Origin of the sequence: Novosphingobium album (ex Hu et al. 2023) (genome assembly GCF_022832385.1) — a bacterium.
Classification (GTDB): domain Bacteria; phylum Pseudomonadota; class Alphaproteobacteria; order Sphingomonadales; family Sphingomonadaceae; genus Novosphingobium; species Novosphingobium album.
Map to the genome: position 1 here is coordinate 1 of NZ_JALHLE010000010.1, position 54,597 is coordinate 54,597.

Sequence of the window (54,597 nt, forward strand, 5' to 3'; positions counted from 1 at the left end):
ACCCAGCATCGCAGAACAACGCTGTATTTCAACCGGAACCTTCGCAAATGTATCGATACCAGGCTCAATTCGCCTGACACCCTTCAATTGCGGAAATTGGTTAACCGGTCGACAACGACATCGCAGACATCGGCAAGGCTTCATGCGCAGAAAACCAATGCCCGCAATTCAGGAAGATCCCCTTTTCGAAGGCAATAGCGGTTAACCGTCTATGATCACGCACGATTGCACTGGACACACCCCGCACAGAAACCAGCCTCGCAGAAACAATTGACCCAGACCTGAAAATTCGATATTTCGATATTTCGATATTTATAGAATTATTGGAGTGATGCCATGGACGCAGAAATCGTCATCCGCGCGCTCGCCGCTCTGGCGCAGGAGCACCGCCTTGCCGCCTACCGCCTGCTGGTGCAGGCCGGGCCAGAGGGCATGGCCGCAGGCGCGCTCTCCGAAACACTCGGCGTTCCGGCTTCCTCGATGAGCTTTCACCTGTCCCAGCTCGCCAATGCCAGGCTGGTGCAGCAGCAGCGCCAGAGCCGGTCGATCATCTATTCGGCCGACTTTGCCGCGATGAACGCGCTCATGGCCTACATGACTGAAAACTGCTGCGGCGGCGTTCCCTGCACCGCCGATACCGGCTGCACGCCCGCAGCCGCCTCCCCCTCTTCCGCACGAAAGGATGTCGCATGAAGCGTTTCCATGTCCATGTCGGGGTTGCCGACCTCGATGCCTCGATTGCCTTCTACACCGGCCTGTTCGGCACCGGGCCTGCCGTGACCAAGGCGGACTATGCCAAGTGGATGCTCGAGGACCCGCGCATCAATTTCGCGATCTCGCTCAAGGAAGGCGCGGCCAAGGGGATCGAGCACCTTGGCGTCCAGGTCGAGGACGAGGCCGAACTCGCCGAAGTCTATGGCCGCCTCAAGGCCGCCGACGCGCCGGTCCTCGAGGAAGGCGCGACCGCCTGCTGCTATGCGAAATCGGAAAAGAGCTGGATAGCCGATCCCGACGGCGTGGTCTGGGAAGCCTTCCTGACCACCGGCGAGAACACCACCTACGGCGAAAGCCCGGACCTCGCCGGTCTCGCCTCGACGCAGGCCGCCAGCAATGCCTGCTGCGCGCCGCAGATGCCGTCACCGGCCAAGACCTCCTGCTGCTAAGGGCGCATCCGTGACCGATCGCCCCTTCCGCATTCTGGTGCTGTGCACCGGCAACTCGGCCCGCTCGATCCTCGGCGAAGCACTGCTGCGCGAGCTGGGGGACGAGCGGATCGCCGCCTGCAGTGCGGGCAGCAAACCGAAGGGTGTGCCGCACCCCGGTGCCCTGCGGCTGCTCGCCCGCAAGGGCATCGACACCTCGGCCTTCCACTCCAAGAGCTGGGACGTCTTCAGCGGCCCGGATGCCGATCCGGTCGACCTCGCCATCACCGTTTGCGGCAATGCCGCCGCAGAGGCCTGCCCGGTCTTCCCCGGCGCCCCGCTCAAGGCGCATTGGGGCCTGCCCGACCCGGCGGACGTGGAAGGCAACGAGGCGGCAGTCGACGCCGCCTTCGAGCAAACGTGGCACTGGCTGGACCTGCGCGTGCGCGCGCTGCTGGCGCTGCCGTTCGAGACAATGGATCACAAGGAACTGATGGGCGAACTCGCCCGCATCGGCGCAATGGAAGGTGCAGCGTGAGGCAGAACATTGATGGGGCGATGACAGCAAACATGATGGACGCGGCCCCGGCCAAGCGCCTGTCCTTCCTCGACCGCTACCTGACGGTGTGGATCTTCGCCGCGATGGCGCTGGGCATCGGCCTCGGCGCGCTGGTGCCCGCCGTTCCGGCAACGCTGGGGGCGATGTCGGTGGGAACAACCAGCATCCCGATCGCCGTGGGCCTGATCCTGATGATGTTCCCGCCGCTCGCCAAAGTGCACTATGAAGCGCTGGGGCAGGTCTTTCGTGACGGCAAGCTGCTCGCGCTGTCCTTCGTACTGTGCTGGATCGTGGCCCCCGCCTTCATGTTCGGCCTCGCCTCGCTGCTCTTGCCCGACAAACCCGAATACATGACCGGCCTGATCCTGATCGGCATCGCCCCGTGCATCGCCATGGTGCTGGTGTGGAACCAGCTCGCCAAGGGCAGCCCCGAATACGTGACCGGGCTGGTGGCGTTCAATTCGCTGTTCCAGATCGTGTTCTACGTGCCTTATGCCTGGTTCTACCTCACCGTGCTGCCGCCGGTGTTCGGGCTGGAAGCGCATGTGGTGGACATTTCCTTCGGCACTATCGCCAGGGCCGTGCTCACGTATCTGGGCATTCCCTTCCTCGCCGGGTTCCTCGTGCGCAAGAGCCTGATCAAGGCGCGCGGCGCGCAGTGGTACGAAGAGCACTTCCTGCCCGCGATCAGCCCGATCACGCTGGTGGCGCTGCTGTTCACCATCGTCGCCATGTTCAGCCTAAAGGGCGGCGAGATCCTCGCCCTGCCGATGGACGCAGTGCGCGTAGGCCTGCCGCTGGTGATATTCTTCGTGGTGATGTTCGTGCTGGCCTTCGCCAGCGGGCGGGCGGCTGGCGCCGACTATCCGCGCACGGCAGCGCTATCGTTCACGGCGGCCTCGAACAATTTCGAATTGGCCATCGCCGTCGCTATCGCCGCTTTCGGCCTCGCCTCGCCGGTCGCCTTCGCGGCGGTGATCGGGCCGCTGGTCGAAGTGCCTGTGCTCATAGCGCTGGTCAATCTCGCGCTCTGGTTCGAGAAGCGCTGGTTCGCCGAAAGTTAGGGCGCGCGGACAGGAAGCATTTTCCTACAGGCATCAGGCCTGACATCATGCCGGCATGGTCAAGATCCGCACTGCCCAGAGTTTTGGCACATCGGCGCACAAGGTGACGCATTCCGCACACAAAGTGACACTTCCGGCCCAAGATGACACCTTTTCCTCTGGACCGTGTCACCCGTGTCAACCGGAGTGTCACCTTGCACTCCGCCCGCCGACAATTTCCACAGGTGCGGCTTTGCCCGAATCCCGCAGCCTCGCTATCAGCGCGGCCAACCGATTCACCACGATTTTACCGGAGCACCAATTTCATGTCCGAAACCACCGACGATCGCCTGCGCCTTCTCATCGAGCGCGTCGAGCGCCTCGAGGAAGAGAAGAAGGGCATCTCGGACGACATCCGCGACGTCTACAACGAGGCCAAGGCCGTCGGCTACGACGTCAAGATCATGCGCCAGATCGTGCGCCTGCGGAAGATGAAGCCCGACGACCGCCGCGAAATGGACATGATCCTCGATACCTACAAGGCAGCGCTCGGCATCGACTGATCGCATGGCGCCCGCGTCATGGACCCCGGCGATGCCATGACGCGGACACCAAGGTGATCTATGCTCCCGTCTGAACGAGGAGCTGCCATGTCCACATCCTCCCCAGCCGTGACCGCGTGATGCGCTGGCGCGGTGTGCATCACGTCGAGTTCTCGGTGCTCGACTACGAACGCTCGGTCGCCTTCTACGACCGCATGTTCGGCTGGCTCGGCTACACGAGCTTCTGGACGCTCGATATCGGGTACCGCTCCACCTACTACATGGCGCGCTTCCCGCTGCCGCACAGCTATATCGGCATCCAGCCGGCGAAGAGCGGCGGCAAGATCGACCATGAGGCGCGCGCCACCGGGATCCACCACATCGCGCTGTGGGCACGCAATCGCCGCGAGGTCGATGCCTTCCATTGCAGGTTCCTGCTGCCCGAGGGGCTTGCCGTGACCGACCCGCCCGCCGCCTACGACGTCTATGCGCCGGGCTACTACGCCGTGTTCTTCGATGATCCGATCAGCGGCATCCACTGGGAACTGGCGCACACGCCCCGCCTGCCGACGCCCAGCCAGTTCCTGCGCTTCCGCCGGGCGATGCGGGCGGCGGCGGCCGATCATCCCGAATGGACCGACAAGCCCGAACGCCTGTTCCTGCGCAAACTGCCGAAGCGCCACTGAGCCCGTCCACCGCAGCGGTTGCTCTTGCCCCCGCCCCTGTTGTAAGGGCGCCGTCACTTCACCAGACCAGCAGAACGAACGGACCATGGCAGGCCATTCCAAATTCAAGAACATCATGCACCGCAAGGGCGCGCAGGACAAAAAGCGCTCCGCGCAGTTCAGCAAGCTTTCGCGCGAAATCACCGTCGCGGCCAAGATGGGCATGCCCGATCCGGACATGAACCCGCGCCTGCGCGCCGCCGTCAACGCCGCCAAGGCGCAGTCGATGCCCAAGGACAACATCCAGCGCGCCATCGACAAGGCGAGCAAGGGCGATTCCGAGAACTACGAGGAAGTCCGATATGAGGGCTATGGCCCGGGCGGCGTCGCGCTGATCGTCGAGGCGCTGACCGACAACCGCAACCGCACCGCCACCAACGTGCGCACCGCGTTCTCGAAGAACGGCGGCAACCTCGGCGCCTCTGGCGCGGTGAGCCACGGCTTCGAACGCCTCGGCCTGATCGAGTACCCAGCCAGCGTGGGCGATGAGGACAAGGTCCTCGAAGCCGCGATCGAAGCCGGTGCCGACGATGTCGAAAGCGACATGGGCGACGGCGACGAGAATCCCGGCAGCCACCAGATCTGGGTTTCGGTCGATTCGCTGCACGAAGTGGCCGCCGAACTCGAAAAGACGCTCGGCGAAGCCGAAGGCGTGAAGCTGGCCTGGCGTCCGAACCTCAAGGTCGATGTCGACGAGGGCACCGCGAGCACGCTGATGAAGCTGGTCGACACGCTCGACGACGATGACGACGTCCAGACTGTCTGGGGCAATTACGAGATCTCCGACGAAGTCATGGAGAAACTCGGCTGATCATTATCGGCCTCGACCCTGGCCTCACCTGCACCGGCTGGGGGATCGTCGCGAAATCGGGCAGCCGGCTCAGCCACGTGGCCAACGGGCAGATCCGCACCGATGCCAAGGCCAGCATGGCCGAACGGCTTGTCGAACTCGACGCGGCGCTGACCGACGTCATCCTCCACCACCGCCCTGACGCAGGCGCGGTGGAGGAAGTCTTCGTGAACGTGAACCCGCAGTCGACACTGAAGCTGGGACAGGCCCGCGGCGTCGCCATGCTCAGCCTCGCCCGCGCCGGGATGCCGGTGGCCGAATACCCGACCAAGGTCATAAAGAAGGCCCTCGTCGGCACCGGAGGCGCGGACAAGAAGCAGATCCAGCACATGCTCAAGGTGCTGCTGCCGGGCGTCAAGCTGGCGGGCGAGGACGCTTCCGACGCGCTCGCTGTCGCGATTACACACGGCAACATGCTGGGAAGCCACCGCTGAGCAGGCCAGCGCCTGCCTTCAGCAGAAGACTTCGGCCTCGTCATCCTCGAACAAGACGCCGCGTTTCAACGCCAAGGCGCCGCGGATGCCGTTGACCATGATCACAAGCACGACGACCGACAGGATAAAGCCGCCTATCGAAAGGCTCACGGCTTTTCCGATCGTCTCTGCAGTGAGCAGAAGCGCAGCATAGCCACCCCAGAAAACGCCTTTCCCGGCGCGCAGACGCAGCCCCGCAATCACGCCAACGACGGCTTCCAGCCCGCCTCCGAACATGAACCCGATTCCTTCCGGCGTGGTATAACCGGCAATGCCGCCAAGCAGTGCGACCCCAAGCGCCCCCATCCCGGCGAACACGAAGCATGCCAGCCCTCCCTGCTTGGCCGCACCCGTTGCACCTGCACGCGTGGTCAGATCGATATCATAGAAAGCCATCCCAAAGACCTCGGTTCGCCACCAGCTGCGCTCGAATATGAAGCCTGCCCCTTTGCTCTGGGCAAAACAAGCAGGAAGCCTCTGGCGCGCGGTTAGCATCCCTGTCATAGGAACAAACCATGATCGCCAAGCTCACAGGACTGCTCGACGATACCGGCCCGGACTGGGCTGTAATCGACGTGAACGGGGTGGGCTATCTGGTCCACTGCTCGGCGCGTACGCTGGAACGTCTCGGCATTCGGGGCGACCGCGTGGTCGTCCATACCGAAATGCAGGTATCCGAAACTGACCAGCGTCTGATCGGCTTTGCCAGCGGCGCCGAGCGCGACTGGTTCAAGCTGCTCACCGCCGTGCAGGGCGTAGGCTCGAAGGTGGCCCTCGCGATCCTGTCCGCGCTGACCACCGAGGAACTGCAGCGCGCCTGTGCGGGCGGTGACGCGGCCATGGTTGCGCGCGCCAATGGCGTCGGACCAAAACTGGCAAGCCGCATCGTCAACGAACTGAAGGAAAAGGCCGGCGGCATGGCAACTGTGCCGGGCGCGCCGGGAAGCACGCCTGTCGCAACGCCGGGGGCAGCCAGCGCCGATGCCGTTTCGGCACTGCAGAACCTCGGCTTCAAACCCGCCATCGCCAGCGCCGCAGTGGCCCATGCTGTGGGCGAACTGGGCGAAGACGCCGGACTGAACGACCTCGTGCGTGTGGCCCTCAAGCAGGCTGCCGGATAGCAAGGAGCACATACCGATGCGTACTCTCACCCTAGCCATGTTCGCGGTCGCCCTGTCGGCAACACCGATTCTGGCGCAGGACATGTCCGCCTTCACCGCAGGACCGGTTTTCAGCGATTACGGGAAGGTGGCGAAGATCGATAGCGACCTTCCTGTCACCTCGGATACGCAACTCAAGGTAATTTTGAACGCCAAGGACGGAGCCGGGCCGGGCGAAGTCGTGCGCGCGTTCGAATCCGCCGCCCGCTTCATCAACATGAACGTGGCCGCCGGAGTGCCGGAAAAGAACATCCATGTCGTGCTTGTCGTCCACGGCAAGGCGACCTGGAACCTGACAAATGCAGCCGCTTACGCCCGGCATGATCCGGACCACCCCAACGCCAGTGCGCCGCTGGTCGAACAGCTGCTGAACCACGGCGTCACCATCTACCTGTGCGGCCAGAGCGCGGCGGCGAACGGCATCGCCAAGAGCGACCTTCTGCCCGGCGTGAAGCTCTCCCTGTCCGCCATGAACGCCTTTGCGCAACTCCAGCCGCAGGGCTACGTGCTCATCCCGTGACCGACAACCCCATCCTCACCTCCTCGCGCCAGCCGGAAGATGCCGATGCGGCGCTGCGGCCCAAGACACTGTCCGAATTCGTCGGGCAGGCGGCCGCCAAGGACAACCTGCGCGTCTTCATCGAAAGCGCCAAGTCCCGGCGTGAGGCGATGGACCATGTGCTGTTCTTCGGCCCGCCGGGTCTGGGCAAGACGACGCTGGCGCAGATCGTCGCGCGCGAACTGGGCGTGGGCTTTCGCGCCACCAGCGGCCCGGTGATCGCCAAGGCGGGTGATCTGGCGGCGCTGCTCACCAATCTCGAACATGGTGACGTCCTGTTCATCGACGAAATCCACCGGCTCAATCCGGTGGTCGAGGAAGTACTCTATCCGGCGATGGAAGACCGTGCGCTCGATCTCATCATCGGCGAGGGCCCTTCGGCGCGCTCGGTGCGGATCGACCTGCCTCCGTTCACGCTGATCGGCGCCACCACCCGGCAGGGCCTGCTGCAGACGCCGCTGCGCGACCGCTTCGGCATCCCAGTGCGCCTGCAGTTCTACACCGTGCCCGAACTGGAACACGTGGTGACGCGCGGCGCCGGGCTGCTCGGCATCGGCATGGACAAGGGCGGCGCGACCGAGATCGCGCGCCGCTCGCGCGGGACGCCGCGTGTGGCCGGGCGGCTGATGCGCCGCGTGCGCGACTTTGCCCATGTTGCAGGCAGCGACGTCATTACCCGCGCCATCGCCGACGATGCGCTGACCCGGCTGGAAGTCGATTCCATCGGCCTCGATTCGCAGGACCGGCGTTACCTGCGGATGATCGCGGATATCTACAAGGGGGGGCCGGTCGGCGTGGAAACGCTGGCTGCCGGCCTCTCCGAGCCGCGCGACACGATCGAGGAAGTGATCGAGCCCTACCTCATCCAGCTGGGGCTGGTCGCCCGGACAGCGCGCGGGCGGTGCCTCAACGAAATGGGCTGGAAGCACCTCGGCCTCACGCCGCCCACAGGTTCCCCCATGGCATCTCAGGGCGGCCTGTTCGATTCGGACGACGCGGGCGCAGAGAACTGAAACCGCGAAATAATCTGTCGAACCCGTTTACAAACGGCAGTCGTGCAAGTGCCGTTTTGGTACACTCGCCTGTTCAAGGCGGTCAATTAACCTGATTTCTCACTTCGGGACGGCCAAATCCCGGTTAACGCCGTTGTTCCGTTAACCGGACTCTGCGTTGTTTCTGTCAGATGGAATGTCCGTAGCCCCGTTTTCAGTCGGGATTGCGGAGCGGAAACAACAGAGAGCAACGCTTATGTCGGTTCGGATGGCCCTTGCGAAATTGTCTGCCTGCGCGGCAGGCTGCGCGATCATCGGTGGCGGCGCCGTCCACGTGGCGGAGACGCAATCGAAGACGACCGAGTACCACAAGCTCAAGCAGGCCAAGGTGGCGCAGCCGGTCAAGAAGGCCAAGCGGATCGTGCGCAAGGAAAAGCCGCGCACGACCAAGCGCGCGCGACAGATCGTCAAGCCCACCTGCTGCGAACAGCCCGAGATGGCTATGGTTCCGGTGCCGCCGCCCTACATCCCGCCAGCACCACCCCCGTCCTACCAGGGTGGCGGCGGCAGCACCCCGGTGGTCATCGGCGGCGGTTCGATGGGCGGCTTTGGCGGCGGCTTCTTCGGCGGTTTCTTTGGCGGCGGCAGTTCGAGCGGCGGCAACATCGTCATCACCTCGACCACCAGCGGCGGTTCGACCTCCACGTCGTCTTCGTCCGGTGGCCTGACATCGACCACGACCGGCGGCTCGACGTCCACTTCTACGGGCGGCGTCACGTCCACAACCTCCACCGGAGGCATCACTTCGACCACCACCACCGGCGGCGTCACCTCGACGACCTCGACCAGTTCGGGCAATGTTTCGACGAGCACCTCCAGCTCCTCGTCGTCGAGTTCGTCCTCCAGTTCCTCGTCGAGCTCGTCGTCCAGTTCAAGTTCCTCGGGCGGCAAGACGTCGAGTGGTGGCTCATCTTCGAGCGGATCGTCCTCGTCAGGCTCCTCGTCCTCCAGCAGCTCGAGCGGTAGTTCTTCCTCTTCGAGCAGTTCCTCGTCGTCCAGTTCGTCTTCTTCGTCGAGCTCGTCGTCGGGCGGATCGACCACGACCAGCACCGGCGGCCACGATGTCCCGGCGCCACCAATGCTGATCCTGTTCGGCGCGGCGGCCGCCACCGTGCTGGGCCGCCGCCGCATCAGCCGCCGCAAGGAAGCCTGAGGGAGCAGCGCTCGGCACTCCGCCCGTTTAGGAACGGCCCTCGCGCCCCAACGGCGGCGCCACGATCAGTGCGTGCCGCCGTTCTTCTTCAGGCTCTCGTCCATCCGCGCGATCTGGTCGGGCGTGGCTTCGGTCTGATACTTCGCCTTCCACTCGTCGAACGGCATCCCGTGGATCACCGCGCGCGCTTCCGCCTTGTCGCCCTCGAACCCGGCATCGCGGATCCAGTCGGCCAGACAATTGCGGCAGAAACCGGAAAGCCCCATCAGATCGATGTTCTGGGCATCGTGCCGCTTCTGCAAATGGCGCACCAGGCGGCGGAAAGCGGCTGCCGCCACGGCGTCGTCGAGCATGTCCAATGAGTCGGTTTCGTTCATAATCCTGCCAATCGTCCTTGGTTTGTAAGCTTTGCTTTGCCATATGACGGCCCGTTCCCGAAAGAGGCAGTCGACACGTGGTCAGCACCCATCAGCGCCGTTCCCCCCATCATCGCGGCATCAAGCGCACGCGCAAGGTCAAGATTCTCGCAACGCTTGGCCCCGCCAGCCGCGACCGGGAAACCATCGCCAAGCTGCTCAAGGCCGGGGCGGACGCCTTCCGCGTCAACATGAGCCACGGCGATCACGAGACTCATCGCGAGACCATCGCCAATATCCGCGCGGTCGAAAAGGATCTGGGACGCCCCGTCGCCGTCCTGTGCGACCTGCAGGGTCCCAAGCTGCGGGTCGGCGCCTTCAAGGAGGGCAAGGCCTTCCTGCGCCACGGCGCGCATTTCACGCTCGACCGCGATCCCACGCCGGGCGACGATAACCGCGTCTGCCTGCCGCACCCCGAACTCTTCGGCATCCTCCAGAACGGCCAGCGCCTGCTGATCGACGACGGCAAACTGCGGCTGGTGGTGATCAAGCCGGAGGCAGACAAGATCCTGTGCACCGCCGAAGTCGGCGGCACGATCTCGGACCGCAAGGGCGTCAATGTACCCGATGCCATCGTCCCCGTCCCGGCACTGACCGAGAAGGACCGGCGTGACCTCGCATTCGCCATCAAGGAAGGCGCCGACTGGGTCGGCCTGTCCTTCGTTCAACGGCCCGAGGACGTGGCCGAGGCCCGGCGCCTGATGGGCGGCTATGGCGCGCTCATGGCCAAGATCGAAAAGCCCGCCGCGGTCGAGAGCCTCGAGGAAATCATCGAGCTGTCCGACGGCATCATGGTGGCACGCGGTGATCTCGGCGTGGAACTGCTGCCCGAGGAAGTGCCGCCGATCCAGAAGCACATCATCGAGAAGACCCGCGCCCACGGCAAACCGGTGGTGGTCGCGACGCAGATGCTCGAATCGATGATCACCAGCCCGAGCCCGACCCGCGCCGAAGTCTCCGACGTCGCCAACGCGGTCTATGATGGTGCCGACGCGGTGATGCTCTCGGCAGAAACCGCCGCCGGGCAGTGGCCGGTCGAAGCGGTGACGATCATGGACCGCATCGCTGCCAAGGTCGAAAGCGATTCAACCTACCGTGAGCGCATCCACCTCGCCGAAACGCCGCCCGATGCCACAACGGCCGACGCGCTTTCCGCCTCCTGCGCGACAATCGCCGACACCTTGCCGATCGAGGGCATCATCATCTTCACCGGCTCCGGCATCTCGGCCCGCCGCGTCGCGCGCGAGCGCCCTGCCGCGCCGATGCTGGTACTCACACCCTCGATCAAGACGGCCCGCCGCGGCGCGCTGCTCTGGGGTGCGCACACGGTGCTGACCAAGGACATCGGCAGCTTCGAGGAGATGATCGCCAAGGGCAAGCGCATGGCGCTGCGCCACGGCTTCGGCACCGCCGGTTCGCGGCTGGTCACGCTGGCGGGCGTGCCGTTCGGCGTGCCCGGCTCCACCAATTTGCTGCACGTCGTCACCCTCTCGGGCAACGAACTGGCCTCTCCGAAGTGAGGACGCCCCGGTCATGAGCCTGCAAACACTGTGGATTTTCGCCATCGCGGTATTCCTGCTGAGCGCGACGCCCGGCCCGAACATGCTGCACATCCTCTCGCGCAGCGTCGAGCTGGGATTCAAACGCAGTACGGCGGCGATGGCAGGCTGCCTGCTTGGCCTGCTCACCTTGCTCACGGCGTCAGCTGTGGGACTGGGTGCGCTGTTGCATGCCCTGCCGGGTGTGTTCGACGTGCTCCGCCTGGCAGGCGCTGCCTACCTGCTCTTCCTGGCGTTCAAGGCCTGGCGCAGCCCGGTAGATGGCGACGATACGCAGGAAGAGTGGGCCCGCCCCACCGCTTCGTGGCAGACGGTGCTGCGCGGCGGCTTCACGATCTCGATCAGCAATCCCAAGGCGATCGTCTTCGCGGCGGCGTTTCTGCCCCAGTTCATCAATCCCGCACAGTCGCAGGCGCCGCAGTTCGCGGTGCTGCTGGCCGTGTTCACGGTGATCGAGGGCTTCTGGTACTGTGTCTATGCCACGGGCGGCCGGGCCATCGCGCGGCATCTGGGACGCGCCGGCGTGAAGCGCGCGTTCAACCGGCTGACGGGCGGTCTGTTCGCCGCATTCGGCCTGTCACTGCTGGCCTGGCGCGCGGCCTGACGCCGGTCAGTCCCGCGCCCCGAACAGCGCCGATCCCACGCGTACATGCGTGGCGCCGAGCATGACCGCGGTCTCGAAATCCCCGCTCATGCCCATGCTGAGTTGGTCGAGGCCATTGTCGGCAGCGATCTTCGCCAGCAGCGCAAAGAACGGCGCGGCCTCGATATCGGCGGGCGGCACGCACATCAGGCCAATCACCGGGATCTGCGCTTCGCGCGCCGAAGCCAGCAGCGCGGGTACGTCGGCTATCGGGCATCCGCCCTTCTGCTCTTCCGCGCCGATGTTCACCTGTACGAAGCAAGGGACCTGCTTGCCGGCCTTGGCCATCGCCTTGCCCAGCGCCGACACCAGCGAGGGCCGGTCCAGTGAGTGGATGCAGTCGAACAGCGCCACCGCATCCTCCGCCTTGTTCGACTGGAGCTGGCCGACAAGGTGCAGCTTCACGCCGGGATGCGCCTCGATCAGCGCGGGCCACTTGCCCTGCGCTTCCTGGACGCGGTTTTCGCCGAACACGCGCTGCCCTTCTTCGATAAGCGGCAGGATCTGGGCGGCCTCATGCGTCTTGGAAATGGCGATGAGTTCCACATCCTCCGGCTTGCGGCCGGCAATCGTGGCGGCATGGGCCATGCGGGCACGGACGTGTTCGAGCGGTGTAAGGTCTGGCTGATCCATGGCGCGCTGCTATAGCGTCCCCGTGCCGAACCGCCAGCCGCCTCTTCCCCCAATCTGGCTTGTCAGCGATGCCCGCAACGACGCGGTGCTGGAGCGCGCGCTGGCGCGGCTGCCGCGCGGATCCGGGTTGATCTACCGCCACTATCACCTGCCCCCGGAGCAACGCCGGGCCCGTTTCCGCACACTGGCGCGCGCGGCACGCCGCCGTGGACACTGCGTGGTGCTGTCCGGCAGCGCTTGGGAGGCCAAGGGCTGGGGAGCCGATGGGGCCTATGGCGCTCCATCGCGTCTTGTGTACGGTCCGGCGACCTTGCGCCTCGTCACGGTCCATTCGCTGCGCGAACTGGCCAAGGCCCACCGGGCGCGGGCAGATGCCGTGCTGATCTCGCCGGTCTTTCCCACCCGCTCGCACCCCGGTGCGCCCGTGCTCGGGCCGTTACGCTTCCGGCTCCTGGCGGAACGCGCGCGGGTCCCGGCGATCGCGCTGGGCGGCATGACGGCGCACCGTGCCCGTGCTTTCAGCTTGCGCAAATGGGCGGCGATTCAAGGCCTTGCAGAAACGCCCACAGGCCTGTTCCCGCTTCATTCTTGACGCGGAGTCCCGCCCGGGCGCATTATCGGCGCGCCTAGACAGGGGAATTCTTATGGCCACGAGGCCCATGGCGCCGGGCCGGCGCATCACCAAGCCGGACTGGCGCGCAGTGCTCAAGCGCTCGGTGCGCCGTGCAACCGAACTGTCCGGTGCAGTGCTGTTGTTCGCGCTCATGGTCTATCTGGCGCTCGCATTGGCCAGCTATCATCAGACCGACCCCTCCGCTTCGACCGCCGCAGGCGGAGAAGTCCAGAACTGGATGGGAGCCATGGGGGCGTGGACTGCCGAGCGTGCCCTGTTCCTGTTCGGCCCGGTGTCCTGGCTGTTCCTGCCGCTGCTCTACGTCTTCGCGCGCAAGCTGTGGCTGCTGGTGGAAGAGGATGACGGCGAGATAGAGCATTCGAACCAGCGCTGGTGGCGCCCCGTCGCCATACTGGCTTTCGCCATGCTCCTGATCGCAACGGTGTTCTCGCTGTGGTTCACCAAGCCCGGTGGAACACTGCCGGCGTCGATGGGTGGGATTTCGGGGCTGCTCGGCGCCAGGGCCATCACTGCGCTGGCTGGCTTGACGCCGCCGCCTGCGCAAGGCTGGACGACGCTGGCACTGGCACTGGTGTGCCTGATCGCGGGCGTCACTCTGATCGGCAAGGTCTTCGCCTTTGACTGGGTTCGCCTCCTGACGCTGCCAGGCCGTATCGGCCGCATACCGCGCGGTCTGCCTTCCGCCCGTAGCGCACAGCCAGCTCCCGTCAGGGACTCAGCCACTCGCCCCGAGCCCGCGCCACGCGCCGAAACGCCCACCCCTCTGGCGGACAAGCCCCGCAGGACGCCAGAGATCGTCGATCCCAAGGCCTCGCCCGCTCCGGCCATGCTCGGTTCCGGCAGCCGCCAGAAGGACTTGTTCGACCAGTACGAACTGCCCAGCCTCGATATTCTGGCCGATCCCCCGCCCAACACTCAGCCGAAGATCGACAAGCTCAGCCTGGAGCGCAACGCGCGCCTGCTCGAAACCGTGCTCGACGATTTCAACGTCAAGGGCGAGATCACCGCGGTGCGCACCGGCCCGGTCGTCACCATGTACGAACTCGAACCGGCACCCGGCACCAAGGCCGTGCGCGTCATCGGCCTTGCCGACGACATCGCCCGCAACATGTCGGCGATCTCCGCGCGCGTCTCCTCGATCCCCGGCCGCACCGTCATGGGCATCGAACTGCCCAATGCCCAGCGGCAGATGGTCTCGTTCAAGGAAATGGTCGCCTCGGAAGCCTTTGCCCATCACAAGGGCATGCTGCCGATCATCCTGGGCAAGGACATCGCGGGCGAACCGGTAATCGCGGACCTCGCGACCATGCCGCACCTTCTGGTCGCGGGTACCACCGGTTCGGGTAAGTCGGTCGGCCTCAACTGCATCCTGCTCTCGCTGCTCTACCGCCTCACCCCGGCGCAGTGCCGCCTGATCCTCGTCGATCCCAAGGTGCTCGAACTCAAGAGCTACGACGATATTCCGCACCTGCTCTCGCCGGTGGTCACCGAACCGCCCAAGGCCGTGCGCGCCTTGAAGTGGGCGGTCGAGGAAATGGAACGCCGCTATCGCATGATGAGCGAAGTTTCCGTCCGCAACCTCGCCAGCTTCAACGAGAAGGTTCGCACTGCCGCGGCCAAGGGCAAGCCGCTCGGCCGCCGCGTGCAGATCGGCTTCGATCCGGATACCGGCGAGGAACTCTACGAGGAGAACCAGCTCGACTACGAAGTGCTGCCGCAGATCGTCCTCATCGTCGACGAGCTGGCCGACCTCATGGTCACTGTCGGCAAGGAAATCGAAGTGCTGATCCAGCGCCTCGCGCAGAAGAGCCGCGCGGCGGGCATCCACCTGATCATGGCAACGCAGCGCCCCTCGGTCGACGTCATCACCGGCGTCATCAAGGCCAACCTGCCGACGCGTGTCTCGTTCGCCGTCACCAGCCGCATCGATAGCCGCACGATCCTGGGCGAGCACGGCGCCGAGCAACTGCTGGGCAAGGGCGACATGCTCTACAAGCCGAGTTCCGACCCCATCAAGCGCGTCCACGGTCCCTTCGTCTCGGACGAGGAAGTGGAGCACGTCGCCGATTACTGGCGCACGCAGGGCAAGCCAGACTACGTCACCGCCGTCACCGAGGAGCCGGAGGAAGGCAGCTTCGGCTTCGACGACCTCGACGCCACCGCCTCCGACGCGCCCGAGGAACGCAAGTACCGCCAGGTCTGCCAGCTGGTGTTCGAGAACCAGAAGGTCTCGGTCTCCTGGCTCCAGCGCCAGATGGGCGTGGGCTACAACACCGCCGCCAAGTGGGTGGAGCGCATGGAGAACGACGGCTTCGTCGGCCCCGCCAACCATGTCGGCCGCCGCGACATCTATCGCGATGAGAATGGCAGCCCGCTTTGAAGCACATCGCGCCGCGCTAGAATCTGATCGGCCGCCCATAGGCGGGGTTGGTGATCGCCGATCCAGCGCCTAAATTGCACGTCACGCAACTGCCGCATCGGATGCCCCCCATGGAACACCAGACCCAGGCCTTTCCGCTGCAGGACGGATTCCTGCTGCTGGGAACGGCACTCGTCTTTGTGCTGCTGTTCCGGCGGCTGGGCCTTGGCGCGACGCTGGGCTACCTGCTCGCAGGAGCCGTTCTGGGGCCCTATGCACTCCATCTCGTTGGCGATCCCGAAAGCAAGATCGGCTTTGCCGAGCTGGGGATCACCCTGCTGCTGTTCATCGTCGGGCTCGAACTGGCGCCGCGGCGCCTGTGGCGGATGCGGCACGAGATCTTCGGGCTGGGCCTGCTGCAGGTGGCGCTGTGCGGACTTGCCGTTTCCTGGGTGATCCACACGTTCGCGGGCTTCACCATCGAGGCTTCGCTGGCACTGGGTCTACCGCTGGGCCTGTCCTCGACTGCGCAGGTGCTGCCGATGCTGCAGAGCGCCGGGCGGCTGCACACCCCGTTCGGGGAACGATCCTTCGCGATCCTGCTGTTTCAGGATCTCTCGATCATCCCCCTGATCACGATCATCGCCGCGATGAACCGAAACCCCGGCCTACCCGCCGGACCTCCGGGATGGCAACTGGCGCTGACCACGGTGCTGGCCATCGGCGGCCTCATCGCCGCCGGACGGTTCGTGATCCGCCCGCTGTTCCGCCTGATCGGCAATTTGGGCGAGCGCGAGATGTTCGTGTTCGCCGCGCTTTTCACCGTGCTCGCTTCGGCCGCGCTGATGCAGGCGCTCGGCCTCTCGACCGCACTGGGCGCCTTCATTGCCGGTGTCATGCTGGCTGACAGCCCCTATCGCCATGAACTCGAGGCCGACGTCGAGCCCTTCCGCTCGATCCTGCTGGGCCTGTTCTTCATGTCGGTGGGCATGATGCTTGACCTGTCCGCGATTGCCGAGCGGCCGTTGTTCGTGCTGGCTATGGCCATGGCGCTGATCGCGGTGAAATCGAGCGTGATCTTCGGGCTGGGCCTGCTCTTCAAAATGCACTGGCGCAGCGCTCTGGCACTGGGCCTGTTGCTGAGCCAGGGCGGCGAGTTCGGCTTCGTGCTGTTCGCGCAGGCCGCCGATGCCTGGCTGGTGGAACCGCAAGCCGCCAGCCTGTTTGGCGCCATCGTCACTCTGTCGATGGTCGCAACGCCGTTCCTGATGATGGCGACCCGGCGCATCCGGGAAGTGCCCGTGGTGGCAGGCGAACGCGAGGGCCCTCAAGACGACGGAGCCAGCGCCATCGTCGTGGGCTATGGCCGTTTCGGCCAGACTGTCGCACAATTGCTGATCGCCGCGCAGATCGAAGTGACGCTGATCGACACCGACATCGAGATGATCGACGTGGCGGGCGGTTTCGGCGCCAAGGTCTATTTTGGTGACGGAACCCGGATCGACCTGTTGCGGCAGGCGGGCGCTGCCGAAGCCGAACTCATCGCCTTCTGCATCGACGGCGACCAGTTGACAGAGGACTTCATCCACGCAGTCCACGCTGCTTTCCCCAAAGCGCAGGTCTACGCCCGCGTCTTCGACCGGCGCGGGCTGCTGCGGCTGAAGGGTTCGCCTGTAACGTCGATCACCCGCGAAGTGATGGAATCGGCAGTTATGCTTGCACGCAACGCCCTGCAGGGTCTCGGCGTGTCGCTGCAGGACATCGAAAAGGCCGAAACCCTGTACCGCTCGCGCGACAAGGAACGCCTTTCGGCGCAGTACGAAACCGGCGACTTGCGCACCGCACGCGACCGCATCCTGACCCAGCCGGTTCGCGGCGCGCGTCAACCGGGAACCGAGTAACCCTCGAACCGCTTGATCCGGCGGAGCGAAAAGCTGGTCTTCATCGCAGAGACACCGGGCAACTGCGCCAGGCAATCGCGGTGGACGTGGTCGTAGTGGTCGAGATCAGCGGCAGCCACGCGCAACAGGTAGTCGGCCGCCCCGCTCATGAGGTGGCATTCGAGAATGTCGTCGAAATCGAGCACGGCACGTTCAAACCGGTCCATGGCCTCGCGGCTCTGGCTGTTGAGCGTGATCTCGACGAAGACTTCGACCGACAGTCCCAGCCGCCGGGCATCGACCCGGGCTGCATAGCCCAGGATCAGTCCCTGCTCTTCCAGCGCCTTGATCCGGCGGTGACAGGCCGACGCCGAGAGATGGACGAGCGAGGCCAGTTCGGCGATCGAACGCGACGAATCCGCCTGAAGCGCTTCCAGCAAGGCGCGATCCGCGCGATCCATGATTATTTATCCTGCCACATTGATATTTTCCGGAATTTTATCCCTCATAAATTGCTAATCAAGCGCAAATTGGGTGAAACATTGCGCGGTTCCGGGTGTACTTTCCAGGCAGACATCCTCGCACCGGAGACGAACCTTGCGTGTCGGCACTGTCAGGGAAATCAAGAACCACGAATACCGCGTCGGCCTCACCCCCGAGAGCGTGCTGGAACTTATCCGTCACGGGCATGAAGTCTGGGTGGAAAGCGGCGCGGGCATCGGCATCGGCGCCAGCGACGCGGACTATCAGCGCAGCGGCGCGACGATGATCGCCACCGCCGCCGAAGTCTTCGAAGGCTGCGAAATGATCGTGAAGGTCAAGGAACCGCAGGCCGTCGAGCGCGCCATGCTGCGCAAGGGGCAGATCCTCTACACCTACCTCCACCTTGCTCCCGACCCGGAGCAGACCGCCGATCTCGTCCAGTCAGGCGTGACTGCGATTGCCTATGAAACCGTCACCGGACCGGGCGGCTCACTGCCGCTGCTCAAGCCGATGAGCCAGGTTGCAGGCCGCATGTCGATTCAGGCGGGCGCCACGGCGCTTGAAAAGGCAAACGGCGGGCGCGGCGTGCTGCTGGGCGGCGTCCCCGGCGTGATGCCGGGCAAGGTTGCCGTGATCGGCGGCGGCGTGGTCGGCTTCAACGCCGCACAGATGGCCGTGGGCCTCGGCGCCGACGTGACCATCCTCGATCGCAGCCCCGACGTGCTCGAACGGCTCGGCATCCATTTCGAAGCACGTGCCAAGACGCGCTTTTCCAGCAGCACCAACCTCGCCGAGAGCGTGGCCGAGGCCGATCTCGTGATCGGCGCCGTGCTGATCCCGGGCGCCGCCGCTCCCAAGCTCGTCACGCGTGAAATGCTCGGCACGATGAAGCCCGGCGCGGTGCTGGTCGATGTCGCCATCGATCAGGGCGGCTGCTTCGAGACCAGTCACGCGACGACCCATGCCGATCCCACTTTCGTGATCGACGGCATTGTCCATTACTGCGTCGCCAACATGCCCGGCGCCGTGGCCCGCACCAGCACTTATGCCCTCAACAACGTGACACTGCCGCACGCGCTCGCCATCGCCGATGCGTTCGACGGACCCGCTGGATGGAAAGCCGCTCTTCGGGCCGATCCCCATCTCGCGGCCGGCCTCAACGTGCATGAGGGGCAGGTGACATACGAGGCCGTAGCGCGGGAACTGGGTTACGATTTCGTACCGGCAGATTCGGTGCTCTAGTCGGTAAATTAACGAGGTTGTTAACCTCATATTGAAAGCCTTGTCCCATGGATCAGCCATGCGCCATGGGACAAGGCTCTTCCTGATTGGCCTGCTGGCTGTTCTCGGTACCCTGCTGAGTGCGCCCGCAGCCGCCACGACCGCCGGTTTTCCGGCCGGATCGGTCTGCACGGCGCTGGGTCCGGTCAGTGCCGGTGCCACCGGTCCGGTCAAGGATCCTTCCCGCTGGAACTGCCATGGCGCCCGCTGGACAATCGATGGTTCGAAAGCGAGTTTCGTGCGGATCGATATGTCCGGGCAGAATCTCCTGCCCGGTTCCGTGCTGACAACACGCCTGACCCGTTTCGAGCGGATGTGGCTGACGGCGATCGGCCGTGACGGGACCAGCGCCACGCGCGAAATCGCGCAAAGCGACCTGCAGTTTTCCTCCGTCCACTGGAAGATGCGCCTGCCCTTGCCGCATCTGAACGCGCCGCTGACCGCTTACGTCCTGAAAGTGACCGGAGCACGGCATCCGGGCCTGTTGTCGGACGTGCATGTCGCGCCGCCGCCGGACGAATCCCGGGTCGGCAATCAGCAAATCCTGCTCGCCATGCTCTGCGGGCTGATGCTCATGCCGCTGGTGCTGAACTTCGGGTTCTACCGGGTGCTGCGTCAGCCTTTCGCCCTATGGCACGCCCTCGCGGTCTTCGGGATGCTGGTGCAGACTTTTGTCGCCAGCGGTCTCGTGAACCGGTTCTTCTCGCCGTCGCTGCTCGAAATCTGCGTATTGTCTTCAGCAAGCCTGAGCCTTGCAAGCATTGCAGCCACGCAATTCCTGGCTTCGCTCGTCGAGCCCGACATGTTGGGCCGGCAGCAAAAGGCACTGCTCCGCGCTACCGGTCCGTGGATGGTCGTATGGTCGGTCTACTACCAGGTTGCCGGTGGCCCCCTGCTGTCGAGCGTTTCCTCAGTCTACTACGCGGCTTTCCTGCCGCTCTTCGGCATGCTTGTCTGGGCCATGTTCACCGCCGCACGGCGCGGCAGCCGCACGGTCTGGTTTCAGATCATCGGCTGGACGCCGCTGATCGGCATGGCGCTGGTCCGGATCGGATCCCTGCTGGGCATGGCGGATTCACCTCTGAGCGTCATGACCGCGCAGCACCTCTCGCTCGGCTTCGAGGTCCTGATGAGCACGCTGGGCGCCGCTGACCGCTTCATGACGATCAAGCACGAACGGGACCGCGCGCTCACCCAGTCCAAGTTCCTCGAAAGCCTCGCAGAACGTGATCCGCTGACCGGCCTCTACAACCGGCGCGGCTTCGAAGAACGTTATACACGGCTGGCCAAGAAGGGCTTCGACACCATGGCGGTGCTCGACCTAGATCTTTTCAAGACGATCAACGACACCCGGGGGCACGCCATGGGCGATGCTGTGCTCAAGGCGGTCGGGCGGGCGCTGATGCCTGACGAGGACACAGTTGCGGTGCGCTTCGGCGGCGAGGAATTCCTGCTGCTGATGCGCGGGCCGGACGCCGCCGACCGGGCGGAGCACCGCCGCCAGTCGATACCCGCACGCATTGCCGCGGAAATCTCTAGCCTCGACCGGCCCGTCACTGCCAGCATGGGCCTGATCACCCATGCCGTGCCCATGCGTTTCGCCGATCTCTACGCCAAGTGCGACAAGCTGCTCTATCAGGCCAAGTCGGAGGGCCGCAACCGCACCGTACGGACAGACATGAGAAGCCAGCCGGCCTCCAGCGAAGACCGCACGGTCGTCAATCTCCGGTAAACCGGACGGCCACCTCTTCCGGCACCCGCATGAGCCGGCCGCTGGCAATGTCGATCATGGCCCAGGTGGTCCGGGCGGACACGATCACCTTTCCCGCAGCATTGCGGAAATCCACACGCCGGTTGAACCGTGCGCCATGCGGACCGTCGGGAATGAAGGTCTCGGCTGACACGCTCTCGCCCTCACGGATATTGCCGCGGTAGTCGATCTCATGCCGGGTCACGACCCAGGCATATTTCGCGACCTGCTCCGGCGTTGCGCCCACTTCCCAATGGGAAGTTGCAATCGCCTCCATCCACTGCACCCAGACCGCGTTGTTCACGTGCCCCATCACATCAATGTGATGGGGCTCTGCCGTGAAGGTCCGGATGAAGCGGTTGCTCAACCCTCGACGCCGAGCTGCCATAGGATGAAGGCGAATTCCTCCGCCGTCTCCTTCAGGCTCTCGAACCGGCCCGACTTGCCACCGTGGCCCGCGCCCATATTGGTCTTGAAGATCAGTTCGTTGTCATCGCTCTTCAGCTCGCGCAGCTTCGCGACCCACTTGGCCGGTTCCCAGTACGTCACACGCGGGTCGTTGAGCCCGGCCGTGACCATCAGCGGCGGATAGGCCTGCGCCGTGATCTGGTCGTAGGGGCTGTAGCTCAGGATATGCTCGAAGGCGGCCTTGTCCTCGATCGGGTTGCCCCATTCGGGCCATTCGCCGGGGGTGAGCGGCAAGGTCTCGTCGAGCATGGTGTTGAGCACGTCGACGAAAGGCACGTGGGCCACCACCGCGCCCCACAGGTGCGGATCGGAATTGATCACCGCGCCCATCAGTTCGCCGCCTGCAGAGCCGCCAGCGATGGCGATCTTGCCCTCGCTGGTGAAACCGCGGTCGATCAGGCCCTTCGCGCAGTCCACGAAGTCGTTGAAGGTATTGGTGCGCCTTTCCAGCTTGCCCGCCTTGTACCAGGCGCGGCCCATGTCGTCACCGCCGCGGATATGGGCGATGGCATAAGCAAACCCGCGATCGACGAGGCTGAGCCGCGCGGTAGAGAAGCCGGGATCGATCGCAATGCCGTAGGCGCCATAGCCGTAGAGGTAGAGCGGCCCTGCGCCCGTGCGGTCCTTCCGGTACACGATCGACACGGGGATCGCGGTGCCGTCACGCGCGGTGATTTCCAGCCGCTCGGTCGCATAGAGCGAGGCGTCGTAGCCCGAGGGGATTTCCTGCACCTTGAGCGTTTCCATGGTGCGCGCGGCCACGTCGTAATCGAGCACCGAGGAGGGCATGACCATCGATTCGTAGGACAGCCGCAGCTTTTCCATATGCCATTCGGGATTGTTCGAAAGCCCGGCCGAAAAGCTCGCCTCGGGAAACTCGATCGGCTCGATCCGCGCGGGGTCGTCATAGTAGCGCACCTCGATCCGGTCGAGCCCGCGCACGCGGCCCTCGATCACGTAGAATTCGCGAAACAGGTCGACGCCGGTCAGGTAGAAATCATCCGTACCCTCGATCAGCGTCGTCCATTCGCCCGGATTGTCGAGCGGCGCGGTGGCGAGGCGGAAGTTCTCGTGGGTGTCGTTGGTGTGTATGTAGAGCACGCCATCGCGCTCATCGACGTCGTATTCCACGCCCTTCGCCCGTGCCTTGACAAGAATCTGGTCGCCCAGCGGGTCGTCGGCGCGGATCAGCCGCGCCTCGCTGGTCTCGTGATCGCTGGCGCCGATGATCAGCCACTTCTCGTTCGACGAGAGCGAGGAGCCGACGCGGAAACCCTCGTCATCCTCGTGGTAAAGCTCAACGTCCTTTTCGAGCGGCTCGCCGAGCCAGTGCAGGCGGGCATTGTCGGTGCGCCACTGCTCGTTCGCGAGCGAATAGACGAGGCCCTTGTCCTCAGCCACCCAGACGAGGCTGGAAAGCGTGCCGGGGATTTCATCGGGCAGCAGTTCGCCGGTCTCGAGGTTCTTGATCCGCGCGGTGAAACGTTCCGAACCGTTGTCGTCCACCGCATAGGCCAGCAGCTTGCCATTGGCGCTCACCGAGATGGCGCCGAGGCGGAAGTAGTCCTTGCCCTCTGCCAGCGCCACTTCGTCGAGCATCAGCTCGTCGGCAGAGCCATCGTCTTTGGCCGCCACGGGCTTGCGCCACCACTTCTTGTATTCTGCGCCTTCCTCGAACTCGATCCAGTAGAGCCAGTCGCCGTCCTTCTGCGGAACCGACTTGTCCGCTTCCTTGATGCGGCCGCGCATTTCCGTGAACAGCGCGTCGATGCGGGCCTGATGCGGCTTCATCCGCGTCTCGAACCAGGCATTTTCCGCTTCGAGGTGCGTCAGCACGTCCTTGTCGGTGACTTCCGGATAGCCGGGATCGCGCATCCAGGCATATTCGTCCGTGACCGTCAGATCGTGACGGGTGAAGGAATGCAGCTTTTTCGCCGCCTGCGGAGGACCGGAAAGGGTCGGGGTGGAATCTGCCATGGCTCGCATCTATGTAGCATTGATGCCCCCCGCAAGCCGGATACCCCTGACATGCTGATGAATACCCATGAAGCGCGCCTCGATGCCCTGCGCAAGGAACTAAAGGCACGCGGCCTCGATGGCTTCGTGATCCCGATTTCCGACGAGCACATGAGCGAATATGTCGGCGCCTATGCCCAGCGTCTCGCCTGGCTGACGGGCTTTGGCGGTTCGGCGGGCACGGTGGTGGTGCTGACCGATCCGGCTGCAGAGCCCTCGGCCGCGATCTTCGTCGACGGGCGTTACACCATCCAGGTGCGCGATCAGGTCGATGGGCGGCTCTATGCCTATGAAGGCACGCCGCAAAGCAGCCCCGCCAAGTGGCTCGAAGCCAACGCGCCTGAAGGTGCGGTGATCGGCTACGATGCCTGGCTGCACGGCGCGAAGTGGACCGACACCACGGGCAAGGCACTCGCCGCGAACGGCGGCAAGCTGGTGGCCGTGGAGAGCAACCCGATCGACGCGATCTGGGAAGACCGGCCCGCCCCCTCGCCCGCACCTGCTCTGGTGCATCCCAGCGACCTTGCGGGCGAAACCAGCGAAGCCAAGCGCGCGATGGTGTCCGAATGGCTGGCGGGCAAGAACCTCGACGCCACGGTCATCACCGCGCTCGATTCGATCGCCTGGCTGCTCAACATCCGCGGCACCGACGTGGAGCGCACGCCCGTTGCCCTGTCCTATGTGATCGCGAAGGCAGACGGCACGGCGGACCTGTTCATCGCCGAGGAGAAAGTCACGCCCGAACTGCGCCAGCACCTTGGCAATGCTGTGACCATCCAGCCGCGCGATGCGTTCGTGCCCGGGCTGGAAGCGCTTGCTGGCAAGCGCGTCGCCGTGGACCCGGATCATGCGGTCAGCGCCATCTTCGAGGTGCTGAAGCAGGCAGGCGCCACCGTGGTGGAAGAGCGCGATCCCACCGTTCTGCCCAAGGCGATCAAGAACCCTGTCGAACAGCAGGGCCACCGCGACGCGCAGGCGCGCGACGGCGCGGCGGTCTCGCAGTTCCTGCACTGGCTCTCCGGGGAAGGCCCCAAGGGCGAAGTCACCGAAGTGTCCGCCGCAGACCGCCTCGAAGCGTTCCGCAAGGCCTGCGGCGATCTGCGCGACCTGTCGTTCGACACGATCTCGGGCGCCGGGCCCAATGCTGCGATCTGCCACTACCGCGTGACCGACGAGACCAGCCTGACGCTGCAGCCAAACTCGGTCTATCTCGTCGATTCGGGTGGGCAGTACCCCGACGGCACCACCGACATCACCCGCACCGTCTGGATCGGGCCTGGTGAGCCGGGCGCCGAAGTGAAGGACCGCTTCACCCGCGTGCTCAAGGGACACATCGCCCTGTCCATGGCCGTGTTCCCCAAGGGCACGACCGGCTCCCAGCTCGATGTGCTGGCGCGCTATGCCCTGTGGCAGGCAGGGGTCGACTATGCCCATGGCACCGGCCACGGCGTCGGCAGCTTCCTGTCGGTCCACGAAGGCCCGCAGCGCATCGCCAAATCGGCTGGCGGGCAGTCGGGTTCCGATCAGGCGCTGATCCCCGGCATGTTCCTCTCGAACGAGCCCGGCTACTACAAGGCCGGTGAATACGGCATCCGCATCGAAAACCTGATCCTTGTCGAACCGCGCGCGATCGCAGGGGCAGAGGGCGAATACTACGGCTTCGAAACGTTGACCCACGTGCCGATCGAACGCCGTCTGGTCGATTGCAGCCTGCTCACCCGCGTCGAAGTGGAATGGTGGCACGCCTATCACGCCCGTGTCCTCGAAGTGGTTGGCCCGCAGCTCGAAGGCGAGGCCAAGGCGTGGCTGGAGGCCCAGTGCGCGCCCTTGTGAGTCCACCTATGTTCCTGTAATGTTCCATTCCTCAATGCGACTCGCAGGAGGATGGGAACATGATCGGCTACGTGACACTGGGAACCAACGACCGGGACCGCGGAGCGGCGTTTTACGACGCTGTCTGCGGCGAACTCGGCGTGGGCCGGATAATGGAGAACGAACAGTTCATCGCCTGGGGCGTGCCCGGCGGCGGCGCCGGGATCGGCCTGACAGCCCCGTTCGACGGCAAGCCCGCCACCGTCGGTAACGGCGTGATGGTCGCGCTCGAAGCAAAGGACGAAGCGCAGGTGCAGCGGATCCATGAAATCGCGCTGGCCCATGGCGGCACGTGCGAAGGCCCTCCGGGCCCCCGCGGCGACGGCTTCTATGCGGCAAAGACCGAAACGGAGAGAGAACGATGCCGGTAGCCCATGTAACCTTCGGGACCAACAACCTCGAGCGCGGCGCGCGCTTCTACGATGCCGTGATGGCCGAATTCGGCGGCGCGCGCACCTTTGCCCATGACAAGGCGATCGGCTGGAGCTTTCCCGACGGCGGGCCGAGCATCGGCATCACCTATCCGTTCGACGGTGAGGCCGCGAACCGGGGCAATGGCACGATGTTCGCCCTGATGGCGGCTGACGAGGACATGGTGCGGCGAGTCCATGCCGCAGCGCTGGCCAGCGGCGGAAGTTGCGAAGGGGAACCGGGCCTGCGCGCCAACGGGTTCTATGCCGCATACTTCCGCGACCCCGACGGAAACAAGATGAACGCGTTCTGCATGCCGGCAGCCTGATGACCGCCCCGCTAAACAGGCGTTCATCCAGTTTGCCGGACCATGAACGGCAGCGTCTGGCTGTGACAATTGACGACAAAATTCAGGAGTCACGGCACATCTGAGCGACAACGGCGCACTAGAACAGGGTCCAGAGAGCCGCGGGGCGAACCTTCCCCTCCCTTCCCCCGGTCCTGCGGCTCTCATCCTTTCCCTTTGGGAGTGAGATGACAATGAAGACTGCAATGAAGAAAATCACGCTTGGTCTTTCTGTCGCCGCGCTCGCGGTTGGCGGGATTGCCTATGCCCAGCAGACCCCTCCGGCAAAGCCCTTCATGGACGCAGACAAGGACGGCGTGATCACCCGCGCCGAAGCGCAGAAAGCCGCCGAAGACATGTTCGTGAAGCTCGACGTGAACAAGGATGGCAAGATCGATCAGGCCGACCGCGATGCACGGCACGCCGAACATCGTGCGGAAATGTTCGCAATGATCGACGCCAACAAGGACGGCTCGATCTCCAGGCAGGAGTTCATGGACGCCAAGCCACCGCACGGCCCCGGTGATCGCGGCCCGGGCGCTCCGGATGGCAATGGCCCGCCGCCCCCTCCCCCGGGAATGGATGGTGACAGCATGGGTGGCCCTGGCATGGGTGGGCCTGGCATGGGCGGTCCCGGCATGGGCGGCCCCGGAATGGATGGCCATCATCGGGGCGGCCCGGGCCGTGACGGACACGGCATGCATGGCCGTGGCGGAATGCGTGGCCACGGCATGATGATGCTCAAGATGGCCGACACCAACAATGACGGTGCCGTCAGCAAGGCCGAGTTCATGGCTGCTGCCACCAAGCACTTCGGCGACATGGATGCCAACAACGACGGCAAGGTCACCAAGGAAGAGCGTCAGGCCGCACGCCAGAAAATGAAGGCGCAGTGGCAGGCAGACAAGCCCGCGAAGAAGTGACTGGACAAACCCCGGCCAGGGAGTGTCGAAGAATACCCGTATGAACGATACCGCACTCCCCAAGCTGCTGCTTGTCGATGACGAAGCGGCCCTGCGCGAACCCCTGGGTGACTATCTGTCGCGCCAGGGGTTCGACGTCGTCCAGTCGGCCAGCGCGGCCGAAGCCCGCACCCGCCTGCGCGACGGCAAGTTCGATCTTGTCCTGCTCGACATCATGATGCCGGGCGAGGACGGCCTGTCGCTGTGCCGCCACCTTGTCGAAACGCAGGATATTCCGGTCATCTTCCTGACCGCGCGCGGCGAAGCGACCGACCGCATCGTCGGCCTGGAGATCGGCGCCGACGATTATGTCGTGAAGCCGTTCGAGCCGCGCGAACTGGTTGCCCGCATCCGCTCTGTGCTGCGGCGCGCTGCACGCAACGCGCCGCCCGTGCCGGAGAACGAAGCCTTCATGTTCGAAGGCTGGCACCTCGATCCGCTGAAGCGCCGCCTGACCGACCCCGAAGGCGCGGTGGTTGCCATTTCGTCGGTAGAGTTCCGTCTGCTCATGGCGTTTCTGGAGCATCCCCGTCAGGTGCTCAACCGCGACCGGCTGCTCGATATGGTGCAGGGCCGCGAGGCCCATCTGTTCGACCGTGCGGTCGACAATCAGGTCAGCCGCCTGCGCCGCAAGGTCGAGGTCGACAGCCGCAATCCGCAAATGATCCAGACGGTCTGGGGCGGCGGCTACATGCTGGCCACCGAAGTCAAGCGCGTGCCGCTCGATCCCGAATGAGAATTCCGCAGCCCCGAAGCCTGATGGGCCAGATGCTGCTGGCGGTGGCGGTCGCGTTGCTGCTCGTGCAGGGCCTCAGCTCATTCCTCGTCTACCAGGCGCAACGCGAAGCATACGAAACCGGCATGCTCAATGTGGCAGCCTTCCGGCTGATCGCCGACACCCGTGGCCCCGACACGTTCGCGCGGCCAAAGCGCGCGCCCGAAGGCGGACCGATCGCCGGTCCGCCTCCGCGCTCATATTCTCTCGAATTCAGTAATCGCTCTCCTGCAACAATCAGCGAACAACGCGACTCGCATGCGGAAAAGCGTCTGGAAAGCATCCTCGCCGATCAGAATTTCCCACCGTCTGAAATCGTCGTCGTACATCGCTCGGTGGGACAGGACCCCGCCGCCCGGCAAAGCACATTGCGACGGGCCGCCTTCCGCAACATGGCGCGGTTCGAGATCAATGACCTGATGAAGAGCCACCTGCTGGTCGTCGGCGTACGGCCACTGAACCATCAGGGCTGGCTCATTGCCCGCGTGCGGACCCCACGCGCCATGAACATCCTGCTGATGCCGCTCGTGCTGCAAACGCTGCTGATCTACGTCGTTCTGGTAGGTGCTGTCGCGTTGATCCTGCGGCGGATCACCCGCCCGCTCGCTGCGCTGACCCGCCGGGTGGAGCGCTTCGCGGCGACCCAGGACGCGGATGGCCAGATCACCCCTTCCGGCCCGGATGACATGCACCGCCTGATCGTCGCTCATAACGCGATGGAGGCCCGCATTGCCGCGATGCTGGACGAAAAGAACGTGATGCTGGGCGCCATCGGCCACGATCTAAAGACACCGCTGGCTGCCCTACGGGTCCGCATCGAGTCGGTCGAAGACGAGGGCGAGCGTGCCCGCATGGCCGCCACGATCGAGGACATCGTGCGTACGCTCGACGATATCCTGTCTCTGGCCCGCGTTGGCCGCCCCGGCGACCCGCGCGAGCGCACCGAACTGTCCGCCCTCGTCGCCTCCGTCGTCGAGGAATACGAGGACATGGGCGAGCCGGTCGAACTGGGCGATACCGAAAGGATCGTGCTCGAACTGCGCCCGACCTGGATGCGGCGGGCCTTGCGGAACCTGATCAGCAATGCACTGCGCTATGGCCAGTGCGCCCGCGTGACGCTGAAGCGCGAAGGTCAGCGCGCCATTGTCCTCATCGAAGACGACGGTCCGGGCATTCCCGCCGACAGGATCGACGACATGATGAACCCGTTCACGCGCGGAGACCCCTCGCGCAATTCGGCAACCGGCGGTGCCGGCCTCGGCCTCGCACTCGCCCGCGCCATTGCCGACCAGCACGGTGGTGCGCTCAAGCTGGCCAACCGGCTTTCACCCTCAGGAGAGGTCGCGGGCCTGACTGCGAGGCTGGAGGTTCCGGTCTGACCCGTGCCGCCCTAGCGGGGGCACCTCAACGCAGTTTCAGAAATTCCCCGTCGATCTGCTCGCCCATCATGTCTTCGAGCAAGCCGCAGTTGCGCACGCGTTCGATGGCCCGGTCGAGTTCAAGCGCCCCTGCAGTGCCTGCCAGCTTCTCCTGGAAATCCTGCGCGATGCGGCTTGCCCATGCGACCGAACAGAACCGGCCAAGCGCCTGCGGCAGGCGCGCCGAGAAGAACTGGCCGTCACTGCTTGCCAGCAGCCGGTCCACATTTGCCAGCGCCCAGTCATAGCCCAGCTCGCGCGTGGCGCTGCGGGCCATGATTCCATCCAGAAATTCGCGCTTCTCGCTCTCGCGAAGCCGGGGATCGTCGAGCGTCAGCAGCCAGGATGCCAGGTCCTTGCTGCTGGTGCGTGCCGCCGCCCGCAATGCAGTCGGCCGGAATACCGGATCCTCTGAATTCAGCGCCTTTTCGACCAGTCCCCGCGTGGCTGCTTCCTTGCCTTCGAACAGGTAGACGTCGAGCGCGTGATCGAGCCATGCCGGGTCCAAAGCCGCCTTGTCCCCGGCCAGATATGCTTTCGCGGCTTCGGCCAGCTGATGCCGCAGATCCTTGCCGCGGCCAGTCCCAAGCATGGCGGCAACGATCTGGATTCGCCGCTGCGATCGCGCGGGTGCTTCATAGGCATAGACGCCCGCGCGTGGATCGAATCCGTATTGCCGCAGCAGATTCGTGTAGAGACGCTCACGGTACAGGCGAAACATCCTCCGCCCCTGCGTGCTGACCATGCCATCGTTGACGAGTTGGCTGAGCGCCCTGTCCGGAGCATCTGCCGCGTGCGGGTCCGGGTGACGGATCAGCTTGTGTCCCAGCCGGGCCATTTCAGCGATCGTGCCACGGCCGGCGCGGATCGATGCAGAGAGCGAATCGACGAGAGCCTGCGCCTCGCCGCCCGGCAATGTGCCGGCTTCCGAGATCAGCTGGGCCCAGTGCCGCGCCGTCAGTTCAAATCGGTAGTAGCCGGTTCCGCCGGCGTTCGGGAACACCGGCCCCATGCCAGGCATGGTGAAGGCCTGCGTGCGCTGGTCCATGAGCAGGCACCGGCGCACCGCGCCGCGCCGCAGGCACAGCGGAATAATCCATAGCGAATCCGGGGGGGCGACACCCGCCGTAGTGTAGCGCAGCTGGGTAATCGTGACCTTGTCTCCCTGCTGGCGCATCGCCAGCAGCGGAACGCCCTGCTGCTCGACGAAACTGCGCATCGCCTCGACCAGCCTGGGATCCCCCGCGGCATCGGCCAGCGCCGCAAAGAAATCGTCACTGGTCGCTGCGCCGAAACGGTGCGCCGCGATGAAACGGCGCACGCCCTCACGAAACTTGTCTTCCCCCAACCAGGCCGCGACCATGCCGACGATGTGCCCCCCCTTGCCATAGGTGATGGAATCGAACGCGGAGTCGATCCGGGTGTTCGTCTCGATTGGCTGACGCACCGGCCGCCCGGCCAGCAGCGCATCGGTTTCCATCGCCCGGAAGCCATCGCTCAGGGCATCGCCCATGATGCCCAGATCGGGCCGCCAGGCGTCACCGATGCGATAGCCGATCCAGTTGGCAAAACTCTCGTTCAGCCAGATGTCGTCCCACCAGGCGGGCGTCACCAGATCGCCGAACCACTGATGGCCCAGTTCGTGCCCGACGATCACGCCGAAATCGCGCTGCTGCACCACCGGGGCGCTGGCATCCATCACCAGAATATCGTCACGATAGAGGTCCGCGCCGGCATTCTCCATCGCGCCAGGCAGGATCGGCGTGGTCACCTGATCGAGCTTGGGAAAGGGAAACGGCTCTCCGAAGTACTCTTCCAGAAGGCCGACAATCTCGCGCGTGCCGGCCATGGCAAAGGCGAGCTTGCCCGCGTTCTGTTGCGTCGAATCGATACGCACCGGCAAAGGGAACGGGCGCAGGCCATTCGGCGGCACCGTGCCTTCGAGGCTGGCGAATGGCCCCACCATCATCGCCACGAGGTATGTCGGCAACGGCAGCGTTGGAGCGAAGCGGTGGACGGCATGGCCATCCACTGTCTCCGGCGGGCCCTGTGCGGGACCATTGCTTATGGCCTTGAGCCCCGGCGGTGTCCGCAGTGTGATCGTGAACGGGGTCTTGAAGCCCGGCTGGTCGAAACAGGGAAAGGCCGCGCGCGCGTCGATCGATTCGAACTGGGTCCAGCTGTACCAGGCCTTTTCGACTTCGACATGAAACATGCCCGCCGGACCATCGGCAAAGGCCGCGCTATAATCGAAAGCCAGCGTGACCGGCCCGGCAGGCAGTACATCGTCGAACGTGAGCCGCACGACTCCCGTCGGATCGCGTTGCTGCCAGTGCCCCGCGATGGACCGGCCCGCCACTTGCGCGACGGCTCGCGAGACCGAAAGCCCGCGGCCATGCAGATCGACGAATCCCTGCGCCCGCGCGAGCCTGACGTCGATCTCGGCATGGCCCGAAAAGCGCGCGGCCGCAGGATCGACGATCAGGTCCAGCCGGTAGGCCTGCGGCACCACATCGTCGCCCAACCTGCCCAGCGGCAGCACATGTCCTGGCAGGACCGTGATTTCCTCCGGCACCGGGGCACTGTCCGCAGACGTTGCCTGCGCGCGAACCGCAGCCGGAAGGATCGCGAAAAGGAGGGCAAGGAAAAACAGGCAGCGCAATGAGCCCATCGGCCTAGCGCATCAGCCCCCCGATCAGATTGCGTGCAAAACGGCCAAGCCCCGGCACGCCGATGGCGCGGCCCAGCGTATCGCCGATCGTCCCGGCCGCAGCACTGGCCGCCGAGGCAGAAGGGCTGGCACGGCTCTTCTTGCCCTGAATGGTCTGGGCCAGGATGGACCCGGCGCTCGCCGCAGCGGCCCCGGCTGCGGCCTTCGCCATCTTGCCGCCGATCCCGTCCCACAGGCTCGGACTCTTGCGCTCGCGCTTGCGCACTTCCTCCTCGCCCTTCTCGGCCACTTCCTGCGCGGTGGCCGCAGCATCGGCGGCCTTGGCGGCGAGCACTTCCTCGGCGCTCTCGCGATCGACGCGGGCATCGTACTTGCCGTCGAACGGACTGATCGACTGGATGATCGCGCGCTCCTTCGCCGTGACCGGCCCCAGCCGCGAGCGCGCGGGCGCGATCAGCGTGCGCTGGACCACGGTGGGCGCCCCCTCCTCGTCCAGCGTCGAAACCAGCGCCTCACCCACCTTGAGTTCGGTGATCGCCGTCTCGACATCGAGGTCGGGATTGATGCGGAAGGTATCCGCCGCCGCCTTGATCGCCTTCTTGTCGCGCGGGGTAAAGGCGCGCAGCGCGTGCTGCACGCGGTTGCCAAGCTGCCCGGCCACATCCTCGGGAATGTCGATAGGGTTCTGCGAGCAGAAATAGACGCCCACGCCCTTCGAGCGGATCAGGCGCACCACCTGCTCCACCTTGTCCTCCAGCGCTTTGGGGGCATCGTCGAACAGCAGGTGCGCCTCGTCGAAGAAGAAGACGAGCCGGGGTTTTTCCGGGTCGCCCACTTCGGGCAGCGCCTCGAACAGTTCGGAGAGCAGCCACAGCAGGAACGTGGCGTAGAGCTTGGGGCTGCGCATCAGCCTGTCGGCGGCGAGCACATTGATGTAGCCGCGCCCCTGATCGTCGCACTTGATGAAATCCTCGATCTCCAGCGCGGGCTCGCCGAAGAACTGCGCGGCCCCCTGGCTGTCCAGTGAGAGCAACTGGCGCTGGATCGCGCCAACGCTGGCCTTTGTCACGTTGCCGTACTTGGCGGACAAGTCCGAGGCATTCTCCGCCGCATAGGCCAGCATCGACTGGAGGTCTTCCAGATCGAGCAGCAGCAGGCCCTGTTCGTCGGCAAAGCGGAAGACGATGTTGAGAATGCCTTCCTGCGTCTCGTTGAGGTCCATCAGCCGCGAAAGTAACAGCGGCCCCATTTCCGAGATCGTGGTGCGCACCGGATGACCCTGTTCGCCGTAGATATCCCAGAATACCGCCGGATTATCGGCATAGGCATAGTCGGTAAGGCCGATCTCTTTCGCGCGGCTTTCCAGCTTGTCGGCATGCTTGAACGTGGCGCTGCCCGCCATCGAGATGCCCGAAAGATCGCCCTTCACGTCGGCAAGGAACACCGGGACCCCGGCGGCGGAGAATTGCTCGGCGATGCTCTGGAGAGTGACGGTCTTGCCGGTGCCCGTGGCGCCCGCGATCAATCCGTGCCGGTTGGCCCTTCCGAGCAGCAGTTCCTGCTTCTCGCCATTGCCGCCCAGCCCCAGGAATATCTCGCTCATCAGCCACCTAACCCGTTCTGCCGATTTACCATTACACACGGTGATAGAGCGCCTGCCCCGTCAGCGCGAGAGTGTTTTTGCCAGCGGCCGATGTCGCCGCTAAAGGGCGAGTTTCGAACCGACCCCCATGGCAGACCCCTTCGTCCTTCTCGATGATGCGCGCGTGAGCGGCGCCGCCGATGCCCGGCTCTACCGCGATCCGGTGGAGACCGTGGTGGCGACGCGCGCCAGCGACGTGCTGGCCGCGCTCGAACGGATCGAAGCCCTGTCGCGCGAGGGCCATCATCTGGCCGGGTATCTTGCCTACGAGGCCGGGCTTGCCCTCGAGCCCCGGCTCGCCCGGCTGCTTCCTGCTGCAACCGACCTTGCCGGGCCACTGCTCTGGTTCGGTGCCTTCGCGGATTGCGAGCGCATCGCAACCGGCGATGTGTCCCGCTGGCTGGCCTCTGAAGCCGGCTCCGGCACCCCGGCGATCGGCCCTCTCGAACCGCTGAGCGGCATCGGCACCTATGAGCGCCGGTTCGAGATCCTGCGCGATGCGATCGAGGCGGGCGACATCTATCAGGCCAACCTGACCTTCCCTCTCGAAGGGCCATGGCACGGCGATCCGCTGGCGCTCTATGCCGCGATCCGGCCCAGCGCCGCCGCGGGCTATGGCGGAGTGATCCACGATGGCAGGCACTGGCACCTGAGCTTCTCGCCCGAACTGTTCTTTTCGCTACAGGGCGGATCGGTCCGCGTGAAGCCGATGAAAGGCACCCGTCCGCGCAGCCGCGATCCCCAAGAGGACGCCCGCCTGCGCGAGGACCTACGGGCCAGCGCCAAGGACCGCGCCGAGAATCTGATGATCGTCGACCTCATGCGCAACGATCTCTCCCGCGTCGCGCAGCCGGGGTCCGTCGCGGTGGAGCACCCCTTCAGCGTCGAAAGCTATCCGACGGTCCACCAGATGGTCTCACCGGTCCATGCCAGCCTGCAGCCCGGAAAGGGCGCGGTGGATCTGCTCCGTGCGCTGTTTCCCTGCGGATCGATCACCGGTGCTCCAAAGATCCGGGCCATGGAACTGATCGCAGCGACCGAAGACGGACCGCGCGGCGTCTATTGCGGGTCGATCGGGCATATCGAACCCTCTGGCGATGCGGCGTTTAATGTGGCAATCCGCACCTTGCGCCTGTCGGTTGACGGGACCGGAGGAGGCAACAACGGCGGCGGCCGCGCGGTCCTGGGTGTCGGATCGGCCATCGTCGCGGATTCTGAGGCGCTTCCCGAATGGCGGGAATGCCTGATCAAAGGGGGTTTCGTGCGAGAGTCGGAAGCGCGGCAACCGGGAGAGACAGCCTCGCCCGCAAGCTTCGATCTTATCGAAACGATGCATTTCACGCCCGAAGAAGGCATTCCGCTGCTCGAACTCCATCTGGAGCGGATCAAGGCGAGCGCCGCCGCTCTGGGCTTCCTGTTCGACCGCCATGCCGTGCGCAATGCGATCCAGGCCCTGTGCTTCGATGCCGACAAGCCCGCGAAGTTACGGCTCGTCTCCTCCCGCAGCGGCGCCTATGCGCTGGAACTGGCGGACATGCCCGAAAGCCTGCCCGCACCGGCTATCGTCGGCGTGCTGCGGATGCCGGTGGACCACGGCGACTGGCGCCTCACCCACAAGACCAGCGACCGCGGCTTTTACGAAGCTGGCCTCGCCGCAGCCAAAGCCGCCGGTGCGCACGAAGCGTTGTTCCTGCGCGATGACGGGCTCGTCACCGAAGGCACCTTCACCAATCTGTTCGTCGAACGCGGCGGCCAGCTTCTCACCCCGCCCGCACGGCTCGGGCTACTGCCCGGCGTGCTGCGCCGCTCGCTGATCGAAGAGGGACGCGCCGTCGAGGCCGACCTGACGCTCGACGATCTCGCGGACGGCTTCTTCATTGGCAATGCCCTGCGCGGCCTCATCCCAGCCCGGTTACTCACCTGATGCATCTTTCCACTGCCCTTTCCCGCATCGCCCCCTCGCAGACGACGGCGATGACCGACCGCGCCACCCAGCTTCGCGAGCAGGGCCGCGACATCATCTCGCTCTCGGTCGGCGAACCGGACTTCGCGACGCCGCCGCATGTCCTGGCCGCCGCCAAGGCCGCGCTCGATGCGGGCGACACGAAATACACCCCCGTCGGCGGCACCTCGCGCCTGAAGCAGGCCGCTGCGCGGCACTTCGCGCGCGACCTCGGCATCGAAGTGCCCGCCTCGCAAGTCACGGTGAGCGCGGGCGGCAAGCAGGCGATCTTCCATGCCATCATGGCCACGGTAAGCGAAGGCGAGGAAGTGATCGTGCCCGCACCCTGGTGGGTAAGCTATCCCGAAATCATCCACTTCGCGGGCGGTAAGGTGGTTCCATTGCGCACGCACGCGAAGGACAACTTCCGCTTCACTTCTGCCGACCTCGAAGCGCAGATCGGGCCGCGCACGCAATGGCTCATGCTCAACAGCCCCGGCAATCCCACCGGTGCCTGCTATCCCGCGGACATGCTGCTAGGCATCGGCGAAGTGCTGCGCCGTCACCCGAAAGTGCTGGTGATGTCCGACGACATCTACGCGCCGATCAACTACACCGGCCAGCGCCACGCGACGCTGGCGAACCTATGCCCGGACCTTGCCGACCGCGTGCTCACCATCTCCGGTGTCTCGAAGAGCCACGCCATGACGGGCTTCCGGATCGGCCTTGCCGCCGGGCCGGAGTGGCTGATCAGGGCGATGGAGAAGCTGCAATCGCATTCCTCGGGCAATCCCTGCTCGATCAGCCAGGCCGCTGCCGTCGCCGCGCTGGAAGGACCCCAGGACTTTCTGGCCGACTGGTGCGAACGTTTTCGTGGGCGGCGTGATCTTGTTGTGACCGCCATCAACGCCATTCCGGGTCTTTCGACTCCGGTGCCCGACGGCGCCTTCTACTGCATGGTCGATGCCGCGCCACTGATGGCGCGCTTCGGTGACGACAAGGCACTGGCCCTGCACCTGCTGGAGCATGGCGTGGCGATCGTCCCGGCATCGGCGTTCGGCGGGCGAGATGGCTTCCGCATCAGCTTCGCAGCCGACGAGGCCACGCTGACGGAAGCCTGCCGCCGGATCGCAAAGGCGGTGACGGAATGAAGATCGACATCCTGTTCGAAGACGGTGAGGCGCTCGTCATCGACAAGCCCGGCGGGCTGCCACTGGACCGTCCGCGCGCGGGCGGTCCCTGCCTCGAGGACCACCTCGAAGACCTCAAGCTCGGCTTCCAGCGCGCACCCGCCCCGGTGCACCGGCTCGATCAGGACACTTCGGGATGCCTGCTGCTGGCGCGCAATCCCAAGGCGCTGAAACGCTTCTCTGCCGCCTTCGAGGAACGGCTGGTGGAAAAGCGCTACCTCGGCATCGTCGCAGGCGAACTCACCGAGGACGAGGGCAAGATCGAACTCTCGCTCTCCAAAGTCAGCACCGCCAAGAGCGGCTGGCGGATGATCCCCGCGCGCAAGGGCAAGCCGGCGGTGACACACTGGCGCAAGCTCGACAGCCTGAACGGCCTGACGCTCGTCGAATTCCGGCCCGAGACCGGCCGCACCCACCAGATCCGCGTCCATGCCGCCTCCGGCCTCGGCGCGCCGCTGCTGGGCGATCCGGTCTACGGCACGGGCAAGGGAGCGCCGCGGACGATGCTCCACGCCGCCGGACTGACCGTGCCGCGTGGCGAGAAGCTGCCTATCGTCGCGGAAAGCCCGATGCCCGCCGATTTCACGGCTCTCGGCTTCTCGGATGCATGAGCCCGGTTGAGGACACCGTCAACCGGGCTCAGGCGCTGGCGAGCGAAAGCTTCATCGCCTCGGCCGGTCCCGGCGGGCAGAACGTCAACAAGGTGGCGACGGCGGTGCAGCTGCGCGTCAACGTCTATGCCCTGCGCCTCTCACCCCCGGTCTTCGCCCGGTTCAAGGAACTGGCGGGCAGCCGCATGACCTCGCACGGCGAACTGGTGCTGACAGCACGCAAGTTCCGCACGCAGGAAGCCAACCGCGCCGATGCCCGCGAACGCCTGGCCGAACTGATCGAGGAAGCACATAAGCTGCCCGAAAAGCGCGCCAAGAGCCGTCTCAACCGGATCGGCAAGGAGCAGCGCCTGAAAGGCAAGAAGTTGCGCAGCTCGGTCAAGGCCGGGCGCGGCAAGGTCAGCTTCGACTGAGCTTATTGCGCCGCGTCACTTGGCGCATTTGACGGCCACTGCGAGGCCGAGGGCGCAAGCACTTCCGGTGGGGGACGGCGGGCATCGAGCATGGCGGCGGCATCATCCAGCGCGCGCGCCTCACCCACCGTCACCCCGCCGGGCCCCGGATCGTTGTCGGCTTTGCCGCAGGCGGCGAGCGCCAGCACCGCCAGGAGACACAATCGCTTCATGACGCCGCTTCTAGGCGAAAGCACGTCAGCCGTCGATGACCCGCGTGTGCGGATGATGTTTGTCGAGATGCCTGCGGATGATTCTGAGATTGCGACTGTTCGAACGGTAGAGGAAATCGAACAGGTCACCCGCGACGGGCAGCGCGCCGATCAGCGTATCGAACCCCACGTTGGCCGTCATCCGCGCCAGCTGCCATCTGGACATGCCCAGATTGCGCGCTTCCCACACGATGTAGAGCCCCATGGCCGCCGCGATGACATCGCCCGCCACCGGGACGAGACCAAGTACCGCGTCGAGACCGATCTGCCGGTTGATGCCGGGCACCGTAAAGGCCCGCTCCAGCACATGCTCCATCGCCTCGACGCGCCGCCGGATCGAGACCGGGTCGGTGCCGAGCGGAAGTTCGTAATCCATGCGCCGCGCGGAATTTTGTCCTGCTGCCAATGCCTTTCCTCTGGTCAACCGGCGTTTGCCGCCGGAGACTATTTGGGCAGCCAGGCCAGCGGCATCAAGGGGTGCCAGCCCCAGGCGTTGGGCGAGAAGCCGCTGACGCTGCCGCGCACAAGCGACCAGCGGATCGGCGTTCCAAACGGAATGAAGACGTTGGCGGAAGTCAATTCCGCCTCGGCCTCGGTCAACAGTGCAGCGCGGTCGGTCGGCGTTGCCGCGGTCTCTGCTTCGGCGACGCGCGCGTCCGCTTCCTGCGAACACAGCCCCCTGCGTGCGGCACAGGACAACCGGTTGAGAAACCACGCCGCACGCGGATAGCGGGCCACGTCGTCCACAAGAGCAAGGTCCGCAGCTGCCTGATCCTGAGTCCGCGCGAGCGCTATTCCTATCGTCGCGAAATCCGCCGCAAGCTTATTGAACAGCACCTGCGAACCATCGCCTTCAGGCAGCCATAGCTGCAGTTTGGCAGTCGGTGTTGCAGGCACCGCTCCGTCCGCCGCAGCCTCGTCTATTGCCTGCCCCGGTTTCCCGGACGTCCAGTTCCTCACCCTGCCCGCAGCGACCTGCCGCCGCTCGTCCAACGATTGCCCGGCCCAGCGCTCGCCGATCGTGCCGAGATCGCCTTCGAGACTGGGCGTGACAATCCGGGTGGTGGACGACCAGCCGCCGACGCCGAAAGGTTTCATCAAGGCATCGCGATCGACCGCCATGGCCAGCGCTTCACGGTTGGCCGGATCAGCCAGAAAGCCGCGATCGTTCATCACCTGTAAGCCGAACAGGCCAATGACGGGATCGATCTGGATCGTTCCACGCAGAATTCCCACCGAACGGGTCAGCAGAAAGTCCTCTATCCTGCCGCCGAGCACGAGATCGACATCGCCATCGTTGAACCTCTCGACCGCTTCCGGCCCCGAAATGGCGTGCAGAATAATCTGGCGTGTGCGGGAATCCCAGTTCTCGATCGACGGCAAACCCAGTTTGGCCGGATCGACCGGTGTCATCCGCGCCAGCCCTTCTGCCTTTTCCAGCGTCATCGGCCCGGCGCCCTGCTTGTCGTGATAGAGCCCGAGTTCAGGCTGGGCCAGCAATTGCAGCAGGTAGGGCATTGGCCGCTTCAGGCGAATTTCGATGACGCGGCTTGCCATCGTGCGGATCTCATCGATGCCGGACAGGTCGAGCGCGAGCGGAGTCTTGCCGAGTTGTTTGAGCGACCCATTCAGCGCCTGCCGTGCTGAATCGGCGGTGATCTCGTCGCCGTTCGCCCAGTTCCCGTCACGCAGGCGGAAAATATAGCTCTGGCCATCGTCGGTCACGATCCAGCGGTCCGCAAGCGCAGGGATGACCCGCCCTTCCTCGTCGAACGCAACCAGCCCTTCGACCGTCGCGGCGCGCGCCAGCTGGCCCGCCACAGAAAGCCGTATGCCACTCTCGAAAGGATCGTCCGCACCGCCGATGACGGCCACATCGAGCGCAGAATTATCAAGCGAACCGCACGAGACGACAGGAAGCACGGCCAGAACGGCCAAAACCTTCATCGCTGTGCGCTTGGCGTGCATAAGCACCCGGTTAGCCCATTCCCGCAGCGCCGCAAATGCGCGCAGGACAATATTTCACAGGGATCGGGTCAGATTTTGCGGAGGTTTTCGTTAGGCGGGAAGTGCGTCTCGTGATTGCGCGCGAAACGCGGCGAGGGATCCTCGCCAATCACCAATGGCGCACGCGCCAGCTTTGGGTCGATGTCCTCGCGGAAGGCAACGCCAAAACGGTTCTCCTGAACCCAGGCCACCGAACCCTCGACCCAGCCGAGATTGCGGATATTCACTTCGACGATCGCCCCGCGCACGACACGCACAGGGCCTTCGCCCATCATCCCGCCGGCGGACAGGTTGCGAACCTTGATACGGTATTCACCGTCAAGGCCGTCCACACGCAAATTTGCCATGAGAAACAGGCTGTCGCGCGCGACCTGACGATTGTCACTTTCGTTCATGATCTCCGTCCGGCATTCGATCCAGCGCGCCCCTTTCCGGTCGAACGCGAAGCGTAAAACAGCAACGAGCCCGCTACCCGCGTGGAGTACCGGCAAATGGCAAACAAACGCTTAACAGCGCGCCGCTGGCCATGGCTTGCGTGGCCTGCGCGGGATGATCCGGCCCCGCTTGTACGGGGCGCGGGATCAATCGTCGCGCGAAACCTTTTCGCGGCGTTCATGCGCTTCCTGGGCTTCAACCGTCATCGTCGCGATCGGGCGCGCTTCAAGCCGGCCAAGGCCAATCGGTTCGCCGGTCACCTCGCAATAACCGTATTCGCCTTCCTCGATCCGGCGCATGGCGGAATCGATCTTGGCGATCAGCTTGCGCTGGCGGTCGCGGGTGCGCAGCTCGATACCCCAGTCGGTCTCGCTCGATGCGCGATCGTTGAGGTCAGGCTCGCGAATGGGGCCATCCTGCAACTGCTGCAGCGTTCCGGCTGCGGCGTCGAGAATCGAACGCTTCCAGGCCTGAAGCAATTTCCGGAAATAGTCCTGCTGAGCCTCACTCATGTAAGGTTCGTAAGGAGCGGGAACATAGGCACCGCCAATGGCGCGTTTTGCCTTGGCGAGAACATCAATTTCGTCAGATAGGGCCGTTGCCATCCAGAGAAACTCCGCACGTGTCTCCGCGGACCGCCAACGCCCTGCAGCCCCGGATTTTTTCCGGCAACCGTAAAACGATCCGTGGTTGCGGGGGCCTATAGGTCGGCAGATTTATGGGCACAAGCACATATGACCAACCGTCCACAAAATTCCGTGCCACGGCTTCAATCCGGAAAGCACCGAATCCGGAACTGGCAGCCCGCGTACTCCGCGTTAACCATTTCTTGACAGGCTGTGCGCCAGCGTGGCGGCATCGGAAGACCCAGTAAGCGGTCCGAAGAAAGGGGAACAGACATTCAACGGGGGTAACGAATCATGAAATCTGCATGGAACGAACACTTCAAGGCCGAACCGGCAACGGCCGCAGACTTTGCCGCTGATGACATGCTCGTCGCAGAATGCCTCGCCGCCGCGGCGCAAGGCGACTTTTCCGCCTACTTCGACCTTGGCGTAGCCTTTTCGACCGGCAGCCATGGCGCCAGTTGCGATCTCATCGAAGCACACAAGTGGTTCAATCTTGCAGCTGTCACCGGCCATGAGGAAGCGGCCGCCTGCCGGGCCGAAGTCGCCGATGAGATGTCCGCCCGCGAGATCGCCGAAGCCCAGCGCCGCGCGCGCGAATGGCTTGCCGCCGCGAATCGCGCCGCCGGCCTCCGGGCAGCCTGACCGTTAACCTTCCGCCTTGCGGAAGGGTGAGCGCTCGCCGAGCCAGATCTGGTCCCGGGCAATGCCTGCCCGCTCCTGTTCCAGGTAATCGGCAACTGCCGAACGCAGTCCTTCGTGGACGATGTAGTGCGCAGACACCGTGCGCACCGGTTCGTAGCCACGGGCCAGTTTGTGGCCGCCCTGCGCGCCCGCTTCGACGCGCGACAGCCCCAGCGCGATCGCCGCGTCGATCGCCTGATAATAGCACAATTCGAAATGCAGGAACGGCTTGTCGATCCGCGCGCCCCAGTAACGCCCGTACAGCGCATCACTACCAATGAAATTCAGCGCCCCGGCCACAGGCTCCTCATCAACGAAGGCGAGGACCAGCAGAATTTGGTCCGCCATCGTCTCGCCCAGCAGAGTGAAAGCCTTGCGCGTCAGGTAGGGCCTGCCCCACTTGCGAGCACCGGTATCCTGATAGAATTCCCAGAACGCATCCCAGTGTGCCCCGGTGATAGCACCACCGCGCAAGGTCCGGATTTCCACGCCTTCCTGCGCCTTGGCGCGCTCCTTGCGCAAATCCTTGCGCTTGCGGGAGGACAGCGCGCCCAGAAAATCCTCGAAGCTGGCGTAACCGCGATTTTCCCAGTGAAACTGGATATCCTCGCGGAGCAGCCAGCCCGCCTGCTCGAACAGCGGCACCTGCTCCGGTTCGATGAAGGTGGCGTGCGCCGAGGACAGCCCGCTGTCGCGGCACAGCGTCTCCGCCGCGCGCAGCAGCGGCAACGCCAGTTCGGAATGCCGTGTCAACAGGCGCGGCCCCGTCGCCGGAGTGAACGGCACCGCGATCTGCAGCTTCGGGTAATACGATCCACCTGCGCGATGCCAGGCATCCGCCCAGGCATGATCGAAGACGTACTCGCCCTGCGAATGCTCCTTCAGGTACGCGGGTAACGCCGCCGCAATCCGTCCATCGGGGCCTTCGATGACGACCGGCACCGGCGTCCAGCCGCTGCGGCCGCCGACGCTGCCCGAATCTTCCATAGCGGCAAGGAAGGCATGACCGACGAAAGGATTGACGCCCGGCGTCAGGTCGTCCCACTCGGCGGCCGGGAGTTCCCGGACCGATCCATGGACTTTCGCGGTGAATGCGCCCTCGCTCACGCTTGTCCGGCCACCTTTCGCATGGGGCGCACAGCACCTTCGAAAATGTCCGCGTCGGCATGTTCGGCCGCGCGTTCCCCGTGCTCGACGCTCGTCACGGTCCACGTCACGAGCGGCAGTCCCCGGCTGCGCTGCGCCGCAGCAAACCGGCTGGGCAGATCGCGCACGTCGTAACACAGAAAATCCGGCTGCGCGTGCCACAACGCCAGACGACGGCGCACCTTGCCAGGGAGTGCCCGGTCCTCGCCCTCAGTGATCGAGAGCCCCCGCACGGTGTGCGGCGAATGCAGAGCGTACCAGTGCGAAACGCGTGGATCGAAGCTCATCACCGCATGCAGGCCGGTATACCCCTCCAGAACCCGGCGCACTGCCAGGCACAGCGCCGCGATACGGGTATCCGGACCGGATTTGATCTCGATAAGCAACGGCACACGGCCCGCCACGTCCGCAAGCACCTGCCGAAGCGTGGGAATAGTCTGCGAAGTTCCGGCAAGCCGAATGGCCCCCAGTTGCGCAGCGTTGCGCCGGCTAAGATCACCGCTTTCCACCGTCATCCGGTCCAGCGTTTCGTCGTGGAAGACCACCGGCAGCCCATCACCCGAACGCTGAACGTCTAGCTCGATGCCGTAGCCCGACATCGCTGCCCGTTCGAATGCCGAGCGAGAGTTTTCCGGCACGCCGGCATCGTGCAGCCCGCGATGGGCGTAACAGTAGTCGCCCAGCCACCCGACCTTGCGCGGATCGGGCGGCGGCGAAAGCCAGCGGTCAAGCAGGGCGAACAGCAACGACGGCGTCCACTTCCACGGCAGCGCCCAGCGGCAGCACCGGCACGCCTACGGCGCTGCGGGCATGCTTGCCGGCCTCACCGAAGACGGCGACCATCAGTTCTGAAGCGCCATTGGCGACCTTGGGCTGATCGGTGAAAGTGCCGGTCGAATTGACGAAGGCCCCCAGCTTGACGATGCGCTCCACCCGTTCGAGCGAGCCAAGCGCTGCCTTGAGCTGGGCCAGGATCATCACCGCGCAGGCCTGCGCCGCCTCGATACCGTCTTCCAGCGTCACATCTTCACCCAGACGGCCAATCACGAGTTTGCCCGCCACGAACGGCAGCTGGCCGGAGACGTGGGCCAGCCCGCCAGCCACCACTACCGGGACATAAGCCGCTACCGGGGCGGCAGGTTCGGGCAGAGTCAGGCCGAGTTCGGCCAGGCGGTTATCGATGTCGCTCATTTCGCTTGCAGGTCCTTTTCTTCGCAAGTCAGACTTTCCAGCAGCCAGGGCAGCGCGCGCTCCCACTCGTCGATGCGGGCATGGGCGTGGCCGGCTTCGGCGGCACAGGGAATATGCGGTGCGATCGCCGGCTCGGCACAGAGATGGAGGCGGCGCACCTGCGGTGCAATTTCAAAGACCGATCCGTGATGCTGCGACAGATCGTCGATGAAGACGGCCCGGTCTGGCCGGTATTCGTCCAGGATCGCCTGCAGCGCCGGGCCCTTGGGCCCTTGATTGGTGAACACGCGCACATCAATGCCATGCCCGGCCAGTTGCTCGCGGCGCGCCTCACGGCGGAAATCGAGCAGGTTGGTCAGAACCACGACATCGGCGTGCTCGCGAATCGCCGCGATCGCCTCGACCGCCCCCTCGACAGGCGTCTGCCGGTGCATCTGCCCGTCGAAGAACTTGTTGAGCAGCGCCCACATGTCTTCCTGCGAGATCCGCTCGCCGGATTCGACCCGGCGCATCGACTGGAAGAAATTGCCTCCCGACATGTCGAAGGCCACGCCTTCTTCCTCGGCGAGCCAGTCGCGGAAGTGCGCAATCATGTAGAGCAGCACTTCGTCGCAATCGGTAATCAGCAGCGGCAGTTTCATGAACTGAGCCTTTCGCGGACGGCAGCGAGGTCCCTCGGCGCCACGCCAAGAGCGTCGGCGGCACCCAGCAGGTCCGGCTCGTGCGCGCAGAGAAAATCCAGCACCGCGCCGAGCGTCGCCGATTCGTTCAGCGATACGCGCAGGTCGTCGGGGGTCAGGCCGGTCAGTGCCAGAAACCGGGCGGCCCGGTCAGCGTCGTCCAGCACCCAGCCAAGCGCATTCAGCGCCAGCGCCTGCGGGTCGGGAGATGGGGATGGCGGCTCTCGAAGAATTGTCAGTCTCGCTTGCGTGCAATAGAGCAGGTCACACCCCTAACATGGTGCGCGGGCGTCGAATGGCAAAGCGAATCCTCATTGTCGAGGACAACGATCTCAATCGAAAGCTCTTTTGCGACGTGCTGAAGAGCCAGGGCTACGCTGTGGAGCCCGTCGCGGACGGGCTCGACGCACTCGACCGGGCACGCGAATTCGTCCCCAATCTCGTGATCATGGACATCCAGCTGCCCAATGTCTCGGGGCTGGACCTGATCGAGGCAGCCAAGAAGGACCCGGTCCTGCGCGCGATCCCGATGCTGGCCGTCACCGCCTATGCCGGCAAGGGTGACGAGGAGCGCATCCGCGAGGCTGGCGCCGAGGGATACCTCGCCAAACCGGTCTCGATCGGCCCCTTCATGCAGGCCGTGAAAGCCCTGATCTGACGGGGCGCCTGACGCATCCTGCTTGACATGATACACTCGCGCCGCTTTTGCGCCGCATTTCCCGGCCAGAGAGCGCCGGGACCTACTCGGAGTTGAAAAAGACCATGGATCGCGAAGAGACCTCGGCCCGGATCGCAGCGCTGATCGAGCCCTTCAACAAGAAGGAAGTGGCGATCACCGACGCCACCCGCTTCACCGACGATCTGGAATTCGACAGCCTGACCGTGATGGATTTCGTCGCCGCTATCGAGGATGAATTCGACATCATCATCTCGATGAACCAGCAGGCCGAGATCGAAAACTATGGGCAACTCGTCGATGCGGTGGTGAAGCTGCAGGGTTGAATCCTGACTTGATTTACCAAGGTACCTTGGTAACAAGGCGTCATGAAGATCGAACGCATCCAGACCGGTGTCCGGCTCGAGAAAAATCTCGTCAAGGTGATGAAAGCCATCGCCGAGCAGAAGGATATGTCTCTCGGCGACCTGATCGAGGGTGTGATGCTCCACGCCTTTGAGGGCAGCCGCGCCTTTTCCGACGAGACATTGCGGGACATAGGCAAACTGAGCGAAGTCTACCGGCTCGGCCTGACCGCGGCCGATGCCCACCGGCTGACCGAAACGGAAGACGCATCGTGAGCGGCTTCGACTTCGACCGGTTCCTTGGCGGCGGCCTGCCGGCCGAAGTGTTCGATCACCGCAGCCACCTTGCCGCCGCCTACGAGGCGCTGCGCCGCTATCCCTTCCTTGAGGCTTGCCGCGTCGTTCGTGAGTGCATCATTACACTGGCCACCGGTGCGGGCGCCCCGCAGAAGTATAACGAGACCATCACGCTGGCAGCGATGGCGCTCGTCGCGGAGCGTATGGACGATGAAAGCGGCTTCGAGGCTTTTACCGCCGCCAACGCCGATCTGCTCGACCGGGGCTTTCTCGACGCCTACTATTCGCCTGCCCGCCTGAGTTCGCCGCGCGCCCGCGGCACTTTCCTGATGCCCGACCGCATTCCCATTTCCCACACAGCCGGTGCGTCCGACACGCACCTGGAGACGTCCCAATGACCGACATGCTCGATGACGATGTGACCCAGGCCCACGTGGACCTGTTCAGCAAGTTCGATCCGCTGATCGAGATGCGCCGCGAACTGCTCGCGACCGGCGTGACCGATCCCTTCGGCCTCGTCATGGAGCGTGTGGTCTCGCCCACCGTCGCGATCTGCAACGGGCGCGAGACGATCCTGCTGGGCACCTACAACTACATGGGCATGACTTTCGACCCGGACGTGATCGAAGCCGGCAAGCAGGCCCTCGACGATTTCGGTTCGGGCACCACCGGCAGCCGCGTGCTCAACGGCACCTATGCCGGACACAAGGCCGTCGAACAGGCGCTGTGCGATTTCTACGCCATGGACCATGCCATGGTGTTCTCGACCGGCTATCAGGCAAACCTCGGCATCATTTCGACGATCGCCGGCAAGGGCGACTACATCGTCCTCGACATCGATAGCCACGCGTCAATCTGGGATGGCTGCAAGATGGGCGACGCCGAAGTGGTGCCCTTCAAGCACAACGACATCGAGGCGATGGAAAAACGCCTGCGCCGCATCCCGGAAGGCGCGGGCAAGCTGGTCATTCTCGAAGGCGTCTACTCGATGCTGGGTGACATTGCCCCGCTCAAGGAGATGATCGCCGTCGCCAAGAAGTACGGTGCGATGGTGCTGGTTGACGAGGCCCATTCGATGGGCTTCATCGGCCCGAACGGGCGTGGTGTGGCCGAGGAACAGGGTTGCCTCGACCAGGTGGACTTCGTGATCGGCACGTTCTCCAAGTCGGTCGGCACGGTCGGCGGCTTCTGTGTTTCGAACCATCCCAAGTTCGAGATCATGCGGCTGGTCTGCCGCCCCTATGTCTTCACCGCCAGCCTGCCGCCCAGCGTGGTGGCGACGGCCGCGACCTCGGTGCGCAAGCTGATGCACGCGGGCGAGAAACGCGCGCACCTCTGGGAAAATTCGAAGACCCTGCACAAGGGACTGAAGGACGCAGGCTTCCAGCTCGGCACCGAAGTACCACAGAGCGCGATCATTTCGGTGATCATGCCCGACCTCGAACGCGGCGCGGCCATGTGGGAAGCGCTGCTGCACGAAGGTCTCTACGTGAACCTCGCGCGTCCGCCGGCAACGCCCGCAAACATGACGCTGCTGCGCTGCTCGCTCTGCGCCGAGCATTCCGCCGATCAGGTCCAGCAGATCATCGGCATGTTCACCCGCGCGGGCAAGGCGACCGGCATCATCGGCTGATGGGGCAATGCGTGGCGGCCGCCGCCACGCGCCCTCAGTGGATCGAAATGACCCCGTTCACCGCGCGCCATTCCTGCGGGCCTATCAGCTTCTTGTGAGCGACCCGCACCGAATGCAACGGCCCTTCGATCTCACGGGCCCAGTAATCGAGAAACTTGCGCAGGACCGGAAACGTCGGCGCTTCATCGTATTGCTGGAAAGCGAAAAGCTGCAGCAATTTGGGGTGGTCGGGAAAGAAATAATGGATCTCCACGGTCGTGAGGCCGTAGCCTTCCATCTGCCTGATGAAGTCAGGCGATGCGCGAAATCCGGGGTGCACTCCTTCCAGTCGACCAGCCATAGTCCTCCTTCCGGCACCGCACGCATATTGCGGTGCAGCATTGGAAGAATGCCACAGGAGTGACTGCAGTCAAGTATCAGAGCACACCGGAAAAATGCGGAGTTCCGGATTAGACCTTCGCCGTGGGCGAGGTGCCGCTGGAGGCGGCCAAAAGATCAGATCGACACAAGTCTCACTTCGGCTGCCGGGGCACCGGCGGGCGGTGATAGCTCACATCGCTCCGGTCGCGTGCGGCCTGGCAAGGTTCCTCCGCGGTGTAGGCCGACATCGGCGACGGTCCGTTCGCAGCCTTGGGCGCATCGTAAGTACCCTCCACGATCGTCACCCGGTTCGCAATCTTCCACTCGCCGTCCCGCTTCTGGAAGTGGTCGATGTAACGGCCGGTCGAGAGGAAGTTCGGCCCGTCTCCCGCCGTTACACCTGCGAAGTGGTAATAGGTCTCGCAATAGGCATCGTCGCCCTGCAGGTCGCAGAAGTGGTTCATCACCGCGTGCTGGGTGGATTCGAATGCCAGCGTCGTCCCGTCAGCCCAGGGGATGAAGTCATCGGGCGTGCCGACGAAATGGCCGTGGTCCTCGATCGCATCGTCCCAGTAGCACGAACGGGCCAGTTCATTGTCCAGCCGGTCCAGCCCGCGCGCGTAGCGCAGCATGACCTGATGGATCTCGTGGCGGTCGATCATCTCGGCGAGTTTGGCATCAAGGCTCATGGTCAGTCCTTCAGGAAATCAAGCAGCATCGGCGCAAGGAGCGGCCAGCGCTCGAAACGCCCCCTCCGGTTTGGCGTGTCGACCGGGAACGTCGAGACATAGTTCCATTCCTGATCGCCCCATGGCGGCTCGACCATCGTCGAATTGGGCAGCAGCCGGTGCACCCATTCGGACGTCTCGCGGGTATGCGCCATATCGCTCTTGCCCGACCGGAAGGTCATGACCGGCATCGTCAGCTTCGCGAAATCCGCCTCGGTCATCCCGGGCACCGGAGTCTCATCCGAATAGGCGAAGGCCTTGCCCCATTTCTGCATGGTGGCGATGTAGGTATCCGGGTCCTGCGCCAGCAGGATCTCCCGGATCTTCGGGTTGCGGCTGATCTGGTCTGCCCAGCTTGGCAGTTGCGCCACCGCTTCCATGCCGCCCTTGCTCGCCGCAGCGATCTGGTCGCCGCAATAGAACCACGCGAGGCCTGCCAGCCCCACCGGCCCGCCGCTGATCCACCAGATCGCCATCTTGCGCACGTTTTCCGGCATGCGCGCAGCAGCCATCAACGAAATGCGCGAGCCCGCCGAGCCGCCCGCGAGCGTCACGTCCTTGAGGCCCAGAGCCTTGACCAGACCGGCCAGCGCTTCGGCATTCATCACCGATTCGCTGGGAGCGGTGAAGGCAATGTCCGACGCGCCACAGCCCGGGCGATCCCACAGCAGCACGCGGAAGCCTCCCTCGGCGAGCTTTTCGGCCAGTTCCGGCGCGCCAGCGGTATCGCGCGGATAGCGGCCGCCCGGCGTCAGCACCAAGGGCGCTGCCCCCTCATCGCCGACAAAATCATAGTCGAGCGTGAGCCCGTTCACATCGATCTTCGCCATTGCCTCTCCCCGGCCGTGTCTCGTTTCAGGCGTCAGTAGGGCAGCCTGCGGGCATTCCCGTCAGGTCGCAACCATACCCCTCAAGCCATCGCGTCGGCGGCAGCCAGTTCGCGCGGTTCGGTTTCCCAATGGCCGAGGCCATAGTCGCCCGCAATCGTGGTGCGGTACATCAGGCGCTCTTCGTCCGGGTTGTTGCCCGAGACACAGTGGAGCATCCGCAGGTTGTCCCAGATCGCCATGTCGTTGGGGCTCCACTTGTGGTGATAGCTGCAGGTTTCCGCGAGACGGTTGATCTCCTGGCAAACTTCTTCGAGCAGCGCATCGCCTTCCGGCGTTTCATCACCCACGATGCCCTGCGACATGTAGGCCGAGACGTGGAGGCACTTCTCGCCGGTTGGACGGGTCCAGACCGCCGGATGGATCGCGCGCGGCATCAGGGCGACCTGATCGTGGAAGGCCTGGCTCATCGGCTTGGGCTCGATCATGCGGTACTGCGCCGGGCGCCCGAACTTCAGCGCATCGTATTGGGTGCTGAGCGTGTAGATCACGTCCTTGCCCTCGATCCGCTCGCGCAGGTCCTTCGGGAAGGCCTCGTAGAGCGCGATCCCGTCGAGGAAGCCAGTGATCCCACCTTCCTCCACCCGCTCCACCGAACGCAGCACGCCGGCGCGATTGAGCTCGTCGTTGTAGCAATGATCGAAATGCCAGGGCAGCCAGTGCGAGACCTGCCGCCCATCGACCTCTACAATGCCGCGCCCGCGTAAGCTGCGGATTTCGATGACGCCGGGCAACCGGTTCGAATCGACGCGGCTCACCGCCTTCACCGGGTGTTCCTTGAGCGGGCCGAAGCAGCTCGACAGGGCTAGCTGCATTTCGTCGGACTGCTCGACATCCTCGAACACGATCATGCCGTGCTTGATGAACAGCGCGTCGATCTCGTCGCGGATTGCCTTGTCCTCAAGGATCTCGCGGGTGAGGCCGCCAATGCGGACGCCGAACGGAAGCCCTTCCTGCAGCGGACGGACATCGGTGAGGGGCATGGTCATTCTCCCAAAAACGCAAAACCGATTGCCACATGTATTACTTAGTAATACGATGTGTTGTATAGTGATACGATAGTGCGAGGAACCCTTGACCGTCAAGCGAAGCCGCAGTGCCGCGCGCATGCTTACCGTGTTCGAAACGATCGCCCACGCCCAGCCGGTAGGGGTCAGCGCGCTCGCGCGGCTGCTCGAAGCAGACAAGAGCGCGGTGCAGCGCGACCTGATGACACTGGCAGATGCCGGATGGATTCGCCCGGCGCCGGGACTTTCAGGCCAATGGGAACTCTCGCCCCATGTCCTCACGCTGGCCCGCCCGCCGCACAGCAACGAGGGACTGCGGCTGCGCGCCGGGCCAGTGCTCGAACGGCTGCGCACCGAAACTGGCGAGACCGCCTACCTGGCAGTGCCCGACGGCCATCATTTCGTGGTGATGGCCGCGGCCGAGAGCCATCACCTGCTGCGCATGGTCCCCGCGATCGGTATCGTGATCCCCTTGCACGGCAGCGCCACCGGGCGCGCTGTGCTGCCCTACCTGCCCTCAGAAGAACAGGCGCGGTTTCTCGGCGCGGCCCCCGGCGCGCTGGCCGAGGCAGAATTCGCCCTCACACGGGAACGCGGCTACGCGGTCAACGACGAGGAGCTGCAGCCCGGCGCGGTGGCCATGGCCTCGGCCATCCTTGGGCACGAAGGCGCGCCGGTCGGCACGCTGGTCCTGACTGGTCCCGCCGAACGCCTGGGGATCGAGCGCCGCGAGGCCGTGGGCGCGCTGCTGCGCGACGGCGCGCGTCAGCTGGCGTCGGAGCTAGGCTGAGCCCGGATCAGTGCAACGTGGCCATCGTGGCCGAAGCGCACTTCTCGCTGGTCTGCTGCGACCCGCCACCGGTGAAGGCAACGGCCAGGAAGCCGAGGATGATCAGCGCCACGAAGCCCACCGTCACCAGCCCCAGGTACTTGTCGATGAAAGCCTTAATTGGCGCACCGAACAGGCGGAACAGCACGCCGACAATCATGAAGCTGATCGAGCGCGACACGATCGAAGCACCGATGAACACCAGCAGGTTCATGCCAATGAACCCGGCTGTGATGGTCAGAAGCTTGAACGGGATCGGCGTGGCGCCCTTCACCACGATGATTTCGGCGCCGTATTCGCGCAGATAGCAAGCCGCCTTGGGAAAGCTGTCCGCGAGCCCCAGCGCGCGCAACATGGCTTCGCCGAATGCCTCGAATGCCAGGTGGCCGATCGCATAGCCGAGCAGTCCGCCCGCGACCGAAGCCAGCGTGGCCACCACGGCAAACCTGATCGCCTTCTTCGGTTCGGCCAGGCACATCAGGCCAAGCAGCGGGTGCGGAGGAACCGGGAAGAAGCTGGCTTCCATGAAGGCAAAGGCTGCCAGCCACCATGCCGCATGGCGGTGCGCCGCCTTTTCCATCGTCCAGTCGTAAAGGCGGCGCAGCATCAGTGTCTCCGGAAAGTCGCAGGTGCGGTGCTTACCGGCCACGCTGCGCTGCGGCAAGCGCGAACCGGTTAACGAAAATAACCTATTTGGTTTCCAGTCTTGACATCGTCACGCTATTTAGGTACATATCAGGAACATTGCGAAAGACCGAGTCGCCGACCGATCCTCTCCGGCAAGAGGAAGGCGGGTGACAACCCGTCGCAGCCTCACTTCATAACGATAGTCCCCTTCACCGCCCGCTGCGGTCCCCTCTCCCTTTGCCGGGCAGGACATTGCCTTGCCCCCTCTCAAGGAGCCTCCCATGGCCAAGCAGTCCGCACGTCTGCGGCCAAGCCAGTGGCGCAAGCCGTTCCTCGCCGAACTGGCGGCCACATCCAACGTTTCGGCAGCGGCCCGCAAAGTGCAGATCGGCACCGCGCGGGCCTACGAACTGCGCCGCACCGATCCCGAGTTCTACCGCGAGTGGCAGGAGGCGCTGTGCGAAGGCTACGACCATCTCGAAATGAGCCTGCTGCAGCGCCTGCGCGAAGGCGAGATCAAGCCCGCGCCGGGCGCCAAACGCGGCACCCGGGTGTTCGACAACGCCACCGCCTTCCGCCTGCTCGTCGCCCACCGCGAAACGGCAGCGCGCCAGAGGGCTATCTACGAGAACCGCAATTCCGAAGCGATCCTCGACGCCATCAACGCCAAGATCGAGAAAATGCGGGAACGCCGCACGAACGCGCTTCCGGCACCGCAGGACGCAGGCAGCGATGGAGCTGAGTGAACAACTCACCATCCTTGAGGCGCTGCCGTTCCCGGAACGGCGCCGCAAGCTCGGCACACTCAATGAAAAGGAACGCGAGGAACTGGGAACCCATTGGAAACTCTGGGCCCGTCCCGCTCAGCTCCCGCCCGCAGGAGACTGGCGCACGTGGCTGGTGATGGCCGGGCGCGGCTTCGGCAAGACGCGTGCCGGGGCCGAATGGGTTCGCGCGGCAGCCGATGCCGATCCCGGCGCGCGCATCGCACTCGTCGGCGCATCGTTGCCCGAAGTGCGCGCGGTGATGGTGGAGGGGGAAAGCGGCTTGCTCCCGGTCTGCCCCCTGCGGCACCGCCCCCTCTATGAGCCGAGCCTGCGCCGGGTGATCTGGCCCAACGGTGCGCAGGCGCAGCTCTATTCGGCCGGTGAGCCGGAATCGTTGCGAGGGCCCCAGCACAGTCATGCCTGGTGCGATGAGATCGCCAAGTGGAACAATGTTTCCGAACGCGCCACCCGCGCGTGGGACAACCTGCTGTTCGGCCTGCGGCTGGGCGAGCGACCCCGGCTGATGGCCACTACCACGCCGCGCGCGGTGCCGCTGCTACGGCGCCTGCTGGACGAGGGCGGAGACGATCTTGCCGTCACCAATGGCCGGACCGAGGATAACGCCGCAAACCTGCCCGCGCGCTTCGTGCGCGATATCCGCCGTCAGTTCGGCCGCTCCCTGCTCGGTCGGCAGGAACTGGACGGCGAATTGCTGGAAGACGTGGAAGGCGCGCTGTGGACGCGCGCCCTGATCGAGCAATGCCGGGAGACGGAGGCACCGGAGCTGGTCCGGATCGTCGTTGGCGTCGATCCGCCCGCGTCGAGCGGCGGCGATGCCTGCGGGATCGTGGTCGCCGGACGGGCGATGGATGGAAGCGCCCATGTGCTCGCCGATGCCTCGGTTGAGCGCGCCAGCCCCGAACGGTGGGCGCGCGCTGTCGCCCGGGCAGCCGGGGTCTGGCATGCCGACAAGGTCGTGGCCGAGGCCAATCAGGGCGGCGCCATGGTGGAAAGCGTGCTACGCGCCGCGGAACTGGCGCTACCCCTGAAGCGGGTCCACGCCAGCCGGAGCAAGGCGGCCCGCGCCGAGCCTGTCGCCACTCTCTACGAGGCAGGCCGCGTGCGCCACGCAGGGACATTCCCGGTGCTGGAAGACGAGATGTGCGGGCTGGTCGCCGGCGGGGCCTATCAGGGCCCGGGCCGCTCGCCCGACCGGGCCGATGCGCTGGTCTGGGCACTGGCCGAACTGATGCTGGGGCACAGTACCGAGCCGAAAATTCGCATGACGTGAAGATCCCGCCTGACACCAACGGGACCTTGAGAAAGGGATAAAATGTCCTTCATCCAATCACTCCTTTCCGCCTTCAAGGGCGGAAGCGCCCGCGTGCCTCTCGCGCGCGGACCGGCGTCGCCCTGGTTCTTTGCCGACAGCAGCAGCGGACGGGCGCCGTTCGACTACAACACCGCCGTACGCCGCGCCTATCTGGAGAATCCGGTGGCACAGCGCGCGGTGCGGCTGGTTGCCGAGGGGATCGGGGGGGCGCCGCTGAAACCAGCAGATGATGCGCTCATGGCACTCGTCAGCGAAACCAGCGCCGGGCAGTCGCTGCTCGAAACGCTCTCCGCTCACCTGCTGCTGCACGGCAACGCCTATGTGCAGGTGCTGAAAGACGCACGCGGGCACCCCGCCGAATTGTTCGCCCTCAGGCCCGAACGTGTCTCCATCGTCGCAGGCGAGGACGGCTGGCCCGTCGCCTATGCCTATGACGTGGCCGGGCGGCGCCTGTCG

62 protein-coding genes (1 of these 62 only partly in view) are annotated in these 54,597 nt (G+C 64.9%); 38 read left to right on the forward strand and 24 right to left on the reverse strand.

Features of this window, described 5'->3' with window-relative positions:
* Nucleotides 1–336 precede the first annotated feature (336 nt).
* The 8 genes from MTR64_RS08555 to ruvC all read left to right on the forward strand — a co-directional run bounded on the left by MTR64_RS08555 (nt 337) and on the right by ruvC (nt 5,295).
* Nucleotides 337–693, forward strand: a complete 357-nt coding sequence (locus MTR64_RS08555) for an ArsR/SmtB family transcription factor (protein ID WP_243992815.1) — start codon at nt 337–339, stop codon at nt 691–693.
* A complete protein-coding gene (locus tag MTR64_RS08560; protein WP_243992817.1) occupies nt 690–1,163 on the forward strand; it encodes an ArsI/CadI family heavy metal resistance metalloenzyme in 474 nt (157 codons plus the stop codon). The genes MTR64_RS08555 and MTR64_RS08560 overlap by 4 nt, the downstream gene beginning before the upstream one ends.
* Before the next feature lie 10 nt (nt 1,164–1,173).
* On the forward strand, nt 1,174–1,680 hold the full coding sequence (locus tag MTR64_RS08565; protein WP_243992819.1) for an arsenate reductase ArsC: 507 nt from the start codon (nt 1,174–1,176) through the stop codon (nt 1,678–1,680).
* Between the two features lie 32 nt (nt 1,681–1,712).
* Nucleotides 1,713–2,765, forward strand: coding sequence for an ACR3 family arsenite efflux transporter (arsB, locus tag MTR64_RS08570; protein WP_419144931.1), 1,053 nt, complete (start codon nt 1,713–1,715; stop codon nt 2,763–2,765).
* A gap of 305 nt (nt 2,766–3,070) precedes the next feature.
* Nucleotides 3,071–3,307, forward strand: coding sequence for a DUF2312 domain-containing protein (locus MTR64_RS08575; RefSeq protein ID WP_243992821.1), 237 nt, complete (start codon nt 3,071–3,073; stop codon nt 3,305–3,307).
* A gap of 119 nt (nt 3,308–3,426) precedes the next feature.
* Complete coding sequence (locus tag MTR64_RS08580; protein WP_243992823.1) at nt 3,427–3,972, forward strand: VOC family protein; 546 nt, start codon at nt 3,427–3,429, stop codon at nt 3,970–3,972.
* Nucleotides 3,973–4,057: 85 nt separating this feature from the next.
* A complete protein-coding gene (locus MTR64_RS08585) occupies nt 4,058–4,822 on the forward strand; it encodes a YebC/PmpR family DNA-binding transcriptional regulator (RefSeq protein WP_243992825.1) in 765 nt (254 codons plus the stop codon).
* On the forward strand, nt 4,819–5,295 hold the full coding sequence (gene ruvC, locus MTR64_RS08590) for a crossover junction endodeoxyribonuclease RuvC (RefSeq protein ID WP_243992963.1): 477 nt from the start codon (nt 4,819–4,821) through the stop codon (nt 5,293–5,295). Before MTR64_RS08585 ends, ruvC begins: the two co-directional genes overlap by 4 nt.
* A gap of 18 nt (nt 5,296–5,313) precedes the next feature.
* Here the strand turns inward: ruvC and MTR64_RS08595 are convergent, their stop codons facing one another.
* Nucleotides 5,314–5,730 (reverse strand): hypothetical protein, encoded by a 417-nt coding sequence (locus MTR64_RS08595; RefSeq protein WP_243992826.1) that lies wholly within the window; start codon nt 5,728–5,730, stop codon nt 5,314–5,316.
* Between the two features lie 119 nt (nt 5,731–5,849).
* On the opposite strand from MTR64_RS08595, the gene ruvA reads away from it, so the two are divergent.
* Genes ruvA through ruvB form a run of 3 tightly spaced genes read left to right on the forward strand, consistent with a single transcriptional unit; the run spans nt 5,850 to nt 8,066 of the window.
* Entirely contained in the window at nt 5,850–6,455 is a 606-nt protein-coding gene (gene ruvA, locus MTR64_RS08600; protein ID WP_243992828.1) for a Holliday junction branch migration protein RuvA, read from the forward strand.
* A 16-nt stretch (nt 6,456–6,471) separates the two neighbouring features.
* On the forward strand, nt 6,472–7,014 hold the full coding sequence (locus tag MTR64_RS08605; RefSeq protein WP_243992830.1) for a DsrE family protein: 543 nt from the start codon (nt 6,472–6,474) through the stop codon (nt 7,012–7,014).
* Nucleotides 7,011–8,066 carry a Holliday junction branch migration DNA helicase RuvB gene (ruvB, locus tag MTR64_RS08610; protein WP_243992832.1) on the forward strand — a complete coding sequence of 352 codons (1,056 nt, stop codon included), beginning with the start codon at nt 7,011–7,013 and terminating at the stop codon, nt 8,064–8,066. Before MTR64_RS08605 ends, ruvB begins: the two co-directional genes overlap by 4 nt.
* A 528-nt stretch (nt 8,067–8,594) precedes the next feature.
* Here ruvB and MTR64_RS08615 read toward each other — a convergent pair.
* Nucleotides 8,595–9,215 (reverse strand): hypothetical protein, encoded by a 621-nt coding sequence (locus tag MTR64_RS08615; RefSeq protein WP_243992834.1) that lies wholly within the window; start codon nt 9,213–9,215, stop codon nt 8,595–8,597.
* Between the two features lie 108 nt (nt 9,216–9,323).
* Complete coding sequence (locus MTR64_RS08620; RefSeq protein ID WP_243992836.1) at nt 9,324–9,635, reverse strand: DUF1244 domain-containing protein; 312 nt, start codon at nt 9,633–9,635, stop codon at nt 9,324–9,326.
* Nucleotides 9,636–9,712: 77 nt separating this feature from the next.
* On the opposite strand from MTR64_RS08620, the gene pyk reads away from it, so the two are divergent.
* Both pyk and MTR64_RS08630 read left to right on the forward strand, forming a co-directional pair.
* Nucleotides 9,713–11,194: a pyruvate kinase gene (gene pyk, locus MTR64_RS08625; RefSeq protein ID WP_243992838.1), complete on the forward strand. Its 1,482-nt coding sequence runs from the start codon at nt 9,713–9,715 to the stop codon at nt 11,192–11,194.
* 13 nt (nt 11,195–11,207) lie between these two features.
* Complete coding sequence (locus MTR64_RS08630; protein ID WP_243992840.1) at nt 11,208–11,837, forward strand: LysE family translocator; 630 nt, start codon at nt 11,208–11,210, stop codon at nt 11,835–11,837.
* A gap of 6 nt (nt 11,838–11,843) precedes the next feature.
* Here MTR64_RS08630 and MTR64_RS08635 read toward each other — a convergent pair whose 3' ends face one another.
* The gene (locus MTR64_RS08635; RefSeq protein ID WP_243992842.1) at nt 11,844–12,509 is read right to left on the reverse strand and encodes a YggS family pyridoxal phosphate-dependent enzyme; all 666 of its coding nucleotides are present in this window, start codon (nt 12,507–12,509) and stop codon (nt 11,844–11,846) included.
* Here MTR64_RS08635 and MTR64_RS08640 point away from each other — a divergent pair.
* From MTR64_RS08640 to MTR64_RS08650, 3 genes are all read left to right on the forward strand, one after another.
* Entirely contained in the window at nt 12,508–13,101 is a 594-nt protein-coding gene (locus MTR64_RS08640) for a thiamine phosphate synthase (RefSeq protein ID WP_243992844.1), read from the forward strand. The two genes, MTR64_RS08635 and MTR64_RS08640, sit on opposite strands and share 2 nt — an antisense overlap.
* A gap of 52 nt (nt 13,102–13,153) precedes the next feature.
* On the forward strand, nt 13,154–15,523 hold the full coding sequence (locus MTR64_RS08645) for a DNA translocase FtsK (protein WP_243992846.1): 2,370 nt from the start codon (nt 13,154–13,156) through the stop codon (nt 15,521–15,523).
* A gap of 110 nt (nt 15,524–15,633) precedes the next feature.
* A complete protein-coding gene (locus tag MTR64_RS08650) occupies nt 15,634–17,403 on the forward strand; it encodes a cation:proton antiporter (protein ID WP_243992848.1) in 1,770 nt (589 codons plus the stop codon).
* On the opposite strand, the gene MTR64_RS08655 is transcribed toward MTR64_RS08650, so the two are convergent.
* Nucleotides 17,385–17,843, reverse strand: coding sequence for an Lrp/AsnC family transcriptional regulator (locus MTR64_RS08655; protein ID WP_243992850.1), 459 nt, complete (start codon nt 17,841–17,843; stop codon nt 17,385–17,387). The two genes, MTR64_RS08650 and MTR64_RS08655, sit on opposite strands and share 19 nt — an antisense overlap.
* A 136-nt stretch (nt 17,844–17,979) precedes the next feature.
* Here MTR64_RS08655 and ald point away from each other — a divergent pair, with 136 nt between their 5' ends.
* Together ald and MTR64_RS08665 are read left to right on the forward strand one after the other, a co-directional pair.
* Entirely contained in the window at nt 17,980–19,107 is a 1,128-nt protein-coding gene (gene ald / locus MTR64_RS08660; protein WP_243992851.1) for an alanine dehydrogenase, read from the forward strand.
* Between the two features lie 58 nt (nt 19,108–19,165).
* Nucleotides 19,166–20,878, forward strand: coding sequence for a diguanylate cyclase (locus MTR64_RS08665; protein WP_243992853.1), 1,713 nt, complete (start codon nt 19,166–19,168; stop codon nt 20,876–20,878).
* On the opposite strand, the gene MTR64_RS08670 is transcribed toward MTR64_RS08665, so the two are convergent.
* Nucleotides 20,865–21,263, reverse strand: a complete 399-nt coding sequence (locus tag MTR64_RS08670) for an acyl-CoA thioesterase (protein WP_243992856.1) — start codon at nt 21,261–21,263, stop codon at nt 20,865–20,867. The two genes, MTR64_RS08665 and MTR64_RS08670, sit on opposite strands and share 14 nt — an antisense overlap.
* A complete protein-coding gene (locus MTR64_RS08675) occupies nt 21,260–23,350 on the reverse strand; it encodes a S9 family peptidase (protein WP_243992858.1) in 2,091 nt (696 codons plus the stop codon). The genes MTR64_RS08670 and MTR64_RS08675 overlap by 4 nt, the downstream gene beginning before the upstream one ends.
* 42 nt (nt 23,351–23,392) lie before the next feature.
* On the opposite strand from MTR64_RS08675, the gene MTR64_RS08680 reads away from it, so the two are divergent.
* The 6 genes from MTR64_RS08680 to MTR64_RS08705 all read left to right on the forward strand — a co-directional run bounded on the left by MTR64_RS08680 (nt 23,393) and on the right by MTR64_RS08705 (nt 29,125).
* A complete protein-coding gene (locus MTR64_RS08680; RefSeq protein WP_243992860.1) occupies nt 23,393–25,213 on the forward strand; it encodes an aminopeptidase P family protein in 1,821 nt (606 codons plus the stop codon).
* Between the two features lie 59 nt (nt 25,214–25,272).
* Nucleotides 25,273–25,623, forward strand: coding sequence for a VOC family protein (locus MTR64_RS08685; protein ID WP_243992862.1), 351 nt, complete (start codon nt 25,273–25,275; stop codon nt 25,621–25,623).
* The gene (locus MTR64_RS08690; RefSeq protein WP_243992864.1) at nt 25,614–25,991 is read left to right on the forward strand and encodes a VOC family protein; all 378 of its coding nucleotides are present in this window, start codon (nt 25,614–25,616) and stop codon (nt 25,989–25,991) included. The genes MTR64_RS08685 and MTR64_RS08690 overlap by 10 nt, the downstream gene beginning before the upstream one ends.
* Nucleotides 25,992–26,203: 212 nt before the next feature.
* On the forward strand, nt 26,204–26,932 hold the full coding sequence (locus MTR64_RS08695) for an EF-hand domain-containing protein (RefSeq protein WP_243992866.1): 729 nt from the start codon (nt 26,204–26,206) through the stop codon (nt 26,930–26,932).
* A 40-nt stretch (nt 26,933–26,972) separates the two neighbouring features.
* Nucleotides 26,973–27,707, forward strand: coding sequence for a response regulator (locus MTR64_RS08700; RefSeq protein ID WP_243992868.1), 735 nt, complete (start codon nt 26,973–26,975; stop codon nt 27,705–27,707).
* Complete coding sequence (locus tag MTR64_RS08705) at nt 27,704–29,125, forward strand: ATP-binding protein (RefSeq protein WP_243992870.1); 1,422 nt, start codon at nt 27,704–27,706, stop codon at nt 29,123–29,125. The genes MTR64_RS08700 and MTR64_RS08705 overlap by 4 nt, the downstream gene beginning before the upstream one ends.
* A 25-nt stretch (nt 29,126–29,150) precedes the next feature.
* On the opposite strand, the gene MTR64_RS08710 is transcribed toward MTR64_RS08705, so the two are convergent.
* Nucleotides 29,151–31,835 (reverse strand): M1 family metallopeptidase, encoded by a 2,685-nt coding sequence (locus MTR64_RS08710; protein WP_243992872.1) that lies wholly within the window; start codon nt 31,833–31,835, stop codon nt 29,151–29,153.
* A gap of 4 nt (nt 31,836–31,839) precedes the next feature.
* The gene (locus MTR64_RS08715; protein ID WP_243992874.1) at nt 31,840–33,438 is read right to left on the reverse strand and encodes a helicase HerA-like domain-containing protein; all 1,599 of its coding nucleotides are present in this window, start codon (nt 33,436–33,438) and stop codon (nt 31,840–31,842) included.
* A 127-nt stretch (nt 33,439–33,565) separates the two neighbouring features.
* Here MTR64_RS08715 and pabB point away from each other — a divergent pair, with 127 nt between their 5' ends.
* Genes pabB through arfB form a run of 4 tightly spaced genes read left to right on the forward strand, consistent with a single transcriptional unit; the run spans nt 33,566 to nt 37,633 of the window.
* On the forward strand, nt 33,566–35,401 hold the full coding sequence (gene pabB / locus MTR64_RS08720; protein ID WP_243992876.1) for an aminodeoxychorismate synthase component I: 1,836 nt from the start codon (nt 33,566–33,568) through the stop codon (nt 35,399–35,401).
* Nucleotides 35,401–36,570, forward strand: a complete 1,170-nt coding sequence (locus tag MTR64_RS08725) for a pyridoxal phosphate-dependent aminotransferase (RefSeq protein ID WP_243992878.1) — start codon at nt 35,401–35,403, stop codon at nt 36,568–36,570. The genes pabB and MTR64_RS08725 overlap by 1 nt, the downstream gene beginning before the upstream one ends.
* The gene (locus tag MTR64_RS08730; RefSeq protein ID WP_243992880.1) at nt 36,567–37,220 is read left to right on the forward strand and encodes an RluA family pseudouridine synthase; all 654 of its coding nucleotides are present in this window, start codon (nt 36,567–36,569) and stop codon (nt 37,218–37,220) included. The genes MTR64_RS08725 and MTR64_RS08730 overlap by 4 nt, the downstream gene beginning before the upstream one ends.
* Entirely contained in the window at nt 37,217–37,633 is a 417-nt protein-coding gene (arfB, locus tag MTR64_RS08735) for an alternative ribosome rescue aminoacyl-tRNA hydrolase ArfB (protein WP_243992883.1), read from the forward strand. Before MTR64_RS08730 ends, arfB begins: the two co-directional genes overlap by 4 nt.
* Nucleotides 37,634–37,635: 2 nt before the next feature.
* Here arfB and MTR64_RS08740 read toward each other — a convergent pair whose 3' ends face one another.
* The 5 genes from MTR64_RS08740 to dksA form a co-directional block, all read right to left on the reverse strand.
* Nucleotides 37,636–37,845: a hypothetical protein gene (locus MTR64_RS08740; RefSeq protein ID WP_243992885.1), complete on the reverse strand. Its 210-nt coding sequence runs from the start codon at nt 37,843–37,845 to the stop codon at nt 37,636–37,638.
* 25 nt (nt 37,846–37,870) lie between these two features.
* Nucleotides 37,871–38,260: a DUF4112 domain-containing protein gene (locus MTR64_RS08745; RefSeq protein ID WP_243992887.1), complete on the reverse strand. Its 390-nt coding sequence runs from the start codon at nt 38,258–38,260 to the stop codon at nt 37,871–37,873.
* A 68-nt stretch (nt 38,261–38,328) separates the two neighbouring features.
* A complete protein-coding gene (locus MTR64_RS08750; protein WP_243992890.1) occupies nt 38,329–39,852 on the reverse strand; it encodes an ABC transporter substrate-binding protein in 1,524 nt (507 codons plus the stop codon).
* Between the two features lie 68 nt (nt 39,853–39,920).
* Nucleotides 39,921–40,286, reverse strand: coding sequence for a PilZ domain-containing protein (locus MTR64_RS08755; protein WP_243992892.1), 366 nt, complete (start codon nt 40,284–40,286; stop codon nt 39,921–39,923).
* Between the two features lie 186 nt (nt 40,287–40,472).
* Nucleotides 40,473–40,931, reverse strand: coding sequence for an RNA polymerase-binding protein DksA (gene dksA / locus MTR64_RS08760; protein ID WP_243992895.1), 459 nt, complete (start codon nt 40,929–40,931; stop codon nt 40,473–40,475).
* A gap of 315 nt (nt 40,932–41,246) precedes the next feature.
* Between dksA and MTR64_RS08765 the strand changes: the two genes are divergently transcribed.
* On the forward strand, nt 41,247–41,597 hold the full coding sequence (locus MTR64_RS08765) for a hypothetical protein (protein ID WP_243992897.1): 351 nt from the start codon (nt 41,247–41,249) through the stop codon (nt 41,595–41,597).
* A 3-nt stretch (nt 41,598–41,600) separates the two neighbouring features.
* On the opposite strand, the gene MTR64_RS08770 is transcribed toward MTR64_RS08765, so the two are convergent.
* From MTR64_RS08770 to MTR64_RS08790, 5 genes are read right to left on the reverse strand one after another with little or no spacing between them, the layout of a single operon-like run.
* A complete protein-coding gene (locus MTR64_RS08770) occupies nt 41,601–42,743 on the reverse strand; it encodes a GNAT family N-acetyltransferase (RefSeq protein ID WP_243992899.1) in 1,143 nt (380 codons plus the stop codon).
* Entirely contained in the window at nt 42,740–43,528 is a 789-nt protein-coding gene (locus tag MTR64_RS08775) for a glycerophosphodiester phosphodiesterase family protein (RefSeq protein ID WP_243992901.1), read from the reverse strand. Before MTR64_RS08775 ends, MTR64_RS08770 begins: the two co-directional genes overlap by 4 nt.
* Nucleotides 43,509–43,973 carry a RidA family protein gene (locus MTR64_RS08780; protein ID WP_243992903.1) on the reverse strand — a complete coding sequence of 155 codons (465 nt, stop codon included), beginning with the start codon at nt 43,971–43,973 and terminating at the stop codon, nt 43,509–43,511. Before MTR64_RS08780 ends, MTR64_RS08775 begins: the two co-directional genes overlap by 20 nt.
* The gene (locus tag MTR64_RS08785) at nt 43,970–44,614 is read right to left on the reverse strand and encodes an HAD family hydrolase (RefSeq protein WP_243992905.1); all 645 of its coding nucleotides are present in this window, start codon (nt 44,612–44,614) and stop codon (nt 43,970–43,972) included. Before MTR64_RS08785 ends, MTR64_RS08780 begins: the two co-directional genes overlap by 4 nt.
* Entirely contained in the window at nt 44,611–44,916 is a 306-nt protein-coding gene (locus MTR64_RS08790) for a DUF3572 domain-containing protein (RefSeq protein ID WP_419144932.1), read from the reverse strand. Before MTR64_RS08790 ends, MTR64_RS08785 begins: the two co-directional genes overlap by 4 nt.
* A 32-nt stretch (nt 44,917–44,948) precedes the next feature.
* Here MTR64_RS08790 and MTR64_RS08795 point away from each other — a divergent pair, with 32 nt between their 5' ends.
* From MTR64_RS08795 to spt, 5 genes are all read left to right on the forward strand, one after another.
* Nucleotides 44,949–45,311: a response regulator gene (locus MTR64_RS08795; RefSeq protein ID WP_243992907.1), complete on the forward strand. Its 363-nt coding sequence runs from the start codon at nt 44,949–44,951 to the stop codon at nt 45,309–45,311.
* A 104-nt stretch (nt 45,312–45,415) separates the two neighbouring features.
* Entirely contained in the window at nt 45,416–45,655 is a 240-nt protein-coding gene (locus tag MTR64_RS08800) for an acyl carrier protein (RefSeq protein WP_243992967.1), read from the forward strand.
* Nucleotides 45,656–45,697: 42 nt separating this feature from the next.
* Nucleotides 45,698–45,949: a hypothetical protein gene (locus tag MTR64_RS08805; RefSeq protein ID WP_243992909.1), complete on the forward strand. Its 252-nt coding sequence runs from the start codon at nt 45,698–45,700 to the stop codon at nt 45,947–45,949.
* Nucleotides 45,946–46,368: a hypothetical protein gene (locus MTR64_RS08810; protein WP_243992911.1), complete on the forward strand. Its 423-nt coding sequence runs from the start codon at nt 45,946–45,948 to the stop codon at nt 46,366–46,368. Before MTR64_RS08805 ends, MTR64_RS08810 begins: the two co-directional genes overlap by 4 nt.
* Nucleotides 46,365–47,603, forward strand: coding sequence for a serine palmitoyltransferase (spt, locus tag MTR64_RS08815; RefSeq protein ID WP_243992914.1), 1,239 nt, complete (start codon nt 46,365–46,367; stop codon nt 47,601–47,603). The genes MTR64_RS08810 and spt overlap by 4 nt, the downstream gene beginning before the upstream one ends.
* A 34-nt stretch (nt 47,604–47,637) precedes the next feature.
* Here the strand turns inward: spt and MTR64_RS08820 are convergent, their stop codons facing one another.
* The 4 genes from MTR64_RS08820 to MTR64_RS08835 form a co-directional block, all read right to left on the reverse strand.
* On the reverse strand, nt 47,638–47,880 hold the full coding sequence (locus MTR64_RS08820) for an usg protein (RefSeq protein ID WP_243992916.1): 243 nt from the start codon (nt 47,878–47,880) through the stop codon (nt 47,638–47,640).
* A 235-nt stretch (nt 47,881–48,115) separates the two neighbouring features.
* On the reverse strand, nt 48,116–48,652 hold the full coding sequence (locus MTR64_RS08825; protein ID WP_243992918.1) for a nuclear transport factor 2 family protein: 537 nt from the start codon (nt 48,650–48,652) through the stop codon (nt 48,116–48,118).
* A 2-nt stretch (nt 48,653–48,654) separates the two neighbouring features.
* Nucleotides 48,655–49,521, reverse strand: coding sequence for an alpha/beta fold hydrolase (locus tag MTR64_RS08830; RefSeq protein ID WP_243992920.1), 867 nt, complete (start codon nt 49,519–49,521; stop codon nt 48,655–48,657).
* A gap of 80 nt (nt 49,522–49,601) precedes the next feature.
* Nucleotides 49,602–50,561, reverse strand: coding sequence for a TauD/TfdA dioxygenase family protein (locus tag MTR64_RS08835; RefSeq protein WP_243992922.1), 960 nt, complete (start codon nt 50,559–50,561; stop codon nt 49,602–49,604).
* A 91-nt stretch (nt 50,562–50,652) separates the two neighbouring features.
* On the opposite strand from MTR64_RS08835, the gene MTR64_RS08840 reads away from it, so the two are divergent.
* On the forward strand, nt 50,653–51,375 hold the full coding sequence (locus tag MTR64_RS08840; protein WP_243992924.1) for an IclR family transcriptional regulator: 723 nt from the start codon (nt 50,653–50,655) through the stop codon (nt 51,373–51,375).
* 7 nt (nt 51,376–51,382) lie between these two features.
* On the opposite strand, the gene MTR64_RS08845 is transcribed toward MTR64_RS08840, so the two are convergent.
* Nucleotides 51,383–52,021: a YqaA family protein gene (locus MTR64_RS08845; protein WP_243992969.1), complete on the reverse strand. Its 639-nt coding sequence runs from the start codon at nt 52,019–52,021 to the stop codon at nt 51,383–51,385.
* Nucleotides 52,022–52,322: 301 nt separating this feature from the next.
* Here MTR64_RS08845 and MTR64_RS08850 point away from each other — a divergent pair, with 301 nt between their 5' ends.
* The 3 genes in view from MTR64_RS08850 to MTR64_RS08860 are tightly spaced (at most 42 nt apart) and all read left to right on the forward strand, a layout consistent with a single transcriptional unit that may run on beyond the window.
* Nucleotides 52,323–52,787 (forward strand): hypothetical protein, encoded by a 465-nt coding sequence (locus MTR64_RS08850; RefSeq protein WP_243992926.1) that lies wholly within the window; start codon nt 52,323–52,325, stop codon nt 52,785–52,787.
* Nucleotides 52,774–54,099, forward strand: coding sequence for a DNA-packaging protein (locus tag MTR64_RS08855; protein ID WP_243992928.1), 1,326 nt, complete (start codon nt 52,774–52,776; stop codon nt 54,097–54,099). Before MTR64_RS08850 ends, MTR64_RS08855 begins: the two co-directional genes overlap by 14 nt.
* Before the next feature lie 42 nt (nt 54,100–54,141).
* On the forward strand, nt 54,142–54,597 hold the start of the coding sequence (locus MTR64_RS08860) for a phage portal protein (protein ID WP_243992930.1). 702 nt of this gene lie beyond the right edge of the window; the window shows 456 of its 1,158 coding nt (coding positions 1–456); its start codon is at nt 54,142–54,144; the stop codon falls past the right edge of the window.

Excerpts from the sequence above, each read along its gene's own strand:
- MTR64_RS08755 (WP_243992892.1), bottom strand. The coding sequence starts at position 40,286 with ATGAACGAAAGTGACAATCGTCAGGTCGCGCGCGACAGCCTGTTTCTC.
- MTR64_RS08580 (WP_243992823.1), top strand. The coding sequence starts at position 3,427 with ATGCGCTGGCGCGGTGTGCATCACGTCGAGTTCTCGGTGCTCGACTAC.
- MTR64_RS08850 (WP_243992926.1), top strand. The coding sequence starts at position 52,323 with ATGGCCAAGCAGTCCGCACGTCTGCGGCCAAGCCAGTGGCGCAAGCCG.
- MTR64_RS08620 (WP_243992836.1), bottom strand. The coding sequence starts at position 9,635 with ATGAACGAAACCGACTCATTGGACATGCTCGACGACGCCGTGGCGGCA.
- MTR64_RS08835 (WP_243992922.1), bottom strand. The coding sequence starts at position 50,561 with ATGCCCCTCACCGATGTCCGTCCGCTGCAGGAAGGGCTTCCGTTCGGC.
- MTR64_RS08685 (WP_243992862.1), top strand. The coding sequence starts at position 25,273 with ATGATCGGCTACGTGACACTGGGAACCAACGACCGGGACCGCGGAGCG.
- MTR64_RS08795 (WP_243992907.1), top strand. The coding sequence starts at position 44,949 with ATGGCAAAGCGAATCCTCATTGTCGAGGACAACGATCTCAATCGAAAG.
- MTR64_RS08750 (WP_243992890.1), bottom strand. The coding sequence starts at position 39,852 with ATGCACGCCAAGCGCACAGCGATGAAGGTTTTGGCCGTTCTGGCCGTG.
- MTR64_RS08745 (WP_243992887.1), bottom strand. The coding sequence starts at position 38,260 with ATGGATTACGAACTTCCGCTCGGCACCGACCCGGTCTCGATCCGGCGG.
- MTR64_RS08665 (WP_243992853.1), top strand. The coding sequence starts at position 19,166 with ATGCGCCATGGGACAAGGCTCTTCCTGATTGGCCTGCTGGCTGTTCTC.
- MTR64_RS08645 (WP_243992846.1), top strand. The coding sequence starts at position 13,154 with ATGGCCACGAGGCCCATGGCGCCGGGCCGGCGCATCACCAAGCCGGAC.
- MTR64_RS08630 (WP_243992840.1), top strand. The coding sequence starts at position 11,208 with ATGAGCCTGCAAACACTGTGGATTTTCGCCATCGCGGTATTCCTGCTG.
- ruvA (WP_243992828.1), top strand. The coding sequence starts at position 5,850 with ATGATCGCCAAGCTCACAGGACTGCTCGACGATACCGGCCCGGACTGG.
- MTR64_RS08715 (WP_243992874.1), bottom strand. The coding sequence starts at position 33,438 with ATGAGCGAGATATTCCTGGGGCTGGGCGGCAATGGCGAGAAGCAGGAA.
- MTR64_RS08635 (WP_243992842.1), bottom strand. The coding sequence starts at position 12,509 with ATGGATCAGCCAGACCTTACACCGCTCGAACACGTCCGTGCCCGCATG.
- dksA (WP_243992895.1), bottom strand. The coding sequence starts at position 40,931 with ATGGCAACGGCCCTATCTGACGAAATTGATGTTCTCGCCAAGGCAAAA.
- MTR64_RS08700 (WP_243992868.1), top strand. The coding sequence starts at position 26,973 with ATGAACGATACCGCACTCCCCAAGCTGCTGCTTGTCGATGACGAAGCG.
- MTR64_RS08675 (WP_243992858.1), bottom strand. The coding sequence starts at position 23,350 with ATGCGAGCCATGGCAGATTCCACCCCGACCCTTTCCGGTCCTCCGCAG.
- MTR64_RS08765 (WP_243992897.1), top strand. The coding sequence starts at position 41,247 with ATGAAATCTGCATGGAACGAACACTTCAAGGCCGAACCGGCAACGGCC.
- MTR64_RS08800 (WP_243992967.1), top strand. The coding sequence starts at position 45,416 with ATGGATCGCGAAGAGACCTCGGCCCGGATCGCAGCGCTGATCGAGCCC.
- MTR64_RS08785 (WP_243992905.1), bottom strand. The coding sequence starts at position 44,614 with ATGAAACTGCCGCTGCTGATTACCGATTGCGACGAAGTGCTGCTCTAC.
- arfB (WP_243992883.1), top strand. The coding sequence starts at position 37,217 with ATGAGCCCGGTTGAGGACACCGTCAACCGGGCTCAGGCGCTGGCGAGC.
- spt (WP_243992914.1), top strand. The coding sequence starts at position 46,365 with ATGACCGACATGCTCGATGACGATGTGACCCAGGCCCACGTGGACCTG.
- MTR64_RS08830 (WP_243992920.1), bottom strand. The coding sequence starts at position 49,521 with ATGGCGAAGATCGATGTGAACGGGCTCACGCTCGACTATGATTTTGTC.
- MTR64_RS08710 (WP_243992872.1), bottom strand. The coding sequence starts at position 31,835 with ATGGGCTCATTGCGCTGCCTGTTTTTCCTTGCCCTCCTTTTCGCGATC.
- MTR64_RS08680 (WP_243992860.1), top strand. The coding sequence starts at position 23,393 with ATGCTGATGAATACCCATGAAGCGCGCCTCGATGCCCTGCGCAAGGAA.
- MTR64_RS08585 (WP_243992825.1), top strand. The coding sequence starts at position 4,058 with ATGGCAGGCCATTCCAAATTCAAGAACATCATGCACCGCAAGGGCGCG.
- MTR64_RS08780 (WP_243992903.1), bottom strand. The coding sequence starts at position 43,973 with ATGAGCGACATCGATAACCGCCTGGCCGAACTCGGCCTGACTCTGCCC.
- MTR64_RS08820 (WP_243992916.1), bottom strand. The coding sequence starts at position 47,880 with ATGGAAGGCTACGGCCTCACGACCGTGGAGATCCATTATTTCTTTCCC.
- MTR64_RS08575 (WP_243992821.1), top strand. The coding sequence starts at position 3,071 with ATGTCCGAAACCACCGACGATCGCCTGCGCCTTCTCATCGAGCGCGTC.
- MTR64_RS08730 (WP_243992880.1), top strand. The coding sequence starts at position 36,567 with ATGAAGATCGACATCCTGTTCGAAGACGGTGAGGCGCTCGTCATCGAC.
- MTR64_RS08605 (WP_243992830.1), top strand. The coding sequence starts at position 6,472 with ATGCGTACTCTCACCCTAGCCATGTTCGCGGTCGCCCTGTCGGCAACA.
- MTR64_RS08740 (WP_243992885.1), bottom strand. The coding sequence starts at position 37,845 with ATGAAGCGATTGTGTCTCCTGGCGGTGCTGGCGCTCGCCGCCTGCGGC.
- MTR64_RS08640 (WP_243992844.1), top strand. The coding sequence starts at position 12,508 with ATGGCGCGCTGCTATAGCGTCCCCGTGCCGAACCGCCAGCCGCCTCTT.
- arsB (WP_419144931.1), top strand. The coding sequence starts at position 1,713 with ATGATGGACGCGGCCCCGGCCAAGCGCCTGTCCTTCCTCGACCGCTAC.
- MTR64_RS08845 (WP_243992969.1), bottom strand. The coding sequence starts at position 52,021 with ATGCTGCGCCGCCTTTACGACTGGACGATGGAAAAGGCGGCGCACCGC.
- MTR64_RS08555 (WP_243992815.1), top strand. The coding sequence starts at position 337 with ATGGACGCAGAAATCGTCATCCGCGCGCTCGCCGCTCTGGCGCAGGAG.
- MTR64_RS08595 (WP_243992826.1), bottom strand. The coding sequence starts at position 5,730 with ATGGCTTTCTATGATATCGATCTGACCACGCGTGCAGGTGCAACGGGT.
- MTR64_RS08560 (WP_243992817.1), top strand. The coding sequence starts at position 690 with ATGAAGCGTTTCCATGTCCATGTCGGGGTTGCCGACCTCGATGCCTCG.
- MTR64_RS08855 (WP_243992928.1), top strand. The coding sequence starts at position 52,774 with ATGGAGCTGAGTGAACAACTCACCATCCTTGAGGCGCTGCCGTTCCCG.
- MTR64_RS08650 (WP_243992848.1), top strand. The coding sequence starts at position 15,634 with ATGGAACACCAGACCCAGGCCTTTCCGCTGCAGGACGGATTCCTGCTG.
- MTR64_RS08690 (WP_243992864.1), top strand. The coding sequence starts at position 25,614 with ATGCCGGTAGCCCATGTAACCTTCGGGACCAACAACCTCGAGCGCGGC.
- MTR64_RS08655 (WP_243992850.1), bottom strand. The coding sequence starts at position 17,843 with ATGGATCGCGCGGATCGCGCCTTGCTGGAAGCGCTTCAGGCGGATTCG.
- MTR64_RS08695 (WP_243992866.1), top strand. The coding sequence starts at position 26,204 with ATGAAGACTGCAATGAAGAAAATCACGCTTGGTCTTTCTGTCGCCGCG.
- MTR64_RS08805 (WP_243992909.1), top strand. The coding sequence starts at position 45,698 with ATGAAGATCGAACGCATCCAGACCGGTGTCCGGCTCGAGAAAAATCTC.
- MTR64_RS08705 (WP_243992870.1), top strand. The coding sequence starts at position 27,704 with ATGAGAATTCCGCAGCCCCGAAGCCTGATGGGCCAGATGCTGCTGGCG.
- MTR64_RS08825 (WP_243992918.1), bottom strand. The coding sequence starts at position 48,652 with ATGAGCCTTGATGCCAAACTCGCCGAGATGATCGACCGCCACGAGATC.
- MTR64_RS08725 (WP_243992878.1), top strand. The coding sequence starts at position 35,401 with ATGCATCTTTCCACTGCCCTTTCCCGCATCGCCCCCTCGCAGACGACG.
- pabB (WP_243992876.1), top strand. The coding sequence starts at position 33,566 with ATGGCAGACCCCTTCGTCCTTCTCGATGATGCGCGCGTGAGCGGCGCC.